Source organism: Enterobacter sp. MG-EB028, from assembly GCF_056673305.1.
The window spans coordinates 1-56,268 of record NZ_CP195079.1; the positions used below are offsets into that span (position 1 = coordinate 1).

Consider the following 56,268-nt stretch of genomic DNA (forward strand, 5'->3'; position numbering starts at 1 on the left):
GTGTCACTTTCGCTTTGGCAGCAGTGTCTTGCCCGATTGCAGGATGAGTTACCAGCCACAGAATTCAGTATGTGGATCCGCCCGTTGCAGGCGGAGCTGAGCGATAACACGCTGGCTTTGTATGCGCCAAACCGTTTTGTGCTCGATTGGGTAAGGGACAAATATCTTAATAACATCAATGGTCTGCTGAACGATTTCTGCGGGTCAGATGTCCCACAGCTGCGTTTTGAAGTGGGCACAAAGCCGGTCACCCAAACCGTTCGTGAAACCGTAAATGTAGCCGCGCCTGCTCAGGCTGTTCCGGCTCCGGCACCTCGCGTCGCACCCGCTCGTCAGGGCTGGGATAACGTCCCTGCCCCCGCAGAGCCAACCTATCGCTCTAACGTTAACGTGAAACACACGTTCGATAACTTCGTTGAAGGTAAGTCGAACCAGCTGGCGCGCGCGGCGGCCCGTCAGGTTGCGGATAACCCCGGCGGTGCCTACAACCCGCTGTTCCTCTATGGCGGCACGGGTCTCGGTAAAACCCACCTGCTGCATGCGGTAGGTAACGGCATTATGGCCCGCAAGCCTAACGCGAAAGTGGTGTATATGCACTCCGAGCGCTTCGTTCAGGACATGGTAAAAGCCCTGCAAAACAATGCGATCGAAGAGTTTAAACGCTACTACCGTTCCGTTGACGCGCTGCTGATCGATGACATCCAGTTCTTTGCCAATAAAGAACGATCGCAGGAAGAATTTTTCCACACCTTCAACGCCCTGCTGGAAGGTAATCAGCAGATCATTTTGACCTCGGATCGTTATCCAAAAGAGATCAACGGCGTTGAAGATCGTCTGAAATCCCGCTTCGGCTGGGGCCTGACCGTGGCGATCGAGCCACCGGAGCTGGAAACCCGCGTTGCGATCCTGATGAAGAAAGCCGATGAGAACGACATTCGCCTGCCGGGTGAAGTGGCGTTCTTCATTGCCAAGCGTCTGCGCTCCAACGTGCGTGAGCTGGAAGGGGCGCTGAACCGCGTTATCGCCAATGCCAACTTTACCGGTCGTGCGATCACCATCGATTTTGTGCGTGAAGCGCTGCGTGATTTGCTGGCATTGCAGGAAAAACTGGTCACTATCGACAATATTCAAAAGACGGTGGCCGAGTACTACAAGATTAAAGTGGCAGATTTACTGTCTAAACGTCGTTCCCGCTCGGTGGCGCGTCCGCGTCAGATGGCGATGGCGCTGGCAAAGGAGTTAACCAACCACAGTCTGCCGGAAATCGGCGATGCGTTTGGTGGCCGTGACCATACGACCGTGCTGCACGCTTGTCGCAAGATTGAGCAGTTACGCGAAGAAAGCCACGACATAAAAGAAGATTTTTCCAATCTAATCAGAACATTATCATCGTGACGCTATGAAATTTACCGTTGAACGTGAACATTTATTAAAACCGCTGCAACAGGTGAGTGGCCCATTAGGCGGCCGCCCAACGCTGCCTATTCTCGGAAACCTGCTGCTTCAGGTCGCGGACGGTACGCTGTCGCTGACCGGTACAGATCTGGAAATGGAAATGATCGCGCGCGTTACGCTGACGCAGCCGCACGACGCGGGCGCGACCACGGTTCCGGCACGTAAATTCTTTGATATCTGCCGCGGGCTGCCGGAAGGCGCTGAAATCGCCGTGCAGCTGGAAGGCGACCGCATGCTGGTGCGCTCTGGCCGCAGCCGTTTCTCACTCTCCACGCTGCCAGCTGCAGACTTCCCGAACCTGGACGACTGGCAGAGTGAAGTGGAATTCACCCTGCCGCAGGCGACGATGAAGCGTCTGATTGAAGCCACGCAGTTCTCCATGGCGCATCAGGACGTTCGTTACTACTTAAACGGCATGCTGTTCGAAACCGAAGGTGAAGAGCTGCGTACCGTGGCTACCGACGGCCACCGTCTGGCGGTCTGTTCTATGCCGATTGGCGACTCACTGCCAAACCATTCGGTGATCGTGCCGCGTAAAGGGGTGATTGAGCTGATGCGTATGCTCGACGGTGGCGACACGCCGCTGCGCGTGCAGATCGGCAGCAACAACATCCGCGCGCACGTGGGCGATTTTGTTTTCACATCGAAGCTGGTTGACGGCCGTTTCCCGGATTATCGCCGCGTGTTGCCGAAAAACCCGGACAAAACGCTGGAAGCGGGCTGCGATAGCCTCAAGCAGGCGTTTGCCCGTGCCGCGATCCTCTCTAACGAGAAATTCCGCGGCGTGCGCCTTTACGTGAGTGAAAACCAGATCAAAATCACCGCTAATAACCCGGAGCAGGAAGAGGCAGAAGAGATTCTGGACGTCACCTACGCCGGGGCTGAGATGGAAATCGGCTTTAACGTCAGCTACGTGCTGGATGTGCTCAATGCACTGAAATGCGAGAACGTGCGCATCCTGCTGACCGACTCCGTTTCGAGCGTACAGATTGAAGATGCCGCATCACAGTCGGCTGCTTATGTTGTCATGCCAATGAGACTGTAATGTCGCTCACCCGTCTGTTGATCCGCGACTTTCGCAATATCGAAAGCGCGGATCTCGCTTTATCCCCCGGCTTTAACTTCCTGGTTGGCGCGAACGGCAGCGGCAAAACCAGCGTGCTGGAAGCCATCTATACGCTCGGCCACGGTCGGGCGTTTCGCAGTTTGCAGATTGGTCGCGTCATTCGCCACGAGCAGGAATCCTTTGTTCTGCACGGACGTTTGCAGGGCGCAGAGCGGGAAACCTCCATCGGCCTGACCAAAGACAAGCAGGGCGACAGCAAGGTGCGCATCGACGGCACCGACGGCCATAAAGTGGCGGAGCTGGCGCTGCTGATGCCGATGCAGCTGATTACGCCGGAGGGGTTTACTTTACTCAACGGCGGCCCCAAATACAGAAGAGCGTTTCTCGACTGGGGATGCTTTCACAACGAAGCCGGTTTCTTTAACGCCTGGAGCAACCTGAAGCGTCTGCTCAAGCAGCGTAACGCCGCGTTGCGCCAGGTTACCCGTTACGCCCAGCTGCGTCCGTGGGACATGGAGTTAATCCCTCTCGCGGAACAAATCAGCAACTGGCGTGCCGAATACAGCGCGGGTATCGCCGAAGACATGGCCGACACCTGCAAACAGTTTTTACCCGAGTTCTCTCTCACCTTCTCCTTCCAGCGCGGCTGGGAGAAAGAGACGGATTATGCCGAGGTGTTAGAGAGAAGCTTTGAGCGCGACCGCATGTTGACCTACACCGCGCACGGCCCGCACAAGGCGGATTTTCGCATTCGTGCCGACGGTGCACCGGTGGAAGATACGCTGTCGCGCGGGCAGCTCAAGCTCCTGATGTGCGCGCTGCGCCTGGCGCAGGGGGAGTTCCTCACCCGCGAGAGCGGGCGGCGCTGCCTGTACCTGATAGATGATTTTGCCTCGGAACTTGACGACGCGCGGCGCGGGCTGCTTGCCAGCCGCTTAAAAGCCACGCAGTCGCAGGTTTTCGTCAGCGCCATAAGCGCTGAACACGTTATGGACATGTCGGACGAAAATTCGAAGATGTTTACCGTGGAAAAGGGTAAAATAACGGATTAACCCAAGTTGAAATGAGCGAGAAACGTTGATGTCGAATTCTTATGACTCCTCCAGTATCAAAGTCCTGAAAGGGCTGGATGCGGTGCGTAAGCGCCCGGGTATGTATATCGGCGACACGGATGACGGCACCGGTCTGCACCACATGGTATTCGAGGTGGTAGATAACGCTATCGACGAAGCGCTCGCGGGTCACTGTAAAGACATCGTGGTCACCATCCATGCGGACAACTCCGTCTCCGTCACCGATGATGGCCGTGGCATCCCAACCGGTATTCACCCGGAAGAGGGCGTATCCGCTGCGGAAGTGATCATGACCGTTCTGCACGCAGGCGGTAAGTTCGACGATAACTCCTATAAAGTTTCCGGCGGCCTGCACGGTGTAGGCGTTTCCGTAGTTAACGCCCTGTCGCAGAAGCTGGAGCTGGTCATCCAGCGCGAAGGCAAAATTCACCGTCAGATTTACCAGCACGGCGTGCCTGAAGCCCCGCTGGCCGTTACCGGCGATACCGACAAAACCGGTACCATGGTGCGTTTCTGGCCGAGCCTCGAAACCTTCACTAACGTCACTGAATTCGAGTACGACATTCTGGCGAAACGCCTGCGTGAACTGTCGTTCCTGAACTCCGGCGTATCGATTCGCCTGCGCGACAAGCGTGACAACAAAGAAGACCACTTCCACTACGAAGGCGGTATCAAGGCGTTCGTTGAGTATCTGAACAAGAACAAAACGCCAATTCACCCGAATATCTTCTACTTCTCCACCGAAAAAGACGGTATCGGCGTGGAAGTGGCGCTGCAGTGGAACGATGGTTTCCAGGAAAACATCTACTGCTTCACCAACAACATTCCACAGCGTGACGGCGGTACTCACCTTGCGGGCTTCCGCGCGGCGATGACCCGTACCCTGAACGCCTACATGGACAAAGAAGGCTACAGCAAAAAAGCTAAAGTCAGCGCCACCGGTGACGACGCCCGTGAAGGCCTGATTGCCGTTGTTTCCGTTAAGGTGCCGGATCCGAAGTTCTCCTCACAGACCAAAGACAAGCTGGTCTCTTCCGAGGTGAAATCAGCGGTTGAGCAGCAGATGAACGAACTGCTGAGCGAGTACCTGCTGGAAAACCCGAACGACGCGAAAATCGTTGTGGGCAAAATTATCGATGCGGCGCGTGCCCGTGAAGCGGCGCGTAAAGCCCGTGAGATGACCCGTCGTAAAGGCGCGCTGGACTTAGCGGGCCTGCCGGGCAAGCTGGCTGACTGTCAGGAACGCGACCCGGCGCTGTCCGAACTGTACCTTGTGGAAGGGGACTCCGCGGGCGGTTCTGCGAAGCAGGGCCGTAACCGTAAAAACCAGGCGATTCTGCCGCTGAAGGGTAAAATCCTCAACGTTGAGAAAGCGCGCTTCGACAAGATGCTCTCTTCCCAGGAAGTGGCGACGCTCATCACCGCGCTGGGCTGCGGCATTGGCCGCGATGAGTACAACCCGGACAAGTTGCGCTATCACAGCATCATCATCATGACCGATGCGGACGTCGACGGCTCGCACATCCGTACGCTGCTGTTGACCTTCTTCTATCGTCAGATGCCTGAAATCGTTGAGCGTGGCCACGTCTACATTGCACAGCCGCCGCTGTACAAGGTGAAGAAAGGCAAGCAGGAACAGTACATCAAAGATGACGATGCGATGGATCAGTACCAAATCGCGATCGCCCTTGACGGTGCAACCCTGCACGCGAACTCCAGCGCTCCGGCACTGGCAGGCGAGCCGCTGGAGCGTCTGGTTTCCGAGTTCAACGCCACGCAGAAAATGATTGGCCGTATGGAGCGCCGTTATCCAAAAGCGCTGCTGAAGGAGCTGGTCTATCAGCCGACCCTGACCGAAGCCGATCTGAGCAACGAGCAGACCGTTACCCGCTGGGTGAACGCTCTGGTGAGCGAGCTGAACGAGAAAGAACAGCACGGCAGCCAGTGGAAGTTCGACGTTCAGCAGAATGCGGCGCAGCAGTTTGAGCCTATCATTCGCGTCCGTACTCACGGCGTCGACACCGACTATCCGCTGGAGCACGAATTTGTGACCGGTCCGGAATACCGTCGTATCTGCACCCTCGGCGAGAAGCTGCGCGGCCTGATCGAAGACGATGCGTTCATCGAACGTGGCGAGCGTCGTCAGCCGGTAGCCAGCTTCGAGCAGGCGCTGGAATGGCTGGTGAAAGAGTCCCGTCGCGGTCTGTCTATCCAGCGTTATAAAGGTCTGGGCGAAATGAACCCGGATCAGCTGTGGGAAACCACCATGGATCCGGAAAGCCGTCGCATGCTGCGCGTCACCGTGAAAGACGCGATTGCTGCGGACCAGCTGTTCACCACTCTGATGGGTGACGCGGTTGAACCGCGTCGTGCCTTCATCGAAGAGAACGCGCTGAAAGCGGCGAATATCGATATCTAATGCCGTTACACTGCGATAAAAGCCGCGCTTCAGCGCGGCTTTTTTATGGGCGCAGGAAGGTCCAGCGACATCACAGCCGGTAAACGGCTCGCCAGCGTGTCTACAGCAATTCTAACCCTCAGCGGCAGATGAGGTGTCAGCTGCCAGACGGCATGAACGTTGAAGTGAACATCCGGCGCCTGCTTCAGGAGCGGGACGAGTTTTCCCTGATGAATTTCTTTGATGACCATCCAGCAGGGCAACCAGGCAATGCCGTGCCCGGCCAGCGCAGCGTCGCAAATAGCCTGCAAATCATCCATGTTTAGCGACGAACGGGGAGTAAAGGTGCGAGACGTTCCTTCGTCATCCATCAGCTGCCAGGGCAACACTCTGCCCGCGCGCAGATAGTTAATGGCAGTATGCTGGGGTAAATCATCAACGCGTTGTGGCTGGCCTTTCTTCTGCAGGTAATCCGGCGCGGCGCACAGCACCATGCGGTGTTCTCCAAGCTTTCTGGCCACCAGCACGCTGCTGTCCTGCAGCGTGCCGTTACGTACCGCCATATCAAACCCTTCCTCGACCAGATCCACCACGCGGTCGCTGAATGACATTTCCAGTTCAAGCCCGGGGTGTTCCTGCGCCAGCGCGATCAGCAGCGGGGCGACGCACTGACGGCCAAACAGTACCGGCATGGCAACGCGCAGGCGGCCACTGACCTGCTGTTTCCCTGTTTCAAGTAGCGATTCCGCGCCACGGATTTCCTCCAGCGCGCGCAGGCAGCGTTCATAAAAAAGGGCGCCGTTATCGGTCAGCCTCTGGCTGCGGGTGGTGCGGTGAAAAAGACGAACTCCCAACCGCTGTTCGAGGCGAGCGATGCTTTTTCCTACCGCCGAGCGTGACAAATGCAGACGAATGGCGGCCTGCGCAAAACTACCCGCCTCAACGGCGGCCACAAAAACAGGAATATCCTTCAGCGTATCGGACATAGATTGTCTCTATTCTGGCGTCAATAAAGGGAAAACTTATCGCCACTGGAGAATATGAGTCAACGGTAGACTGTCATTACTGAAGCTTATCTGATGGCAGGAGAAAAAAATGACAGAAACAATGCAGCGCTGGTCAATGAACGCCCTTGGGCGCGAGAGTCTTAAACTCGTTCATGAACCGGTTCCCCAGCCAGGCCCGGGTGAAGTGCGCGTGCGGGTAAATGCCGTTGCGCTCAACTACCGCGATAAAATGGTCATTGAAGGCACGATGCCGATCCCGCTTTCCTTCCCGTTCACCCCGGCGTCTGACATGGCGGGCGTGGTGGACAGCGTGGGTGAAGGCGTTACGCGTTTCAAACCTGGCGCTCGCGTCATTTCAACCTTCTTCCCGGAGTGGATCGACGGCAAGCCGCAGGCAGACGCGCGCAACTTGCCCTACAAAACGTCCGGCGGCTATTTCCAGGGAATGCTGGCCGAGTATGTGATTGTAAATGAAAACGCGCTGGTGGCTTCCCCGGAAACCCTGGATGACGCAGAGGCCAGCACGTTACCCTGCGCAGGGCTTACCGCCTGGTTCGCACTGGTGGAGCGGGGTCAGCTCCGCGCCGGGCAATCGGTACTGGTACAGGGGACGGGCGGTGTGGCGATTTTCGCCCTGCAAATTGCAAAAGCGCACGGCGCAGAGGTCATTGTCACGTCCGGGAGCGATGAAAAGCTGGCGCTCGCCAAAAAACTGGGCGCCAGACAGGGCGTCAACCGCCTGAAAAGTGACTGGGCTGAAGAGGCATTGGCGCTGACTCAGGATCGCGGCATCGACCATATTATCGAAACCGTAGGTGGGGAGAACCTGAAGCATTCCCTGCGCGCCGTTGCCGTTCACGGGCGTATCTCCGTTATTGGCGTGCTGGCCGGGACTGACATTTCGCTGCCTGCTGGCGAGCTGCTGCTGAAATCCCCCGTCATTCAGGGGATTGGCGTGGGGCACCGTCGGGCGCTGGAAGATTTTGTCCGCGCTGTTGACGTCACGGGACTGAAGCCGGTGATTGAGCATCGCTACCGTTTTAACGAGCTTGAACAGGCCCTTGAACATCTGGATCGCGGCGCATTCGGTAAAATCGTTCTCACCCGCGAGTAAGTCGTCGTTCCCCGGCATAAGCGTAAAAGGGGTGTTTCTGTTGCGCAATGTAGCTCTATTTTTGTGTGCTTAATCGCGTTAGCATGAGGCAGCACTCATTTATCCCGGGGAACTCATGGCTATCAAACTTATTGCAATCGACATGGACGGCACGCTGCTGCTGCCAGACCACACCATCTCTCCAGCCGTTAAAAACGCGATCGCCGCCGCCCGCGCGAAGGGCGTGAATGTGGTTCTGACCACGGGCCGTCCGTATGCGGGCGTACACAGCTACCTGAAAGAGCTGCACATGAATCAGCCGGGTGATTACTGCATCACTTATAACGGCGCGCTGGTGCAGAAAGCCGCAGATGGCAGTACGGTTGCGCAAACCGCGCTGAACTATGACGACTACCTGTTCCTGGAAAAACTGTCCCGCGAAGTGGGGTCCCACTTCCACGCGCTCGATCGCAATACGCTTTATACCGCCAACCGCGATATCAGCTACTACACGGTACATGAATCCTACGTTGCGACCATTCCGCTGGTGTTCTGTGAAGCCGAGAAAATGGACCCGGCGACGCAGTTCCTGAAGGTGATGATGATCGACGAGCCGGAGATCCTGGATAAAGCCATCGCGCGCATTCCGGCGGAGGTAAAAGAGAAGTACACCGTGCTGAAAAGTGCGCCGTATTTCCTCGAAATCCTCGATAAACGCGTCAATAAGGGTACCGGTGTGAAATCGCTTGCTGATACGCTGGGCATCAAACCTGAAGAGATCATGGCGCTCGGCGACCAGGAGAACGACATCGCGATGATTGAATTCGCGGGCGTGGGCGTGGCGATGGATAACGCCATTCCGTCGGTGAAAGAAGTGGCTGATTTCGTCACCAAATCCAACCTGGAAGACGGCGTTGCCTACGCGATCGAGAAGTTTGTGCTGCAATAACGCTTATTTTCAATCATCAGCCTCGGTTATCAACCGGGGCTTTTTTTTGCGCTGAATTTATCCAATTGTTCTTTTTGTGATCTGGATTGTAGTACAACATTAATTGATTGTACTACATTGTCACCACAGCAAAGACGAACTCTCTCACGTTTGTACTGCAAAAGTGAGGTGAAATTCAGCGGTCGCGGTAAAGTAGTGATGGACATACAGAGCACAAGGACTCTCCATGACACTCAATAAAACCGATCGCATTGTTATCACGCTGGGTACCCAGATTGTGGGCGGTAAATACGTTCCCGGTTCGCCGCTCCCCGCAGAGGCTGAACTGTGCGAGGAGTTTGAAACCTCGCGCAACATCATCCGGGAAGTGTTCCGCTCGCTGATGGCGAAGCGGCTGATTGAAATGAAGCGCTATCGCGGCGCGTTTGTTGCCCCGCGCAACCAGTGGAACTACCTCGATACCGACGTGCTGCAGTGGGTGCTGGAAAACGACTACGACCCGCGGCTTATCGGCGCGATGAGTGAAGTTCGAAACCTGGTGGAGCCGGCAATTGCGCGCTGGGCGGCGGAACGCGCGACCTCCGGTGATTTGGCCCAGATTGAATCGGCTTTAAACGACATGATCGCCAATAACCAGAACCGGGAGGCATTCAACGAGGCGGACATTCGCTATCACGAAGCGGTGCTGCAGTCGGTGCATAACCCGGTATTACAGCAGCTTAGCGTGGCGATCAGCTCGCTACAGCGAGCGGTATTTGAACGTACCTGGATGGGTGATGAGGCCAACATGCCAAAAACGCTCCAGGAACATAAAGCGCTGTTCGATGCGATACGGCATCAGGACGGCGATGCGGCAGAGCAGGCGGCGCTTACCATGATTGCCAGCTCGACACGAAGGCTGAAGGAAATCACATGACATCTCGCTACATCGCAATTGACTGGGGATCGACCAATCTGCGCGCCTGGCTATACCAGGGCGAGCAGTGCCTGGAGAGCAGGCAATCAGAAGCAGGCGTGACGCGCCTGAACGGTAAATCCCCCGAGGCGGTGTTAGCAGAGGTCACACAAAACTGGCGCGACAGCGCCACGCCGGTGGTAATGGCGGGAATGGTGGGCAGTAACGTAGGCTGGAAAATTGCACCTTATCTGCCGGTTCCCGCCCATTTCTCCGCTATTGGCGAGCAGTTAACGTCCATTGGCGACAATATCTGGATTATTCCCGGTTTGAGCGTCTCTCGCGACGATAACCGCAACGTGATGCGCGGTGAAGAGACGCAGCTGCTTGGCGCGCGCGCTCTCTCTCCTTCTTCTGTCTACGTCATGCCCGGCACGCACTGTAAGTGGGTCCAGGCTGACGCTGAGCAAATCCACGATTTTCGCACCGTAATGACCGGCGAGCTGCACCATTTGCTGCTCAACCATTCGCTGGTCGGGGCCGGTTTACCTGAGCAGGAATCCTCGTCAGAGGCGTTTGCCGCCGGGCTTGAACGTGGGATCGCCTCCCCTGATGTTTTGCCGCAGCTTTTTGAGGTTCGCGCTTCGCACGTGCTGGGACTTCTCCCGCGCGAGCAGGTCAGCGAGTTTCTCTCCGGCCTGCTGATTGGCGCAGAGGTCGCCAGCATGCGTGAGTTCATCGCGCACGAGCAGGCCATTACGATTGTCGCAGGCGCATCGCTAACGTCGCGCTACGAACAGGCATTTCGCGCCGTTGGGCGTGATGTTTCGACGGTATCCGGCGACACGGCATTTCAGGCAGGAATAAGGAGCATCGCTCATGCAGTGGCAAACTGATCTTCCCCTTATCGCGATTTTGCGCGGCATCACGCCCGATGAGGTGTTAGACCACGTCGGCGCGGTTATCGACGCCGGGTTCGACGCGGTAGAAATCCCGCTCAACTCGCCCGAGTGGGAAAAAAGCATTCCGGCCGTGGTGGAGGCCTTCGGCGATAAGGCGCTGATTGGCGCAGGTACCGTGTTACAGCCTGAGCAGGTCGATCGGCTGGCAAAGATGGGCTGCAGGCTTATCGTCACACCCAATATTCAGCCTGAGGTGATCCGCCGCGCAGTGGGTTACGGCATGACAGTCTGCCCGGGCTGCGCCACCGCCACAGAAGCCTTTACTGCCCTTGATGCGGGCGCGCAGTCGCTCAAAATTTTCCCGTCATCGGCTTTTGGACCGGACTACATCAAGGCGTTGAAAGCGGTATTGCCCGCCAGCGTGCCGGTCTTTGCCGTGGGCGGCGTAACGCCAGAAAACCTGGGCCAGTGGATGAGCGCTGGTTGTGTGGGCGCAGGGCTGGGCAGCGATCTTTATCGTGCCGGACAGGCCGTGGAACGTACCGCACAGCAGGCGGCAGCATTTGTGAAAGCGTATCGAGAGGCAGTGAAATGAAAATAACCAAACTCACCACGTACCGTTTACCCCCGCGCTGGATGTTCCTGAAAATCGAAACCGATGAAGGGGTTGTAGGCTGGGGCGAACCGGTGATTGAAGGGCGCGCGCGCACCGTTGAAGCGGCAGTACACGAGCTGGGCGAATACCTGATTGGTCAGGACCCGGCGCGCATTAACGACCTGTGGCAGGTGATGTACCGTGCGGGCTTCTACCGCGGTGGTCCGATCCTGATGAGCGCCATCGCCGGTATCGACCAGGCGCTGTGGGATATCAAAGGTAAAGTGCTTAACGCGCCGGTCTGGCAGCTTATGGGCGGCCTGGTGCGCGACAAAATCAAAGCCTACAGCTGGGTCGGTGGCGACCGTCCGGCGGAAGTGATCGACGGCATCACGCAGCTGCGCAACATCGGCTTTGACACCTTCAAGCTCAACGGCTGCGAAGAGATGGGCGTTATCGACAATTCGCGTGCGGTAGACCGGGCGGTCAATACCGTGGCGCAAATTCGTGAAGCCTTCGGCAACGAGATTGAGTTTGGCCTGGATTTCCACGGCCGCGTCAGCGCGCCGATGGCCAAAGTGCTGATTAAAGAGCTGGAGCCTTATCGCCCGCTGTTTATCGAAGAGCCGGTGCTGGCCGAGCAGGCGGAGTACTATCCGAAGCTGGCTGAACAGACCCACATTCCTATCGCGGCGGGTGAACGTATGTTCTCGCGCTTCGAGTTTAAACGCGTGCTTGAAGCGGGCGGGATTGCGATCCTGCAGCCTGATCTCTCTCATGCGGGCGGCATCACCGAATGCTACAAAATTGCCGGGATGGCAGAAGCTTACGACGTGGCGCTGGCACCGCACTGCCCGCTCGGCCCAATCGCGCTGGCGGCCTGCCTGCACGTCGACTTCGTCTCCCGCAATGCGGTGTTCCAGGAACAGAGCATGGGGATTCACTATAACAAGGGCGCGGAACTGCTCGATTTTGTGAAAAATAAAGAAGACTTCTGCATGGAAGGCGGTTTCTTTAAACCGCTAACGAAGCCGGGCCTTGGCGTGGAAATTGACGAAGCTAAAGTCATTGAGCTGAGTAAGAATGCGCCGGACTGGCGAAACCCGCTGTGGCGTCATGAGGACGGCAGCGTAGCCGAATGGTAAATGCGCGTCATACTTCGCGCTGGTGATGCGTTGGCTGCGTTTTCTTACCCCGGTCACATACTTTTGTATGCTCCCGGGGATGCGAAAACTTGCCGCCTTCCCCCAGCACGAATTATTTAGCGCATTCTGTTTACGTTTTTAATTAAAAAAACCAAATACACCCTCTGTAAATTACAGGGCATGGTGAGCGGCTTCGCTATGCCCAAAATCTGGAGACAGATTGCGATGGATATTCCAGTTACCGCTACAAAAACCGGGCGTCGCCGCTACCTGACGCTGATTATGATCTTTATTACCGTGGTCATTTGCTATGTCGACCGCGCCAACCTTGCCGTGGCATCGGCCCATATTCAGGAAGAGTTTGGCATCACCAAAGCGGAAATGGGCTACGTCTTCTCGGCGTTTGCCTGGCTGTATACCTTATGCCAGATCCCCGGCGGCTGGTTTCTTGACCGCGTGGGTTCACGTCTGACCTACTTTATCGCCATATTAGGCTGGTCCGTGGCGACCCTGTTCCAGGGCTTCGCCACCGGGCTGATGTCGCTGATTGGCCTGCGTGCCATCACCGGGGTTTTCGAAGCGCCCGCGTTTCCGACCAACAACCGTATGGTGACCAGCTGGTTCCCGGAACACGAGCGTGCGTCCGCCGTTGGTTTTTACACTTCCGGGCAGTTTGTCGGCCTGGCGTTCCTGACGCCGCTGCTGATCTGGATCCAGGAGCTGCTGAGTTGGCACTGGGTGTTCATCGTCACCGGCGGGATTGGCATTATCTGGTCGCTTATCTGGTTCAAGGTCTACCAGCCGCCGCGTCTGACCAAAAGTATCACCAGGGCCGAGCTGGATTACATCCGCGACGGTGGCGGTCTGGTGGATGGTGATGCGCCGGTGAAAAAAGAGGCGCGCCAGCCGCTGACCAAAGCGGACTGGAAGCTGGTCTTCCACCGTAAGCTGGTTGGCGTTTATCTGGGCCAGTTCGCGGTTACTTCTACGCTGTGGTTCTTCCTCACCTGGTTCCCGAACTACCTGACCCAGGAAAAGGGGATCGCGGCGCTGAAGGCGGGCTTTATGACCACCGTGCCGTTCCTCGCCGCATTTTTCGGCGTGCTGCTCTCCGGCTGGCTGGCCGATAAGCTGGTGAAAAAAGGGTACTCGCTGGGCGTGGCGCGTAAAACGCCGATTATCTGCGGCTTGCTGATCTCAACCTGCATCATGGGTGCCAACTACACCAACGATCCAGTGTGGATTATGGCCCTGATGGCGGTGGCGTTCTTTGGTAACGGTTTCGCCTCTATCACCTGGTCGCTGGTGTCGTCCCTTGCGCCGATGCGGCTGATTGGCCTGACCGGCGGCGTGTTCAACTTTGTCGGCGGACTGGGCGGGATCACCGTACCGCTGGTCATCGGCTACCTGGCGCAGGACTACGGCTTCGGTCCGGCGCTGGTCTACATCTCTGCCGTAGCGCTGATCGGGGCTCTCTCCTACATCCTGCTGGTGGGCGATGTGAAACGAGTAGGCTAATCCCTGCGGATGTTTTACCCTGATGCACTCACCGTGCATCAGGGTATCCTCATGAAACAAATCACCTTCGCCTCCCGCAACCACCAGCTCACCAACATCAATACCTGGACGCCGGACAGCCGGTGGCTGGTCTACGACGTACGTCCGTCAGGCGCGTCCTTCACCGGCGAAACCATTGAGCGGGTCAATGTCGCTACGGGTGAGGTGGAGGTGGTCTATCGCGCCACTGACGGCGCGCATGTTGGCGTGGTGACCGTTCATCCGGCAGAGGATAAATACGTCTTTATCCACGGCCCGAAAAATCCGGATGCAGGCTGGCGCTACGATTTTCATCATCGTCAGGGGGTGATCGCGCATAACGGTCAGGTCAGCAATCTGGACGCGCTGGATATCACTGCCCCTTACACCGCAGGCGCGCTGCGCGGCGGCAGCCACGTACACGTCTTCAGCCCGAACGGGCAGTTCGTCAGCTTCACCTATAACGACCATGTTTTACATGAGCGCGATCCAAAGCTCGATTTACGCAATGTCGGCGTGGCGGCGCCTTTCGGCCCGGTGAACCCGCAGGGGAACCATCCGCGTGAATATTCTGGCACGTTCTGGAGCGTGCTGGTCAGCCGCACCACGCCCAACCCGCAGCCGGGCAGCGATGACATCAACCGCGCCTACGAAGAGGGCTGGGTGGGCAACAACAGGCTGGCGTTTATCGGCGATACCCTGTCCGCGCAGGGCGAAAAAGTGCCTGAACTGTTTATTGTTAACCTGCCAGAAGACGAGCAGGGCTGGAAACGAGCGGGTGATGCGCCGCTGCAGGGAACGCCAGACACCCTGCCAGCGCCGCCTGCCGGGGTGATGCAGCGTCGTTTGACCTTTACGCATAAGAGGGCGTATCCGGGCCTGGTGAACGTGCCGCGTCACTGGGTTCGCAGTAATCCGCAGGGGACGCAGATCGCGTTTCTGATGCGGGATGATAACGGCATTGTGCAGCTGTGGCTGATCTCTCCTGAGGGCGGCGAGCCGCGCCAGTTAACCCATACGGAGAGCGGGATTCAGTCTGCGTTTAACTGGCACCCTTCCGGGAACATGCTGGGATTTGTGCTTGAAAACCGGATCGCCTGCTGCGACGCGCTGAGCGGAGAGGTAACGTTTTTGACGTCCGATCACGGCAACCCGCCGTCTGCTGATGCCGTCGTGTTTTCCCCGGACGGGCGCTTTATTGCATGGATGGAAGAGACGGGCGGTTTCCGCCAGCTGTGGCTAACGGAAACCGCTGAGGACTAGCGCGGGGGCATTGCAGCGGGCGGGATGACGGAATTGGTCGCCAGATTTTCCTGCTCGCTTTTCTCAACGCGTGAGCGCACGGAATTGTCCGTGCGGAACATGTCCCACGGCAGCAGCAGCGTATCGGCGACTGCCGTGAAAGGCATATCCAGGATAACCAGGGATTTGGTGCCCCAGTTGGTATCGTCATCGGAGATCATCGCCGCGCTGGCGCGCGTCCCCGGATATGTTCCTTCTTTACCGCCGGTGTGAGACATCACGCTCGAACACCCGCAAAGCAAAACTACCCCGCTGAACGCCGTCAGCTTTATCAGAACATTTTTCATCATCACTCAGTCATCGTTAATGGCACTGCATAGACCTGCAACTCAGGGTTATAGCGAGCCTTATCCGAAATGAATAGCCCGATAACCCCGCACTGTGGCAGCCATCGCAATTTAACCCTTTGTGCTGTTGTCCCAGAGTCTATGCGACAACCAGCAAAGTGCAAAAAAATCTCACAACAATACGCTTGAAAAGCCCGATTCCAGACCCATTTTAAGAATGTGGCCCGATAACGAGCACGCCTGATGGGTGTTCGGGGGCGCAAAGGCCTGTCCATGGTGGAAGGCTACAATTTCTCGCTGATTTCAGGAGTTTTATTTATGCGTAACTTCGATCTTTCTCCGCTATACCGTTCTGCAATTGGTTTTGATCGCCTGTTTAACCATTTAGAAAATAACCAAAGCCAGAGCAACGGCTACCCTCCATACAATGTTGAGCTGGTTGACGAAAACCACTACCGCATCGCCATTGCCGTCGCCGGTTTTGCAGAACACGAACTGGAGATCACCGCGCAGGACAACCTGCTGGTGGTGAAAGGTTCCCATACGGCCGAGCAGAAAGAACGTACCTACCTTTATCAGGGCATCGCCGAGCGCAACTTTGAACGCAAGTTCCAGTTAGCCGAGAACATTCACGTTAAAGGCGCGAACCTGGTCAACGGCCTGCTGTTTATCGAACTGGAACGTGTGATTCCGGAAGAGAAAAAACCGCGCCGTATCGAAATTAACTAATTACGCGGGTCGCATGAGCGGCCCACCCGGACTTGCTTGCCGTAACGGGAGCATATGCGAATCCATCAGGATTTGCAGGAACAACTGCGCACAAAATTAAACTGTGCCGAACTCGCTTCTCAGAAGGAGATTTAGTATGCGTAACTATGATTTATCCCCCCTGCTGCGTCAGTGGATTGGTTTTGACAAGCTGGCTAACGCCCTGCAAAGCACCACCGAGCAACAGACGTTTCCGCCGTACAACATCGAAAAAAGCGACGATAACCACTATCGCATTACCCTTGCGCTGGCCGGTTTCCGCCAGGACGATCTGGACATCCAGCTTGAAGGCACTCGCCTGACCTTGAAGGGGTCGCCGGAAAAACAAGAGGCTGAGACCCGGTGGCTGCATCAGGGGCTGGTTAATCAGCCGTTTAGCCTGAGCTTTACCCTGGCAGACCATATGGAAGTGTCCGGTGCGACGTTTACTAACGGGCTGTTGAATATCGACCTGATCCGTAACGTACCGGAGGCCATCGCGCCGCAGCGTATCGCCATTAGCGAGCGCCCGGCGTTGAATAGCTAATAGTGTGCGGGCTGATGCCCTCAACCCGGCCCTCTCCCACAGGGAGAGGGTGAAAAGATAAAGCCCTGCCCCGGCAGGGCTTTTTTGTGCGCCATCGCCCATACAACCGCCCCCGGCTCTGAGAGAATCCTTAGCATAACTAAGGTTATGCCAAGGAAGTGGATCATGAGTGATATCGCGTTAACCGTAAGCGTGTTGGCCCTGGTCGCTGTTGTTGGCCTGTGGATAGGGAATATCAAAATCCGCGGCGTCGGGTTTGGGATAGGCGGGGTGCTGTTTGGCGGCATTTTTGTCGGACACTTCGCCGACAAGCTCGGGCTGGTTCTCAGCGCCGAAATGCTCCACTTTACTCAGGAGTTCGGCCTGATCCTCTTCGTCTACACCATCGGGATTCAGGTAGGGCCGGGCTTTTTCGCTTCCCTGCGCGTCTCCGGGCTACGGCTAAACCTGTTTGCCCTCGGCATTGTGGTAATGGGTGGGCTGGTCACCGCGATCCTGCACAAAATCTTTGCTATCCCGCTGCCCGTGGTGCTGGGCATTTTCTCCGGGGCGGTCACCAACACGCCGGCGCTCGGTGCCGGGCAGCAAATCCTGCGCGATTTGGGCATTGAGTCCGGCATTGTCGACCAAATGGGGATGAGCTACGCCATGGCCTATCCGTTTGGTATTTGTGGCATTCTGCTCTCCATGTGGCTGGTACGCGTCCTGTTTCGCATTAACGTCGAAACAGAGGCAAAAGATCACGAAACCACGCTTACCAACGGCCATATGCCGATCAAAACCATCAACATTCGCGTCGATAACCCCAATCTGAACAATATGGCGATTCAGGACGTACCGATCCTGAACAGCGCCAATATCATCTGCTCCCGCCTTAAGCGTGACGATATGCTAATGGTGCCTGCGCCTGGCACCGTCATTCAGCAAGGCGATCTGCTGCACCTGGTCGGCCAGCCGGGGGATTTAAATAACGCGCGGCTGGTGATTGGTCAGGAAGTGGATACCTCGCTCTCAACCCGCGGCACCGATATGCGCGTGGAGCGCGTAGTGGTGACTAACGAGCACGTTCTTGGCAAAAAAATTCGCGATCTGCAGGTAAAAGAGCGCTATGACGTGGTGATCTCTCGACTTAACCGTGCAGGTGTCGAACTGGTCGCCAGCCCGGAGGCCAGCCTGCAGTTCGGTGATATCCTCAACCTGGTCGGGCGCCCGTCGTCCATCGACGCCGTGGCGGATATGGTGGGTAACGCCCAGCAGAAACTGCAGCAGGTGCAGATGCTGCCGGTGTTTATCGGTATCGGGCTCGGCGTGCTGCTCGGTTCTATTCCAGTGTACGTGCCGGGCTTCCCGGTGGCGCTCAAGCTGGGCCTGGCGGGCGGGCCGCTGATTATGGCGCTGATCCTCGGGCGTATCGGCTGTATCGGGAAGCTCTACTGGTTTATGCCGCCGAGCGCCAACCTGGCGCTGCGCGAGCTGGGCATCGTGCTGTTCCTGGCGGTAGTCGGGCTAAAATCCGGAGGGGATTTTGTCGATACCCTGGTCAAGGGCGAAGGGATGAGCTGGGTCGGCTACGGCATCTTCATCACGGCGATTCCGCTGCTGACGGTGGCAATCCTGGCGCGGATGTTCGCCAGAATGAACTACCTGACGCTTTGCGGCATGCTGGCGGGCTCCATGACCGATCCGCCCGCGCTGGCCTTTGCCAACAACCTGCACGCCACCAGCGGCGCGGCCGCGCTCTCCTATGCCACCGTCTACCCGCTGGTGATGTTTCTGCGCATCATCACCCCACAGCTACTGGCGGTGCTGTTCTGGGGGATGGGCTAGCAGATCGTCCGGGTGGATGCGCCGCAGATGGTAGTCCACCTGGTAATCACTGGTATTTCGGAACATCACGGAATAATTGAGGAACTCGCCGCTGTCGCTGTAGGAAAGAGAGGTAATGCGCAGCAGCGGCGTCTGTTCCGGCAGGTTCATATAACCGGCCAGCGTTTTATCTGCCAGCACTGGCGTCAGGCTTTCGTAGTTGCCGCTGATGGTGATCCCGCACTCCTTCTCGATGTAATCGAACTTGGACCCCTCAAGATGCGCCAGCGACAGGTTGCGGAACAGCTTCACCGGCATAAAGCTGTCCTCCAGCATCAGCGGCTTCCCGTCCACGTAGCGTACCCGCCGTGAAAAGTAGATCCGCTCATCCACCTGAATCCGAAGCTGGCTGGCGATGGCGGGCGGGGCGGGCATCACTTCGAACTGCAGCACCTTGCTCTGCACCTCTTTTCCCTGCTGACGCAGCACCTCCACCAGCCCGGTCAGGTTGGTGGTTTCGTGATGTACGTCTTTGCGTGAGACAAACGTTCCGCTGCCGTGCCGCCGCTCAACCAGCCCCCAGCTCACAAGCAGGTCTAACGCTTTTCGAATGGTCATTCGCGCCACGCCGAACTCCTGCGCCAGCGCTTTTTCTCCGGGCAGCGGGCTGCCGATATTGTAGTCCGACGAGTTCAGCCGCAGCCGCAACCTGTCGGCAATAGATTTGTAGATCACCACCAGACCTCTCTGCCCTTATCAGGGCGTGGATTGTGTCCCGACATGTCCATATTTACCGCAAAAAGTAGACCTGATTGGTCAAAATAAAACCATGAATGCGATCACGAATCGCAGCGGCACGCCATGTTCACGCATCAGTAAGTTCTTATGCTCACCTCAGGCCAGCAAAAAACCATAAAGGCCTCTACCCCTACAGGTTGTTTCATGAGGATTTAAAAATGCTCAGTCAAATACAACGTTTTGGCGGTGCCATGTTTACCCCGGTATTGCTGTTTCCGTTCGCCGGGATCGTGGTGGGAATCGCTATCATGCTTCGCAACCCGCTGTTTGTCGGCGAAGCGCTAACGGCCCCCGATCATCTTTTCGCGCAGATTGTTCACATCATTGAAGAGGGCGGCTGGGCGGTGTTTCGCAATATGCCGCTGATTTTTGCCGTCGGCCTGCCGATTGGCCTGGCGAAGCAGGCGCAGGGCCGCGCCTGTCTGGCGGTGCTGATTAGCTTCCTGACCTGGAACTACTTTATTAACGCGATGGGGATGACCTGGGGCCACTTTTTCGGCGTCGACTTCTCCGCCGAACCGACGGCGGGTAGCGGGCTGGCGATGATTGCCGGGATCAAAACGCTCGATACCAGCATCATCGGGGCCATTGTGATTTCAGGCATTGTCACCGCCATCCACAACCGCTACTTCGACAAGCCGCTGCCGGTGTTTCTGGGGATTTTCCAGGGCAGCTCGTTTGTCGTTATTCTCGCGTTCTTCGTCATGATCCCCTGCGCCTGGCTGACGCTGCTGGGCTGGCCAAAGGTGCAGATGGGCATCGAGTCCCTGCAGGCGTTTCTGCGCTCTGCCGGTGCGCTGGGCGTGTGGGTGTATACCTTCCTGGAACGCATTCTGATCCCAACCGGATTGCACCACTTCGTCTACGGTCCGTTCATCTTCGGCCCGGCGGCGGTGGAGGGCGGGATTCAGGTCTACTGGGCGCAGCACCTGCAGGAGTTCAGCCAGAGCACCCTGCCGCTGAAAACCCTCTTCCCGGAAGGCGGGTTCGCGCTGCACGGCAACTCAAAAGTGTTTGGCTCGGTCGGGATTGCATTTGCTATCTGGTACACCGCGTCGCCGGAAAACCGCGTCAAGGTGGCGGGCCTGCTGGTTCCTGCCACGCTCACCGCCGTGCTGGTGGGCATTACCGAACCGCTTGAGTTCACCTTCCTGTTTATCTCGCCGCTGCTGTTTGCCGTGCATGCGGTGCTGGCGGCCACCATGGCAACGGTGATGTACACCTTCGGCGTGGTAGGGAACATGGGCGGCGGCCTGCTGGATCAGTTCCTGCCGCAAAACTGGATCCCGATGTTCCATAACCACGCCACGACGGTCTTCACCCAGATTGTCATCGGCGTCTGCTTCACCGGCATCTACTTCGTGGTCTTCAAAACGCTGATCGAACGCCTGAACCTGAAAACGCCGGGCCGGGAAGAGAGCGAAATCAAACTCTACAGCAAGGCCGACTATAAGGCAGCGCGCGGGCAAACCACCGCCCCGGCCGCGGCCAGCCAGCAGGTCGGGCAGGCCGCCGGATTCCTGCAGGCGCTGGGCGGCGCGGCCAACATCGAAAGCATCAATAACTGTGCCACCCGCCTGCGTATCGCGCTGGTCGATATGGCGAAAACCCAAAGCGATGACGTCTTCAAAGCCCTCGGCGCCCACGGCGTGGTGCGACGCGGCAACGGCATTCAGGTGATTGTCGGCCTGCACGTTCCTCAGGTGCGCGACCAGCTGGAATCGCTAATGAAAACTCCTTTAACGAATGAACAAACCACCCTGACAGAGGCTATATCATGAAAAAATTCTCAGTTGTCATTGCAGGCGGCGGCAGCACCTTTACGCCTGGTATCGTCCTGATGCTGTTAGCCAACCGTGACCGCTTCCCGCTGCGCGCGTTGAAGTTCTATGACAACGACGGCGCACGTCAGGAGACCATCGCCGAAGCGTGCAAAATCATCCTCAGGGAGCAGGCCCCGGAGATTGAGTTCAGCTACACCACCGATCCTAAAGCGGCGTTTACCGATGTGGATTTCGTGATGGCGCACATCCGCGTGGGTAAATACCCGATGCGCGAAAAAGATGAAAAAATTCCGCTGCGCCACGGCGTGCTGGGTCAGGAAACCTGCGGACCGGGCGGTATCTCTTACGGCATGCGCTCTATCGGCGGCGTGCTGGAGCTGGTGGATTATATGGAGCAGTACTCCCCGAACGCGTGGATGCTGAACTATTCCAACCCGGCGGCGATTGTCGCGGAAGCCACGCGCCGCCTGCGCCCGAACGCCAAAATTCTCAACATCTGCGATATGCCGATAGGCATTGAAGGGCGCATGGCGCAGATTGTCGGCCTGAAGGACCGCAAAGAGATGCGCGTGCGCTACTACGGCCTGAACCACTTCGGCTGGTGGACGTCGATTGAGGATCTGAACGGCAACGATCTGATGCCAAAACTGCGCGAATACGTGGCGAAAAACGGCTATGTTCCGCCTTCCGAAGATGCACATACCGAAGCGAGCTGGAACGATACTTTCGCCAAAGCCAAAGACGTGCAGGCGCTGGATCCGGACACCATGCCGAACACCTACCTGAAGTATTACCTGTTCCCGGACTACGTGGTTGCGCATTCCAACCCGGAACGCACCCGCGCCAATGAGGTCATGGACCACCGTGAGAAGCACGTGTTCAGTTCCTGCCGGGCGATTATTGAGGCGGGCAAATCCTCCGCAGGTGAGCTGGAAATCGACGAACATGCGTCGTACATCGTCGATCTGGCGACGGCGATTGCCTTTAATACGCAGGAGCGGATGCTGCTGATTGTGCCAAACAACGGGGCCATCCATAACTTTGATGCCGATGCGATGGTGGAGATCCCGTGTCTGGTGGGTCATAACGGGCCGGAGCCGCTTACGGTGGGCGATATTCCACACTTCCAGAAAGGGTTGATGAGCCAGCAGGTGGCGGTGGAAAAACTGGTGGTGGATGCCTGGGAGCAGCGCTCGTACCAGAAGCTCTGGCAGGCCATTACCCTGTCGAAAACCGTGCCGAGCGCATCCGTCGCGAAAGCGATTCTGGATGACCTGATCGAGGCCAACAAAGAGTACTGGCCAGAGCTGCACTAATCGTCCTGACCGGCATCGCCCGATGCCGGTCTCCTTGTCCTTGTCGATTTACGCTATGCTGAAGCCTGCCTGTAGCACGACAAGGAACCTCCATGAAAATTTCCCGCCTCGGCGAAGCGCCGGACTACCGCTTCTCTCTGGCTAATGAACGCACTTTTTTAGCGTGGATCCGCACCGCACTGGGCTTTCTGGCCGCAGGTGTCGGCCTTGACCAGCTCGCACCCGATTTTGCCACGCCATTGATTCGTGAAGTGCTGGCGCTGCTGCTGTGCCTGTTCGCGGGCGTGCTGGCGATTTACGGTTACCTGCGCTGGCTTCGCAATGAGAAGGCGATGCGTCTGAAGCAGGATCTGCCCTATACGCGCGGGTTACTCATCATCAGCGTGATTCTGCTGACGGTGGCGGGCGTGGTAATGGTGCTGGTGTTCTATGCCGGATAGCCGCAAAGCGCGGCGCGAAGCGGACCCCGGCCTGCAGCCGGAGCGGACGTCACTCGCCTGGCTGCGCACGCTGCTGGGGTATGGCGCGCTAATTGCCCTGGCGATTAAGCACAACTGGCACCGTACAGGGGTGCCATTCTGGATTTCCATTATTGTGCTGGCGCTGGTGGCCATCATTTTATGGCGCTATACCCGCAGCCGTAACCTGATGGACGTGGCGCAGAACGATTTTGTACAGCCGAAAGCGGTGCGGGATAAGTTCCTGATCGCACTCGCTGTTCTCTCGCTGTCGCTGCTGTTTGCGGTAACCCATATTCAGCAAATTTTGAGCCTGTAAGCCGGGTGGCGGCTTAATTACTTCCCTTTAGCCAGATACTTCGCCATCTCGTCTTCCGGCACCATGCCGCCGCCGGTTGCCCACACCAGGTGGGTAACGCTGGCATCCGAATGAACGCGCACCGGCCCGGCCATCCCCGCCAGCGCCGACGGTTCCAGACGGATCCCTTCCTCCTGCGCCAGCCAGCCGAGCATGTCGTACATGCTCCGATCGGAAAGCGTATAGAACCCGTCGAGCAGTCGCTCCATCGCGCGGCCGACGAAGCCGGAGGCGCGCCCAACCGCCAGACCGTCCGCCGCCGTCACGTTATCAATGCCCAGATCCTGCACCGCGATTTCATCGTGCAGGCCGGTGTAAACGCCCAGTAGCATGCACGGGGAGTGCGTTGGCTCTGCGAAGAAGCAGTGGACGTTATCGCCAAAGGCCAGCTTCAGGCCAAACGCCACCCCGCCGGGGCCGCCGCCGACGCCGCACGGCAGGTAGACGTACAGCGGGTGATCCGCATCCACCACGCGGCCCTGTTCGGCAAACTGCGCCTTCAGGCGCTCGCCTGCAACGGCGTAGCCCAGGAATAAGGTGCGGGAGTTTTCATCGTCAATGAAGAAGCAGTCCGGATCGCTTTCCGCCGCTTTTCGTCCTTGCTCTACCGCCACGCCGTAATCCTGCTCATATTCCACGACGATGACGCCGTGGCTGCGCAGTTTGGCTTTTTTCCACTCGCGGGCGTCGGCAGACATATGTACCGTCACTTTAAAGCCGATGCGTGCGCTCATTATGCCGATAGACAACCCCAGGTTGCCGGTTGAGCCCACCGCAATGCTGTACTGGCTGAAAAAGGCCTTAAAGCGCGGCTCCAGCAGAATGCTGTAATCGTCTTCGATGGTCAGCAACCCGGCTTCCAGCGCCAGCTTCTCCGCGTGGGCCAGCACTTCATAGATGCCGCCGCGCGCTTTAATCGAGCCGGAAATCGGCAGGTGGCTGTCTTTTTTCAGCAGCAGCGTGCCGGGAATGGCCTTGCCAGATTCTTTCTCCAGCCGTTTTTTCATTGCCGGAATAGCAACCAGCTCGGACTCGATAATCCCGCCCGTTGCCGCCGTTTCCGGGAAGGCTTTCGCCAGATACGGCGCGAAGCGTTTCAGGCGCGCGTGGGCGTCGTCCACGTCGGCTTTGGTCAGCCCGACGTACGGCAATCCTTCCGCAAGCGTCGTGGTGCGCGGGTTAAGCCAGGTGGTTTCTTTCAGGGCAATCAGATCCTCAACCAGAGGAAACTGTGCGATGAGTGTATTGATGGCTGTTGCGTTCATAATTTTTCTCAACAATTAGTTCGTTCTGACTCTACACCAAATGTGAAAAAGCGTGCTAAATACAGGTAATGCTTTCGATTTATCCAGGGTAAACCGTGCTAAAGCCTCTTATTGCTACCGCGTTACTGATCTCTTCCGGCTGGGCCATTGCCGCCGAGCCGCCGCTGACGGCTGCCCGTTATGCGCAGCAGCTGGGCGTCGGGATGGATGTGGACTGGGCGCGCACCGAGCGCGGCATACGCGAATTCGACCCGCTGGTGGTACGGGATTTTCGTGCAAAAGGCATTACCCACGTGCGCATTCGCGTCGCCGATGAGCCGACGGAAGCGCGGTTGATCCACCTGCGCAAGCTGGTGGAAGCCTGCGAGCAGTATGGCGTGATCCCGATTATCGCTTATCAGGCTGATGAATATAAAAACGACCCCAAAGCCGATAACGAGAAAGAGACGATCAACTGGTGGATTGCCGTGGCGCACTATTTCGGTCAGAGCTACCCGCTGCTGGGTTTTGATCTCATTTATGAGCCAGCCGACAAGCTTAACCATAACCTCGCGTCGTTAAACCGTGTGTATGAAAAAACCATTAAAGCGATCCACGATATAGACCCGCAGCGCATGATTTTCATTGCGCCGCGCCTGCGTGCCGCGCCGGAAGATTTATCCAGCCTGAAGCTGCCTGCGCACAGTCAAAACTACCTGCTGGCGGAATGGCATATTTTCCCGTGGGGGCCGCTGAAAAATAGCGGTAAATACCCGTGGACGTCCGGCACGGCGGCGGAGAAGGCGGCTATCCGTAACCGCATCAGCACCGCGCTGCGCTGGCAGCAAAAAACCGGGCACGTCAGCTGGGTCGGAGGCTGGGGCGTGGGGGAGTCAAGCCGTCTTACGCCCACCGCCTCGCAAATGGCCTTCGCCACTTTTATGGCCTGCGAGCTGCAAAAGGCGAAAGTCCCGTATGCGCTTAACGCGGATTTCCAGTTTTACGACGGGGAAGAGGGAGCCTGGCGGCCAGCACCAGAGCCGTTATTGCAGGCGATGATTGCGCCCGTCTGTGAAAAGCCCGGCGAGAAGCCGGGCCATCATGCGGTTAAACCGGCTGCTCGTGATGCGGAACACGCGACGCCAGCGGCAGCCAGCACAGTAAAATCAGCAGCCCCATCAGCGTCATCAGCAGGCCCAAACTAGCCTGCCCGGTCTGCGGCATCATAGCCGAGAGCCAGGCCAGCGCACCGGAACCGATGTTCTGCAAACCGCCCACCAGCGCGCCCGCCGTGCCTGCGAGGAACGGGAACGGCTCCATTGCGCCGCTGGTGGCGAGAGGGAACAGCATTCCCGCGCCGAAGAAGAACAGCGCTGCCGGAATCAGCAGTGTCCAGACCGTCATCACGCCAAACAGCCCTGGGATCCACATCATCAGACCCGCCAGCAGACAGCTAATTACGGCCTGCCACATTAGTGTGGAGAAGCGCTTGTTCTGACGCCCGGCAAACCACGCGCCGAAGAACGCCGCCGGGATCGGCAGAATAAACAGAATGCTCACCACCATGCTACTCAGGCCAAGACCCGCACCCAGCAGCACGCCGGAGCAGGCTTCAAACACCGCAATGCCCGCCAGGCCGCCGATCAGCATCAGCAGGTAGCAGGTAAACGCACCGTTGCCGAACAGCGTTTTGTAGCTGGCGATAAGCTTGGTGCGCGGCGCGTCTTTTGGGCGGGTTTCCGGCATCCAGCGCGCCATGCTGAAGGTGACAATGATGCACAGTACCAGCAGGAAGGCGTAGCAGGCGCGCCAGGACCACATCGTGTCCAGCAGGCCGCCAATCAGCGGGGCCAGCAGCGGGCTGACCAGAATGCCCATATTTAACAGACTGTTGGCGTGGCGGAGCTGGGTGCCCTGATACATATCGCGCGGTAAGGTTCGCGCCATCACCCCGCCGACACCCGTCCCAACGCCCTGCAGGGCGCTGGCGGCAATCAGCACGGTCAGGCTGTGCGTGGTAATGGCAATCACCGTCGCCACCATGAAAATGCTCATGCCTACCAGGATCACCGGACGACGCCCGACGCGGTCGGAGAGCGGGCCGTAGAAGAGCTGTGAAACGCCATAGGTCAGCAGGTACGCAGCCATCACGCTCTGCACCGCACCCTCGCGGACGTTCAGTTCCTTTGCCATGTCGGCGATCGCCGGAATGTAGATCGTTTGCGCCATCTGACCGACGGCCACCAGTAACACCAGCATCAACAATAAGTTAACGTTCCGTTGCTTTTTCATGTCGCTGAATACTTTTGCCAAAAGAGGAAAATGAAGAATAAGTGACTACGCATTCCCATAAATGCGCGAGGAATCTACCACAGTAAGATGACAATTTAAGCATTGTCGTGGTGAATCAAAAAACCGGTAAAGGCAGGATTTGTAAACAAGAACGGCAACTAATGTTGCCAGTGCTTTACGCCAGGCGCAGCATAATGGCACCGGCTGCAATGCCCAGCGCCGCCGCGATGCGCAGGCCCGCAACCTTCTCTTTTAAAAGGACAAACGCGATCAGCGCCCCGAAAAGAATGGAGGTTTCACGCAGCGCCGCGACCACCGCCAGCGGTGCCTGCGTCATTGCCCAGAGGGCCAGACCGTAAGAGCCCATAGTGCCAACGCCGCCGAGCAACCCCTTTTTCCAGTGCAGGCGCAGGTAGCCGGACGCCTCGCGCCGACGTGCCACCATCGCCCAGCCGAGCAGGCAGAAGCCGTTCATAAAGAAGGTCCAGAGCGTGTAGCCCAGCGCGGTATCCGACAGCCGCACGCCGGTGCCATCCACCAGCGTATACCCGGCGATAAAACAGGCGTTCAGCAGCGCCAGCCAGATCCCCCTGCGTGACTGCATGCGGCCATTCATCGCCATCGCCAGAATCGACAGGCAGATTACGCCAATGCCGGACCAGGCAAGCCAGGAGAGACGATCGCCGAGCACCAGCACGCTAATCAGCGCCACCAGCAGCGGGGCGGTGCCACGCATCAGCGGGTAGGTCTGGCTCATGTCAGAGACCTGATAGGTCTTCGCTACCAGCACGGTGTAGACCACCTGTAAGGCGCAGGAGACGATCAAAAACGGCCAGCTCTCTGCAGATGGCTGTGTTGAGAAGGGCAATAAAATCAGGGCAATAATCGCGGCTGAGCCGCTAACGCCGATCGCAGAGTAGAGCTTGTCCGTTCCGGCTTTAACGATGGCGTTCCAGCTGGCATGCAGCAGTGCGGCGAAAAGCAAAATGCAGAAAACGGTGATGGTCATGGCGTATCGGGTGGTGAGTTGTCACTCAACTGTAACATTCACATCCTGATGCCGCCAGCCGGTTACACCGCACAAAAAAGGCGATGCGTCACCCGCGGTTCGTCCGAGACCAGCGTAAAACCGGCTCGATTGTAAAATCCGTACGCGCTGTCCGGCGCGTGGGTATTCAGGAAATCAAACCAGATGCTGGCATCGGCCATCACCACTGTTAAAAGCTGTTTGCCAATGCCCAGCCCGCGGCACTTCTCGCTAACGTAGAGATGGCGAATGCGCCCGGCACGCGGCTGCTGGCTGAACGGATCGCGGTTGAGGCCACACACGCCCACCAGCCTGCCGTTGAGAAACGCGCCCAGCAGCTTTTCACCCGGCGCGTTAAAGCGGTTCTCACCCCGCAGCCAGTTCTCTTCCAGCCTGCGCAGCATGTTGAAATTCAGCGCGATACTTTCAGCCTTCAGGGCGATATACCCCGGCTCATCGGGCGTGACAGGCTCAATTAACAGACGCGACATAGCATTCCCTCGTTATTAAAGAGGGGCGGTTGCCCGCCCCTCTCAGGTGCGACTTGAACCTGAATTACCGAACGAATTTCAGGACAGCATCAAGCAGTTGCAGTACTGCAACAATGAGTTTGAGGATAAGTATCACCATATCCACTACGCTCATACGCGTCTCCTTTTGGTTAAAAGGAGCACGATGCTGGCGTACCTTTCCGCCGCCTGTTGCCAGCACCTGGATTGACGTAACACAGTGTGCTCACTTCAGGGGGTTAAGGCACTGACGGCACCACCCGTTTCAGCCAGGACTTCGTTGCGCCGGTAGAACTGCGGCCCCCTCGCTCACTGCGAACACCCTCAGTATAGATAAATACTGTATGCATGAACAGTATTTTTTGGACAAAATCAGGAAGGTGATCCATACTCAAAAACGTCAAAATCCGTGCCGGAATTGCGCGTTCGTCTTCGATCGCGTATACTTTTTGCGTTGACGTAACACAGTGTGTTCTGCGGCAACCAACCGCAAAACCCTGATAAAAACCTCGCTTAGGCGGGGTTTTTTGTTTTCTGTCAGTCTGAATAATTCATATTTTCAATGTAAGACTGTATTGTGGCTCTCTTTTGTTCAAAGGCCATTTCCTCCGCTTTTTGACACTCTGCCAGGGCTGAGGCAGGGTAGTGAACGCAGGGTATTTGCCGGGTTTTATCCTGAAGTACCCCCAGCGGATATCCCGTGCTGGCATCAAGGATAGAAATGCGTTGTTCGACGGGGGCAGATGGCCTCTGCCCGGTATTTCGCAATTCAATAAGAAACTGGACCTCGTGCGTTGAGATGGGATAACCCAGTCCTGCAACATAGCCCAGCATGGAGAGTGGCTTTACCTGTTTACTCGTCGCTTCGCCGAAATAGATCATACGGTAGATAAAATAACTGCCCCAGGGTTCGCGCGAGCCCAACGCGCTGTGCATAAACCAGGCGCGGGAATCGTGAATTTGGTCATCAAAAAGCGCTCTTGTCAGCCCTGAGGGGTCATTGGCATTGCTCTGTTCGCCTTGTGGTGGAAACAGTGTTTCCAGGTGTTGTTTCCCCGCCTCTTTGATCTTTTTAAACTCAACGGGAATATCATCCTGGTTAAAGGCAAAAACAAAGCCTTTGAAGTAATCCAGTACGGCATAGGTGGTGCTTTTTGCCTGAGTACGGGAAACGCCATGATAGTCTTCTTTAAACTCTAATGCTGCCTGTAAAAGCTGTGTTTGCCCGAGTAAAGCGTCAAAGTCTTTTGGGCCTGTCTTAAGCATGACAAACTGACCCCGCGGGTAGTTACCGAGCTGTTTAATTCGCTCTCTTTCTGCATCTTTTTGTAGTTTTTCGCGTTCTCTTTCCCGTTCCGCCCTTTTGCCAGGATCGTTATCCTGATTTTGATTATTGGCTGCGGCGTCGTGATAAAAGCGCTGGCTCCGGAATGTTTCCTGGGCGTAGCGATTGATGCGCCAGGCGGTTATCCAGCCGATCTGGTTTTCAAGCGCTTCGATGATATTGACCCGAGCGCGAACGGGGGAGTAGTGGGTTGCCTGTTCATCGGGAATGCCAGTTTCGGAAAGAGGTAAATCAAGAGTGAGCTGGCGCCAGGCGTTGAAGCGTTGGACTATTGAGGTTTCAACATAAAATTCATCTCTTAAACTGGTAGGCATGATGCGCCATACATCTTTTTTCATTTCATCTGGGAGGGATTGTTCAAGTATTTTTAATGGTGCGCCTGCATTAAAAGCCGCTGAAAACATCTCATTTAATGATATTTGCGACAGTAAAAAACGATCATCATTACCGGTCGCTTTACCCTGTTCCCCTGGCGGATACCCACCTCCAATATCAGAGTGCATGCCAGGATAAACCACCTCTACGGCATACTCAGGATATCGCCCGTCAGCACGACAGATTGAATCGAGTGGGAAGCACAACCGCTGATCGTGAGCCGAAACCAGATGCACGCAGCGCTTAATCAGCGCATTGTCCGGCAATTCCATCGTTCCGTCGGCCCAGCCCATATGACCTTCCGCTACCGGGGCAATATGGGCAATTCCTACGGAAGCAACCGTATCCAGCAAACCCAGAAATTCAATGCTAATCGGAATTTCACCCTGCTTTGTCGCCAGGCAAAAAGGTTGTAAGGCCCCTTCCCGAGAGGGAGAAAGCAGGGTGTTAAGCCAGTTAACAAAGGCCCGGGCGGAGGCTGCTCCGCGAGAGAAACCGTAAACATAGAGTTTGATTCCCAGCAGCTTAGAGGTGCCCGGCGTTGGCTGCGTTAACGCGGTCTCCAGCGTTTTACCTAACCCGTTTAACAGCCGGAAAAGCTCTGTGCAACGGAGGTATTCTCCATGAGCGTTGGATTGAGAATAGCTGGAGTTCATCGCCTGAATGGAGTGCCAGTTTTCATCATCGCTTAGTTTCCCAAGCCCAAGCGTACGTCGCAGGGCGTCTACCAGTCGAAGCAGACCCCAGTTGATGCGCTCCTCGCCGTAAGCCGCGTATTTAAGGCCTGCATCGCTGAAGTCGAGATCTAACACCTCCGGAAAAGGCGTCCCCACGCCGGGAATATAGTATTTGTAATACTGGTTGTGCGCGACGCCGTCCTGATCGACCAGCTCTGCGTTATGCGCGCCGGTTCCCCCGGCATAGCCTTGTCCTATGGTGGCACGGAACAGGCGAGCGATATTGGTCGGATGAGGCGGGGTCGACTCATAGAGGTCATGATTCAGGTTGTTGCCCGTACCGTCAAAGAAAAGGCTGATATGGAGCGTTTTACAGCAGGGAGGCAAGACGCGTCGGTTTGCAGCGGTGCAAAGCTGGTTATGATATTTCGTTTCCAGACTGCTTTGTTCCCTGCAGTTTTGCAAAAAGTGAGATCTGGTATTAGGTAATCTACCTCTTTCCGGAAACTCAGGAGGGTACCAGACATTATCAGGGGGCAATTTGGACATACTGTTGGCTTCTCCATATGCACGGGGTCTTTGACGGGATAATCCGGGCTGCCATAGTCGGCGCAGCTGGTGGTGACCTTCACCTGGTCACAGGGCAGGAAGTGAACGATAATGCCGCAGGTTTTCTGGCCGGTGTAATCGGGGACCGAAACGGTTTGAGTATGTTTTTTATTTAGTGCCTTAATTTTTTGGTACCACTCCTCTTTTTTATCCGAATAAGCCTGAGCTACCTTGTATCCTTCCTCTTCGTTCAATCCCTCAAGATTAGGTCGTACAGGTTGTGGGATCTCCGGTACATCGCTGGCAAATGCGACCCCCGTTTCCCAGTCAACCTGCACTGTCATTCCTGGCGTCCACGGCCCGCTCACGCCAAAGCAGCAGCCTCCACCGCCACCCGAATAAGGGCCGATAATATCGAGACCGGACTGCCCGTTCACGCTGAAGCGGTTGATGGCCCAACTGGTGTGGTTAATGGCTTCAATCGTTCCACCCCTGCCGGGCGGGGCTGGTTCCGTTTTTACGGGCTGGTCGCACCCGGCCAGCAGCAGGGCTGCGGCCAGCAAAATGCGGGTACGCCATGCTGCAATCACTGGGGACATACTGTCGGCTTCTCCATATGCACGGGGTCTTTGACGGGATAATCAGGGCTGCCGTAGTCGGCGCAGCTGGTAGTGACCTTCACCTGGTCACAGGGCAGGAAATGAACGGTAATGCCGCAGGTTTTCTGGCCGGTGTAATCGGGGACCGGAACCGTTCGGGAATGTGTTTTACTGATGGCTTTAATTTTGCCATACCATTCGTGATATTTATCTGAGTAAGCCTGCCATGCCCTATAACGCTCATCCCGGTTCATCCCGGTGGTATCTGGTTCATCAGGCTGTGGGATTTCCGGCACATCGCTGGCAAACGCGACGCCCGTTTCCCAGTCAACCCGCACCGTCATTCCTGGCTTCCACGGCCCGCTCACGCCAAAGCAGCAGCCTCCACCGCCACCCGAATAAGGGCCGATAATGTCGAGGCCGGACTGCCCGTTCACGCTGAAGCGATTGATGGCCCAGCTGGTATGGTTAATGGCTTCAATCGTTCCACCCCTGCCGGGCGGGGCTGGTTCCGTTTTTACGGGCTGGTCGCACCCGGCCAGCAGCAGGGCTGCGGCCAGCAAAATGCGGGTACGCCATGCTGCAATCACTGGGGACATACTGTCGGCTTCTCCATATGCACGGGGTCTTTGACGGGATAATCCGGGCTGCCATAGTCGGCGCAGCTGGTGGTGACCTTCACCTGGTCACAGGGCAGGAAGTGAACGGTAATGCCGCAGGTTTTCTGTCCGGTGTAATCGGGGACCGGAACGGTTTGAGTATGTTTTTTATTTAGTGCCTTGATTTTTTGGTACCACTCCTCTTTTTTATCCGAATAAGCCTGCCATGCCTTGTAACGGTCATCCCGGTTCATCCCGGTGGTATCTGGTTCATCAGGCTGCGGGATCTCCGGCACATCGCTGGCAAACGCGACGCCTGTTTCCCAGTCAACCTGCACCGTCATTCCTGGCGTCCACGGCCCGCTCACGCCAAAGCAGCAGCCCCCACCGCCACCCGAATACGGGCCAATAATATCGAGGCCGGACTGCCCGTTAACGCTGAAGCGGTTGATGGCCCAGCTTGTGTGGTTAATGGCTTCAATGGTTCCGCCCCCGCCGGGCAGGGCAGGTTCTGTTTTCACAGGCTTGTCGCATCCGGCCAGTAAAAGCAAAGCAGCGAAAAGCATTGTGTAAAACTTGTTCATGCTGTCTTCCTTAACACTCGCATGCATCCCTCGGCACGCTTTAGTATCTTTGTAGTTGTAGTTAGGTTAAAAAAATAATAACCACATAAAGTATGTCACTACACGATCGAGCCGTTATTTTCAGATTTTTATAAGGGATTAGTATGTAACTGAACGTAATAGCGTTTATGGAAAATCTGAGAGGTGAAAACGAAGAGTAAACCCAACAAACGAAACGTGATCCCTGACGCATTTTTGCGCAGATGAAAATATTTCCATTGTCACGCCCTAAAACCTGTGTTTGTATAAATTCCATCAATGATTCCAAACACAGGTCCCCAATGACTTCATCCATCTTCACTTCGACCCTACTAAAAACTGCGCAACCAGCCGCAGTGGTCGTCGTGCGTGTGGTGGTGGTCGTCGGCAATGCGCCGTAGGGACTGGATCAACACACGAATCCAAAACCCCGCCGGCGCAAACCGGGCGGGGTTTTTCGTTTAGGACCCTCCCCGGAAGGCTGGCTCAGAAGAAAAGGACTGGAGCATGGCAAGTTCGGGCACAACATCCACCAAGACGCGTTTTACCGGCGCGCAGCTTATCGTTCATCTGCTGGAACGGCAGGGCATCACCACGGTTGCGGGCATCCCTGGCGGCACGGTGCTGCCGCTGTACGATGCGTTAAGCCAAAGCACGCAGATCCGCCACGTGCTGGCGCGTCACGAGCAGGGGGCAGGCTTTATCGCTCAGGGCATGGCGCGTACGCAGGGCAAACCGGCGGTCTGTATGGCCTGCAGCGGCCCGGGCGCAACCAACCTGGTCACCGCCATCGCCGACGCGCGTCTCGACTCCATTCCGCTGATCTGCATTACCGGGCAGGTACCGTCCTCCATGATCGGCACCGATGCGTTCCAGGAAGTGGACACCTACGGCATCTCTATCCCCATCACCAAACATAACTATTTAGTTCGCGATATCACCGAGCTTCCTCAGGTTATCAGCGATGCGTTCCGCATTGCGCAGTCAGGCCGCCCGGGCCCGGTGTGGATAGACATTCCTAAGGATGTCCAGACCGCAGAGATCGAGATCGACGTGCTGCCGGAGCCGGGCGAGCGTGCCTCCGCACCGGAATTCAGCGCTGAGAGCGTGCGCGATGCCGCCGCCATGATTAACGCGGCCAAACGCCCGGTGCTCTATCTGGGTGGCGGGGCGATTAACGCCGCGGATGAAATCCGCCAGTTTGCGGAAAAAGCCAACCTGCCGACCACCATGACCCTGATGGCGCTGGGCATGCTGCCTAAAGCACATCCATTGTCATTAGGCATGCTGGGCATGCACGGCGCGCGCAGCACCAACTACATCCTGCAAGAAGCTGATTTGCTGATTGTTATGGGCGCGCGTTTTGATGACCGGGCGATTGGAAAAACCGAGCAGTTCTGCCCGAACGCGAAAATCATTCATGTGGATATCGACCGCGCCGAGCTGGGTAAAATCAAGCAGCCGCACGTGGCGATTCAGGGCGACGTGGCCGAAGTGCTGGCGCAGCTGATCCCGCAAACCGATGCAGCCGAACGCGCCGACTGGCGTCAGCTGGTGGCCGATCTGCAGCGCGAGTACCCGGGCGCCATCCCAACCGAGGGCGACCCGCTGAGCCACTACGGGCTGATCAACGCCGTGGCCGCCTGCGTGGACGACAGCGCGATTATCACCACCGACGTGGGCCAGCATCAGATGTGGACTGCCCAGGCGTATCCGCTGAACCGTCCGCGTCAGTGGCTGACCTCCGGCGGCCTGGGCACTATGGGCTTTGGCCTGCCCGCAGCCGTGGGTGCGGCGCTGGCGAATCCGGACCGCAAGGTCATCTGCTTCTCCGGCGACGGCAGCCTGATGATGAACATTCAGGAAATGGCGACCGCGGCCGAAAACCAGTTAGACGTTAAAATCATCCTGATGAACAACGAGGCGCTGGGCTTAGTGCACCAGCAGCAGAGTCTGTTCTACAAGCAGGGGGTGTTTGCGGCGACCTATCCGGGGATGATTAACTTTATGCAGATCGCCGCCGGCTTTGGCCTGCACACCTGCGATCTGAACGCGGAAGAAGACGCACACGCGGCGCTGCAGGCGATGATTTCTCGCCCCGGCCCGGCGCTGATCCACGTGCGTATCGACCCTGAACAAAAAGTGTATCCGATGGTGCCGCCGGGTGCGGCAAATACTGAGATGGTGGGAGAATAAGCCATGCAGAAACAACATGATAACGTCATTCTGGAACTCACCGTCCGCAACCACCCTGGCGTCATGACCCACGTCTGCGGGCTCTTTGCCCGTCGGGCGTTTAACGTGGAAGGCATTCTCTGTCTGCCGATTCAGGGCAGCGAGCACAGCCGCATCTGGCTACTGGTCAACGACGATCAGCGTCTGGAGCAGATGATGGCGCAGATCGACAAGCTGGAAGACGTCACCAAAGTGGCGCGCAACCAGTCCGATCCCACCATGTTTAACAAAATTGCGGTGTTTTTCGAGTAAATCGCTTAAGGTAAGCGTCTTTCGCTCTTGTAGGCCGGATAAGCGTAGCGCCATCCGGCGTTTTCAGACCGCAGGAAGATACATGACCACCATCGCTCTCATCGACGATCACCTTATCGTTCGCTCCGGCTTTGCCCAGCTTCTGAACCTCGAACCAGATTTTCAGGTCGTGGCCGAGTTTGGCTCTGGTCGCGAGGCGCTGGCGGGCCTGCCGGGGCGCGGGGTGCAGGTCTGTATCTGCGACATCTCGATGCCGGATCTCTCCGGGCTGGAGCTGTTAAGCCAGCTGCCGAAAGGAATGGCGACGATCATGCTCTCGGTTCACGACAGCCCGGCGCTGGTCGAGCAGGCGCTCAACGCGGGCGCGCGGGGCTTCCTCTCTAAACGCTGTAGCCCGGACGAGCTTATTGCCGCGGTGCGCACCGTCTCCACCGGCGGCTGCTATTTAACGCCGGATATCGCCGTCAAGCTGGCGGCCGGAAGGCAGGATCCGCTCACCAGACGCGAACGTCAGGTGGCGGAGAAGCTCGCGCAGGGCATGTCGGTGAAAGAGATTGCCGCCGAGCTGGATCTGTCGCCGAAAACCGTGCACGTCCATCGCGCCAACCTGATGGAAAAACTCAACGTCAGCAACGACGTCGAGCTGGCGCGCCGCATGTTCGACAGCTGGCAATGAGTTCCGCTTTTTCACGGCTGATTGCCGTCGTCGCCAGCTTTTTTATCTTCTCCGCCGCGTGGTTCTGCCTGTGGAGCATCAGCCTGCATCTTGTCGAGCGCCCCGAGCTGGCGGTGCTGCTGTTTCCCTTCGGCCTGCGTCTGGGGCTAATGCTCCAGTGCCCGCGCGGCTACTGGCCGGTTTTGCTGGGCGCTGAGTGGCTGATGCTGGTCTGGCTGGCGCAGGAAGTTGCCCTCGCGCCCCTGCCCTTATTGATGACCGGAAGCGTGCTCACGCTTCTCCCGGTTGCGCTCATTTCCCGCTACCGCCACCAGCGCGACTGGCGCACGCTGCTGCGGCAGGGGGCGGCGCTGATTGCCGCCGCGTTGCTACAATCCCTGCCGTGGATTGGCGAGAAGGAGATGCTCAACGCCCTGCTGCTGACCCTCACCGGCGGCCTGACGCTGGCGCCAACCTGTCTCGTTATTTGGCACTACCTCACCAGCACCGTCTGGCAGCCGCTCGGCCCGGCGCTGGTTTCTCAACCGGTGAACTGGCGCGCCCGGCACCTTATCTGGTATCTGCTGCTGTTTGTGGTGAGCCTGTGGCTCCAGCTTGGCCTGCCCGCCGAGCTTTCACGCTTCACGCCATTTTGTCTGGCGCTGCCGATTATCGCCCTGGCCTGGCACTACGGCTGGCAGGGGGCGCTGATCGCCACGCTGATGAACGCTATCGCGCTGATTGCCAGCCAGACCTGGCACGATCATCCCGTAGATTTACTGCTTTCCCTGCTGGCCCAGAGCCTGACCGGGCTGCTGCTCGGGGCGGGCATTCAGCGCCTGCGCGAGCTGAACCAGTCCCTGCAAACCGAGCTGGCGCGCAACCGCCGTCTGGCGGAGCGTCTGCTGGAGACGGAAGAGAGCGCGCGGCAGGAGGTGGCCCGCGAGCTGCACGACGATATCGGCCAGACTATCACCGCCATCCGCACGCAGGCGGGCATTGTTCAGCGCCTGGCGGCCGAAAACGCGGGCGTGAAGCAGGGCGGGGCGCATATCGAACAGCTTTCGCTGGGCGTCTATGATTCCGTTCGTCGCCTGTTAGGACGGCTGCGCCCGCGCCAGCTTGACGACCTTACGCTTGAGCAGGCGGTACGTTCCCTGATGCGCGAGATGGAGCTGGAAAGCCGCGGTATTGTCAGCCATCTCGACTGGCGCATTAACGAATCTTCGCTCAGCGAAGGCCAGCGCGTGACGCTGTTCCGCGTCTGTCAGGAGGGGCTGAACAACATCGTCAAGCACGCCAGCGCCAGCGCGGTCACCATCCAGGGCTTGCAGCAGGACGAGCGCCTGATGCTGGTGATTGAAGACGACGGCTGCGGCCTGCCGCCGGGATCGGGCCAGCAGGGCTTTGGCCTGGCGGGCATGCGCGAGCGCGTAAAGGCGCTGGGCGGCACGCTGAACCTCTCCTGCACCCACGGGACGCGCGTCAGCGTCAGTTTGCCGTTAAGGACGTCTCATGTTTAAAACCCCAGCCAGCGCAGCCCCATTAATCAACAAAGCGGAAATCGACGCCCGCTACCGCTACTGGCGTCGCCATATCCTGATTACCATCTGGCTCGGCTACGCGCTGTTCTACTTCACCCGCAAAAGCTTCAACGCCGCCGCGCCAGAAATCCTCGCCAGCGGCGTGATGACGCGCACCGATATCGGCCTGCTGGCGACGCTGTTTTACATCACCTACGGCCTGTCGAAGTTCTTCTCGGGCATCGTCAGCGATCGCTCCAACGCGCGCTACTTTATGGGCGTTGGGCTGATTGCCACCGGCGTGGTGAACATCCTGTTCGGCTTCTCCACCTCGCTGTGGGCCTTCGCCCTGCTGTGGGCGCTGAACGCCTTTTTCCAGGGCTGGGGCGCGCCGGTCTGCGCCCGCCTGCTCACCGCCTGGTACTCGCGCAACGAGCGCGGCGGCTGGTGGGCAATCTGGAACACCGCGCATAACGTCGGCGGGGCGCTGATCCCGATGGTGGTGGGTGCCGCGGCGCTGCACTACGGCTGGCGCGCGGGGATGATGATTGCCGGTGGCCTGGCGATTGTCGCCGGGCTGTTCCTCTGCTGGCGCCTGCGCGACAGGCCGCAAACCGTCGGCCTTCCGCCGGTGGGCGACTGGCGGCACGACGAGATGGAGATCGCCCAGCAGCAGGAGGGCGCGGGGCTGACCCGCAGGGAGATCCTCACCCGATACGTGCTGAAAAACCCGTACATCTGGCTGCTGTCGCTCTGCTACGTACTGGTCTACGTGGTGCGCGCGGCCATCAACGACTGGGGCAATCTGTACATGTCCGAGACGCTCGGCGTGGACCTGGTGACCGCCAACTCCGCGGTGACGATGTTCGAGCTGGGCGGGTTTATCGGCGCGCTGGTGGCGGGCTGGGGCTCGGACAAGCTGTTCAATGGCAACCGTGGTCCGATGAACCTGATTTTCGCCGCCGGGATTTTGCTCTCCGTCGGCTCGCTGTGGCTGATGCCGTTTGCCAGCTACGTGATGCAGGCGGCATGCTTCTTCACCATCGGCTTCTTCGTGTTTGGCCCGCAGATGCTGATCGGCATGGCGGCGGCTGAGTGTTCCCACAAAGAGGCGGCAGGCGCGGCGACGGGCTTTGTCGGGCTGTTTGCCTACCTGGGCGCATCGCTCTCCGGCTGGCCGCTGGCGCGGGTGATCGACGTCTGGCACTGGAGCGGTTTCTTCGCGGTGATCGCCATCGCGGCGGGGATTTCCGCCCTGCTGCTGTTGCCTTTCCTGCACGCGCAGGCCCCGCGCGAAGCCAGCGTGATGTGATGCGCTTCACCTTTTCACCCCGTATGGCGCAAAACTAGGAAATTTTCCCGGTTTTACCTGGACGCTGTCTCAGGCATCTCTCCCGGCTGATTTTTACAATGCTGCAAAAATCAGCTCAGGAGTAAACTAACCATGCTGGCCTTCTTAAATCAGGTGCGCAAGCCGACCCTGGATCTGCCGCTCGACGTGCGGCGCAAGATGTGGTTCAAACCGTTCATGCAGTCCTATCTGGTGGTCTTCATCGGCTACCTGACCATGTACCTGATCCGCAAAAACTTTAACATCGCGCAGAACGACATGATCTCAACCTACGGGCTGAGCATGACGCAGCTGGGGATGATTGGCCTGGGCTTTTCCATCACCTACGGCGTGGGGAAAACCGTTGTGTCCTACTACGCGGACGGCAAAAACACCAAGCAGTTCCTGCCGTTTATGCTGATCCTCTCCGCCATCTGTATGCTCGGCTTCAGCGCCAGCATGGGCGCGGGCTCCGTCAGCCTGTTCCTGATGATCGCCTTCTACGCCCTGAGCGGTTTCTTCCAGAGTACCGGCGGGTCGTGCAGTTACTCCACCATCACCAAATGGACCCCGCGCCGCAAGCGTGGTTCCTACCTCGGCATGTGGAACATCTCCCACAACCTCGGCGGGGCGGGTGCGGCAGGCGTGGCGCTGTTTGGCGCGAACTACCTGTTCGACGGCCACGTGATCGGCATGTTTATCTTCCCGTCGATTATCGCCCTGATTGTCGGCTTTATCGGCCTGCGCTTCGGCAGCGACTCCCCGGAATCCTACGGCCTCGGCAAAGCTGAAGAGCTGTTCGGCGAGGAGATCAGCGAAGAGGACAAAGAGACCGAAGAAAACGAGATGTCCAAATGGCAGATTTTTGTTGAGTACGTGCTGAAAAACAAAGTGATCTGGCTGCTGTGCTTCTCGAACATTTTCCTGTACGTGGTGCGCATCGGCATCGACCAGTGGTCAACGGTGTATGCCTTCCAGGAGTTGAAGCTCTCGAAAGAGGTGGCGATTCAGGGCTTCACCCTGTTCGAAGTGGGCGCGCTGGTCGGCACGCTGCTGTGGGGCTGGCTCTCCGACCTCGCCAACGGCCGTCGTGCGCTGGTGGCCTGCGTCGCGCTGGCGCTGATTATCGCCACGCTCGGCATCTACCAGCACGCCAGCAACCAGTACGTTTATCTGGCGTCCCTGTTCGCGCTCGGCTTCCTGGTGTTTGGCCCGCAGCTGCTGATCGGCGTGGCGGCAGTCGGCTTCGTCCCGAAAAAAGCGATCGGCGCCGCCGATGGAATTAAAGGCACCTTCGCCTACCTGATCGGCGACAGCTTCGCCAAGCTGGGTCTGGGGATGATCGCCGACGGCACGCCGATTTTCGGCCTGACCGGCTGGGCGGGCACCTTCGCGGCGCTGGATGCCGCAGCGATCGGCTGTATCGTCCTGATGGCGATGGTAGCGGTGCTGGAAGAACGTAAAATTCGCCGTGAGAATCGTGCGCAGAAGCAGAAATTGAAAGCGGCCTGAGTGTGCAGGTAACTTCTTTGCCCGGCTGACCGCCGGGCTTTTTTATTTACAGGCTCTACCTTTACCCCGCTTTACACACCCGCTCCTCTCCATGCTCTACAGTGTTTTTGCTGCCGCCATTCGTGCAGCCTTAGAACGGAGAACCTGCATGTTGACCCGACGATTGTCCTGCCTGGCGCTGCTGATGGCGCTGGCGTCCCCCGCGATGGCCGCGGATAACCCTACCTACGGCGAAAAACTGGAAGGTTTTGACTATGGCTGGCCGGTAAAACACTTTGCCTTTACCTCGCAAAACCAGCCTCTGGAAATGGCCTACCTGGACGTTAAGCCGGAAAACCCTAACGGCCGCACCGTGGTGCTGATGCACGGAAAAAACTTCTGCGCCGGTACCTGGGACGGCACGATCCGCACGCTTTCAGCCAGCGGGTATCGGGTGATTGCCCCTGACCAGATCGGCTTCTGTAAATCCACCAAGCCGGAGCGGTATCAGTACACCTTCCAGCAGCTGGCGGATAACACCCACGCCTTGCTCAAATCGCTCGGCGTCGATCGCGTGACGGTCATCGGCCACTCGACCGGCGGCATGCTGGCGACCCGCTACGCCCTCATGTGGCCGCAGCAGGTGGAGCAGCTGGTGATGGTCAATCCGATAGGCCTGGAAGACTGGAAAGCACGCGGCGTGCCGCATATTACGGTCGACCAGTGGTATCAGCGCGAGCTGAAGGTCAGCGCCGACGGCATTCGACAGTACGAGAAAAATACCTACTACGCCGGGGAGTGGAAGCCGGAATACGAGCGTTGGGTAACCATGCTTGCCGGGCTGAACAACGGGCCGGGCAAAACGCGCGTGGCCTGGAACTCGGCGCTGCTTTACGACATGATCTACACCCAGCCGGTTATCTACGAATTTAGCGACCTGAAGATGCCGGTATTATTGATGATCGGCACGAAGGACAACACTGCCATCGGGAAAGATCTCGCCCCACCGGAAATCCGCAAGACGCTTGGCAACTATGCGGTGCTGGGGAAAGAGACGGCGAAGCGCATTCCGCACGCGACGCTGGTGGAATTTAACGACATGGGCCACGCGCCGCAGATGCAGGACCCCGCACGCTTCCACGAGGCGCTGCTGAAGGAACTTCAGGCTCGCTGACTGGTTTCCAGCAACAGCCCGCGCAGCCACGCCTGCGCGGGATTGCGGTGCGTTCTGCCGTGCCAGGCCATACTTTTGGTAAAGCCGGGTACGGCCACTGGCGTTTCGCACACGAACATTCCCGTCTGGTTTTCCGCTATGCGTGACGGCACGACGGCAATCATATCGCTGAGAGCCAGCACGTCCGGCAGGACCAAAAAGTTGCTCACTGAAAGCCCCACGTGCCGCATGCGGCCAATTTTCTCCAGCGCACCATCGGTAACGCCACGAAAACCGTCGCCTTCGTAAGAGACCAGCACATGCTCCAGAGTGCAGAATCGGTCTAACGCCATAGTCTTTCCCGCATCCGGATGGTCGGCGCGCATCATGCAAACGTACCGTTCATCATAAAGCGCCCGGCTGTGAAGCTCATCGGGCGTGGTATGTGGGGTGATCAGCGCCACGTCAACGCTGCCCTGTTCAAGCTGGCTGACCAGGCGACCAGATTCCACGGGCACCACACGCACGCGAATGCCAGGCGCCTGCACTTTAAGGGCGGCGATAAAGGGTACGACCACCGCGCGCAGGGCGTAGTCGGTCGCGGCGAGGGTGAAGGTGAGCGTTGCGGTGATCGGGTCAAAAGCCACGGGCTGTAACAGCACGTCGATATCAGCAAGTATACGCTTCACCGGAGCGGCTAACGCTTCAGAGCGTGTAGTTGGCACCATCCCATGCGGGGCGCGGATGAAGAGCGGATCGTTGAAGTAATCCCGCAGGCGGTTGAGCATGCCGCTTACGGCGGGCTGGGTCAGGGCAAGACGCGCCGCCGCGCGGGTGACACTGCGTTCATCCAGCAGGGCGTCGAGCGTTTTCAGCAGGTTAAGATCCAGCGTGCGAAGATCCGCTTTCATGACGTTTTTCCACCTCTTTTCCGTACACTATTCTGGTGCCGCCCGCTGTCGACGCGCTGCGTTTCCCGCTATGATGAGCGGCTAGTCAAAGGAGAACACATGGTCTGGATAATGCTGGCAACGCTTGCCGTGGTCTTTGTGGTGGGATTTCGCGTCCTGACCTCAGATTCCCGCCGCGCCATCAAACGTTTAAGCGAGCGTCTGGGCATTACCCCAATGCCTGTTGAGTCGATGATCGATCAGTTCGGTAAAACGCCGGGCAATGAGTTTATCCGCTACCTTGAGCGCCCGGACGAGGCGCATCTGCAAAACGCCGCGCAGGTGCTGCTTATCTGGCAGGTCTGCATTGTCGACGGTAGCGAAGAGAACCTGCATACCTGGCACCGCCTGCTGCGTAAAGCTCGCCTGGCCGCGCCGATTACCGATGCACAAATCCGTCTCGCCCTCGGCTTTATGCGCGAGATGGAACCTGACCCGCAGGAGCTTAACGCCTTTCAACTGCGTTATAACCAGCTCTTCCTGCCGGAAGAGGGCGTGTTTTACCTGCACTGATATCACGAACCGTGATGAAGAGTATAAAGCATCGTCATTAGATTTATACCACTCACGGGTGCACCATCACCTCATCCACTAAAACGATGAGGTGAACCATGAAACAATCCGCCATTATCTGGCCGAACGACTACCTGCCAGGCACTACCGATAACTTTGCATCTAACGAAATCATCGTCGCCGGGCTGAGCGCGAAAGAGATCTGGGCGCAGCTCAACGACACCACCCTGTGGCCGTCTTATTACAGCAACGCCGAGGATATCCGTTTCCATGACGGCAGCGGCCCGGCGTTGAGTGCTAACGCTCGCTTTCGCTTTACCACCTTTGGCTTTCCGGTTGAGGCGCAGGTAACGGAGTATGTTCCACCTGTGGACGGTGAAGCCGCGCGTATCGCGTGGCACGGCTGGGTGGAAGGGGATGCAAATTCTCGTCTGGATGTGATCCACGCCTGGCTGTTTGAAGACCTGCCCGGAAACCGAGTGCGCATTCTGACTCAGGAATCGCAGAAAGGCGCACCAGCGCAGGAACTTGCTCGCGCCGTGCCGAATCCGATGATTAACGGGCATCAGGAGTGGATCGTCGGGCTGGCGAATGCGGCGATGCAAGAAAAGTTGTCAAATCGTTAAATTCGTCACACTTTTGATGATAAACTGCGCGACTTTTCCGCACGTTTTTATCTTCAGGTGACGCCATGACAGAACATATCCAGCCCACGACCAGACCGCAGACCAACGAGGTTTCTCGGCCCAACTGGTCGGCGGTTTTCTCCGTGGCGTTCTGCGTCGCCTGCCTGATTACCGTTGAGTTTCTGCCGGTAAGCCTGCTGACGCCGATGGCGCAGGATCTGGGCATTTCCGAAGGCGTGGCGGGGCAGTCCGTTACCGTCACCGCCTTCGTGGCGATGTTCGCCAGCCTGTTTATCACCCAGGTGATTGGCACCATCGACCGCCGTAAAGTGGTCATTCTGTTCAGCGTGCTGCTGACGCTCTCCTGCCTGCTGGTCTCCTTCGCGGAAAGCTTCACCCTGCTGTTGCTCGGTCGCGCCTGCCTGGGGTTGGGGCTCGGCGGCTTCTGGGCGATGTCGGCCTCGCTGACTATGCGCCTGGTGCCCGCGCGCACGGTGCCAAAAGCGCTTTCCGTTATCTTCGGTGCGGTCTCCATCGCGCTGGTGATCGCCGCGCCGCTGGGCAGCTTCCTCGGTGGGATTATCGGCTGGCGTAACGTATTTAACGCCGCGGCGGTGATGGGCCTGCTCTGTATCATTTGGGTGTGGAAAGCGCTGCCGTCGCTGCCGGGCGAAGCGGCGCACCACAAACAGAACATGTTCAGCCTGCTCAAGCGGCCGGGCGTGTTGGCGGGGATGACCGCGATCTTCATGGCCTTTGCCGGGCAGTTTGCCTTCTTCACCTATATCCGCCCGGTGTACATGACCATGGCGGGTTTTGACGTTGACGGCCTGACGCTGGTGCTGCTGAGCTTCGGTATCGCCAGCTTTGTCGGCACCTCGCTGTCGTCGCAGTTCCTGAAACGCTCCCTGAAGGTGGCGCTGGCGGGCGCGCCGCTGGTGCTGGCGGCGAGCGCCACGGTGCTGGTGCTGTGGGGCAGCGATAAGTGGGTGGCGTCTGCCATCGCGATTATCTGGGGCTTTGCCTTTGCGCTGGTGCCGGTGGGCTGGTCGACGTGGATCACCCGCTCTCTGGCCGATCAGGCGGAAAAAGCCGGGTCGATTCAGGTGGCGGTGATCCAGCTGGCGAACACCTGCGGCGCGGCCATTGGCGGCGTGGCGCTTGACCATCTGGGGCTGACGTCACCGCTGGTGATTTCCGGTACGCTGATGCTGCTGACGGCGCTGCTGGTGGCGGGGAAGGTTAAGGCGAAGTAGTAAATTCCCCCCCTCACCCTAACCCTCTCCCCAAAGGGGAGAGGGGACTGCTCGGTACTGTCTTTTCACCCTCGCCCCTTTGGGGAGAGGGCCGGGTGAGGGGACATCATGCTACGCTGATGTCTGAACCCGTCTTCTCGAATCCATCGAAATCAGCACCACCGACGACACGATCAGCAGCGTGCCCAGCCAGTCCGGCAGGGTGAACGCCACGCCCAGCAAAATCACCGACAGCAGCGCGCTGCTCAGCGGCTCGGCGCAGCTCAGAATGCTCGCCTTCGGCCCGCCAATCATCTGCGCGCCTTTCAGGTACAGGCTGAACGTCAGCGCCGTGCCAATCACCACCAGATAGAAAAACGCCAGCAGCAGGCTGCCGTCAATCACGAAAGTGGTGTCGCGCCCGGCGTAGAACGGCGTCAGCATCAATCCGGCAATCAGCATGCTCCAGCCGACAATCGGCAGCGTGCCGTAGCGGGCGATCAGCGTCGACGGATAGGTCGTATAAAACGCGGCGGCAAACGCCGAGGCGATACCGAAGAACAACGCGGCAGGGGAGATGGAGAGCGAGGTCGGGTCGCCATGGGTCACCAGCAGGAAAGTGCCGATCAACGACGTAAAAATCGCTGACAGGACAAATACGCCGGGACGCTTTTTCCGCGCCAGGGCGAACCACGCCACAATGATGGTCGGTGACAGAAACTGCAGCACGGTAGCGGTCGCCGCGTTGGATTTTTCAATCGTCAGCAGGAAGGTAAGCTGCACGGTGAGCGCGCCGACCAGCGAGAAAAACAGCAGGCTGAGGGCGTCCTTGCGGTTTTTGATGACCGAGAAAATCTTGTCGCCGTGAACGAAGGAGAGCGTCAGGAGGATCACGCCGGTAAACAGCAGGCGAACCATGGTCAGGTAAGGCGAAGAAATGTGGCTTTTCTCCATGATGTACTGCGCGCAAACCCCTGAGCTGCCCCATAAAACGGCGGCAATCAGGACGTTCAGCATCCCTTTGCGTGTGGAACCCATGTTCTCCCCTGTTATGTTGTCGTTAATTCGGTCAACAGCATAGCATGGTTGTGTACGGCCTGATGTCCTCACCCCGGCCCTCTCCCAGGGGGCTGAGGAATCCCCAGTAATTTTTAAGCAGAAGCAATAATGTTGTTTCAGAACGAGTTAAAGCTTTCAGCGATGCCCTGGTCCGGCTGTAAATCGCCGAAGCGTTTCCGTAAGGCCGGGGCGAGGCGCACGGATGCGCCGAGAGGGCGTGGCCTGCAGGGATGCAGGCTCATGCCCGACCCGATAGCCTGAAGGAATAAGCTGAGGGCACCGCGAAGCGGCGATTTACCGCCGGGAGCCTGGGTCGCCAGGGCGGTGGCGATTGAGCCGCCCTGGCACGTTCACCGGTACAGAAATCACAGAGTAGCAAGGAACATAAAGTGAACGGAATGACCACCAGAGCCGTATGTTCCCCCTCACCCCAGCCCTCTCCCTCAAGGGAGAGGGGGTCGTCCATGCAAACATTATTTTGTGGGGATCCCTCAGCCCACGGGAAGAGGGAGCAAACACTAAAAACGGCAACGTTGCGTTGCCGTTTTGCTTTTACCTTAGAACCACGCCTCCCACATCGCGCCGACGTTGAAGTCGTCGAGCGTTTCGTCTTTGGTATTGTTCACGCGCGCGGTGCGTTCGTTGTCCACTTTGCCGCCGGTCACGTAGAAGCGCAGCATCGGGCGGAACTCCGGCCCCATGGCGATAGACATGTTCTGCGACAGGGTCAGCTTCCAGCCCTTGTTGTCGCCGCCGTTGTCGTAGTCAACGTGCTGCCAGCCCGCTTCCAGCCAGGTGGAGTGAACGTCGTTCCACCAGTGCATCGGGCGCACGATGGCGTTGTAGTTCTTGCGGTTGTCGGTCTTATCGCGGCTGTTGTCGTAGTCGTGGAAGGCGAGGATGTATTCCACCTGCGTCGCCTGGGTGAATTTGTACAGCCCTTCGAAGCTGGCGTAGACCGTGGTCAGATCCTCGGTTTTGTTGAACACGCTGTTGTCCGCGTTATCGGAGTAGCGGGCAATCACCTTGTTCACGCCGCTGTCGTTAGTGTGGCTCAGCACCACGCCGCCCTGCCAGGCGTTCAGACGCTCGTCGCTCTCCACCGCTTTGGAGTCAAAGCCGTAGTTGGCGTACAGCTCCATGTCGATCGGGCCGAGCTTCATGCCGTGGATTTTCGAGGTTGCGGCGTAGTTGCCTTTATCGCCCGTTCCGGAACCGCCGGTACAGGTGATGCGCGACGGGTTGGCTTCATCTTCCATCACTTCCGGGCTACAGGATTCCACCGCCGCCACGGCGGCCACGTCAAACTGCACGCCACCGATGTCGAAGTTTTTCACCCCGGCGCCTTGGCCGTCGTGGTTCATCCAGAAGTAATCGTTGATGCCCTGCTGCGGACGCTGGTGGAAGTCACGACCGGCCCAGAAATAGGCGTTCGGGTTGGAGGCCATAATGTTGGTCACCCCCGCGTAGGCTTTTTTCAGGTTAACTTCGTCGCCCCAGTGGTCGATCATCACGTTGATGTCCCAGATGGCGCCGTTGTCACCCTTGAAGGCCTTGGAGAGCTGGAATTCCCCGCCGTTACCTTCGTTGCCCAGACGACCAATCGCTGACGCGCCGTTGTAGGAGCCGTCCACCGCCACGTATTTCTGATCGGCGGCCTGGAAGTGCGCGCCGTAGCGGGCGTAGCCGGTAAATTTCACGCCGAACGGGATCGCCATATCCGGGGATTGCGCCGCGCTTTGCGGCTCGGTCACGATGTCCGCTTTTTTCGCGACCGCCGCATCCATTTTGGCCTGACGCTCCGCCAGGGCTTTATCCACCGCTTTCGCCACAATGGCGTCGATTTGCTCCTGGGTAAATTCTTGTGCGAGCACGGAAATTGGGCAAAGCGCGGCGATAACCGCCATGGTTAATGGAAGTTTTTTAATCGTATTCATGGTTATCTCAATATAGTTTAATTTTATTCAGACAATAACCATCCCGCTCCGATCTGACAGAGTATGTCGCTATCATCAGAACAAGTGGATCTCTATTTAGGGTACAGAGGTATTACATTAATTATTTCGCCATAGACTATCTCTGATATAAATGAATAATTTCTTCGGACAGTTCACGCGCTAATAAAGAATTCATTAAATGATCCTGCGCGTGCACCATGATTAACGTCATCGGCTGGCGGCCTTCGCCTGCATCCTGCTCGATCAGTTTGGTCTGCATCTTGTGCGCCTGGCGCGAGTAGCCGTCGGCTTCGCGCAGCAGGCTTTTGGCCTCGTCAAAGTTGCCCTGACGCGCCGCGTGCAGAGCTTCAAAGCACAGACTGCGTGACTGTCCGGCATTGACGATAATTTCCATTACGGCTTCTTCTAGTGCGATCATCTTATTACTCTTTTTCAAAACTATTATTTAAGGCGGTGGCGGCAAACCACTCTCCGCTTTTCTTAATGGTGCGCTGCTGCGTCTCTAAATCGAGCTGGATAAATCCGTAGCGATTTTTATAAGCATTACACCACGACCAGTTATCAATAAACGTCCACATATGGTAACCGAGACAATTGCACCCTTCGCTAATACCCTTATGCAGCCAGGCTAAATGTTCGGAAATAAACTCGATGCGGTACCGATCGTTAATCTGGCCGTTTTCAATAAAGCGCTGCTCATTTTCGACGCCCATGCCGTTTTCAGAAATAAAGCAGCGAGGGTTGCCGTAATTGTCGCGCAGGTTAACCAGAATATCGTAAATACCCGGCTCGTAGATTTCCCAGCCGCGGTACGGGTTCATCTTGCGGCCCGGCATCTCGTAGCTATCAAAGAACCACTCCGGCATAAACGGCGCCTGCGGGTTCACCGCGCTTTCGCGACACTTTACGCGACGCGGCTGATAGTAGTTCACGCCGAGCAGGTCGATTTTCCCTTCCGCAATCAGAGCGCTGTCTTCCGGCCTGCAGGCAGGCAGCTGATCGTAAGCCTTCAGCAGCGCCACCAGGTCCGCCGGGTATTCGCCGCGCAGCACCGGGTCGAGGAAGCTGCGGTTAAACATCAGGTCCGCGATGTGCGCCGCCTTCACGTCCGCCGGGTTCTGCGAGCGCGGATAGGACGGCGTCAGGTTCAGCACGATGCCAATTTCCCCGGCGTAATGCCCGGCGCGGTAGGCCTGAACCGCCTTCGCATGGGCCAGCACGGTGTGATACGCCACGGTGGCTGCCCGGCGAAAATCCACCACGTTCGGGTAGTGGAAGTCGTACAGATAACCGCCTTCCACCGGGACAATCGGCTCGTTGAAGGTAAACCAGTGCAACACGCGATCGCCGAACAGCTCGAAGCAGATCTGCGCATAGCGGGCGTAAGCCTCCACCACGTCGCGGTTTTCCCAGCCGCCAATCTCCTGCATCGCCATCGGCATGTCGAAATGGAACAGGGTCATAAACGGCGTGATGCCCTGTTCATTCAGCTCATCAATGACCTGATTGTAAAAATCGACCGCTTCCGGATTCACTTCACCGATACCGTCGGGGATCAGGCGCGCCCAGCTAATCGAGGTGCGAAAGCTGTTGTGGTTCAGCTGCTTTAACAGCTGAATGTCCGTTTTCCAGTGCTGATAAAACGTGGAGGTGTGCTGCGGCCCCACGCCGTTGTGAAAACGGTTTGGCTCGCGGGCAAACCAGTAATCCCACGTGGTTTCTCCCTCTCTTGCCCCTTCGGTCTGGAGAGCGGAGCTTGCGCTGCCCCACCAGAAGTTATCGGGAAATGCGTATTTCATGTCCTTTCCTCTTTGACTTAATTACTTGCGGCTTCAGCGGTACCGACGGTTGCCTGGGCTTTCTGCTCTTCGTTTTTCATCAGCGTACGCTCATAGGCGCGAAGGAACGGCAGGTACATCAGCGCGGACATCACCATACAGACCAGGCACATGATCACCGGACTGAGCGCCCAGTTTGCCGCCCACGAGGCACCAATCGGCGCGGGGGTGGTCCACGGGGTCAACGACACAACCTGTGCCAGCCAGCCGAGTTTGGTTGCGCCGTACGCCAGGCAGGCGTTGACCAGCGGAACAAACACGAACGGGATAAACAGCATCGGGTTCATGATGATCGGCGCGCCGAACAGAATCGGCTCATTGATGTTAAAGAAGCTCGGCACAATGCCCATTTTGCCGATGGTGCGCAGGTGCGTAGCGCGGCTGCGCAGCAGCAGGAACGCCAGCGGCAGCGTGGAGCCTACGCCGCCAATCAGCAGGTAGTGATCCCAGAAGCCCTGCAGGTAAACGTGCGGCAGCGCTGCGCCAGCGGCCAGTGCCGCCTGGTTTGCGGAGAGGTTTGCCATCCAGAACGGGTTCATGATGCCGGTGACGATCAGCGAGCCGTGGATACCGGCAAACCAGAAGATCTGGCACAGCAGCACGGAGAGCAGAATCGCGGGCAGGGAGTCAGACGCGGACACCAGCGGCTCCAGCAGGTGCATAATTGCCTGCGGGATAATCATTCCGGTCTGCGCTTCGATGAACAGGTTCAGCGGGTGCAGGGTACCAATCACCACCATCACCGGGATCAGGATCTCGAACGAGCGCGCCACGCCGGTTGGCACTTCCTTCGGCAGGCGGATGGTCACGTTGTTCTGCTTCAGCCACGCATAGACGCGGGTGGAGTAGATTGCGGTGATAAGCGCGGTGAAGATGCCCTGGCCGGAGAGATACTGGGTCGAGATTTTGCCGTCGGCATACGGCGCGGCGACCAGCAGGAAGGCCATAAAGGCCAGCAGGCCGGACATCACCGGGTCGAGGTTAAACTGACGCCCCAGGCTCGCCCCAATCCCCACCGAGATGAAGAAGGTCATCACGCCCATGCTGAGGTTAAACGGCAGCATCAGCTGTTCGCGGTAGGTCTGGGAGAAATCCAGCCAGCCGCGGGCGAAGCTGTTGGTGGTATCCGCCGAGAACGGCGGGAAGATGAACACCAGCATAAACGAGCCGATGATCATAAACGGCAGCGCGGCGGTAAAGCCGTCGCGGATGGCAATCACATACTTTTGCTGACCCAGCTTCGCGGCCAGCGGGGTAATTGACTGCTCAATCACCGCGACCATGGATTGATATAACGAACTCATGTGAACACCTTTTAGTGTGCCGCTTTGATGAGCGACAGAGCATAGTCCAGTACTTTATCGCCACGCTGCATGCCGTAGTCCATCATGTCGATGGGCTGCACCGGAATGCCTTTCGTAGCCGCCTTGTCTGAGAGTGTCTGTAACATGTATTTCACTTGCGGTCCGAGAAGTACCACCTGATATTGCGGAAACTGCGTATCAAATTCGGAAACACCGTACGCATCAATCTTTACCGGAACGCCACGTTCTTTCGCGACATCGACCATTTTGCTGACCAACAGGCTGGTGGACATCCCGGCAGAGCAGCACAGCATAATCTTGAACATCGACAACCATCCTCTAAATGTAAAAAGTTATTGCGAGAGTGATTGGACATGATACGGAAACCGGTTTCCATTCATAAAAGACAGAAGTGTGACAATCATCAAGATCCCTTACTTATGAGGCTAATTAACCGGATGTGGGTCACATAATTTGGCTGTATTTGCGTCATTTTGAGTGGAAACGGAAAATCGGTTTCCATGAAAAACGGAAACGGATATACTCCGTTCTGGCTATAATGTGAGCCGTAGCGGTGATGGAATTTGCAGGCGCGAGGTTAGCCTGCCAGGGGAAAGAGATGTCGACAATCAATGATGTATCACGTCTGGCCGGGGTGTCTAAAGCCACGGTATCGCGAGTGTTGAGTGGGTCACGTGGCGTTAAGGAAGCCAGCCGTCAGGCCGTGCTGAAGGCGGTGGATGAGCTGAACTATCGTCCCAACGTGATTGCCCAGTCGCTGCTGAGCCAGTCGACGGGCTGCATTGGGGTGATCTGCGCGCAGGAAAACATTAACCAGACCACCGGGTATCTGTACGCGCTGGAAAAACAGCTCAGCCAGCATCAAAAACACCTGCTGCTGCGCTTCGCGCATAGCAAAGCGGAAGTGATGAACGCTCTTGAAGAACTCTCCTGCGGCCTGTGTGACGACATCCTGGTGATTGGTGCCCGTTTCCCGCTGGACGTGGATATGGAAAACGTCATCCTGGTGGACTGCATGGAGGCTGATAATTCCAACAGCATCCAGTTCGACCACGCTTTTGCCGCCGAAACCGCCTGTAACTACCTGACCAGCCAGGGACGTCGCCAGATTGCCCTGATCCACCCCCACGGCAGCGGGTTTGCCGACCAGGTGCTGCTTGGCTACAAGCATGCGCTGGAGAAAAACTTCCTGCCCTTTAATCGCAACCTCGTCTTTATGGACGCGACCTCCTCGTCCGTTGCGCTGCAGGAGCTGCTTAACAACGCCAGCACCCTGAATTTCAACGCGCTGCTGGTAGCGGACGAGCAGGAAGCTCAGCGGGTGATCCCGCAGCTGCAGGCGTTTAATAAATCGGTGCCGGAAGACATCATGGTCTTCAGTCTTGCCGGATCGCTGCACCTGCCGGGTATTCCGGTGATCCCGGCCATTGAATATTCCATGGACGCGATGGCGGCACGCATCGTGAGCTGGCTGACGGAGAAAACGCAGATGCTCGGGTCCTATGTTCTGCGCGGGGATCTCATCATTCCGGATGTGCGGAAGCGTTAAGCATGTTTTGTCGGCCGGGTAAGCGCAGCGACACCCGGCGAGAACTCAATAATCCTCCATGCAATCCACCTGACTTACTGCATCCCAGTAGGCGTCCAGGTTGTCGCGCTTCACGGCGGTAACGGCATTTTTGATCAGCAGCTGGTTGGCCTCTGAAGACAAAATCATTGCCTGCCAGGCCTTATCGCTCTGCTTTTTCTGCGGCGTACAGGCTTTCTTCACATCTTTCAGAACCTGCTGTTTTATTTGTGCATCCTTTGCCGGATCGTCTTTTTCCTGAGCATGGACAAACGTGGCGAAGAGCAGACAAACCAGCAGGCAGACCAGGTGCGCAGCTTTCATCAAAACCCCCTTGAGAAGTCACAGGCTTCCCATGAAATATATCGTTACATTCAGTGTCGCGACGCCAGTCGAAAGTATGAATTTTCTCCAGAGTGTGGGTATGCGATAGTGAAACGGCAGAAAAAATAAGGAGAAAAATATGCACCTGAGCATTACTGATAATGTCACGACGCAGGAGAAAGAGGAGTTACTGACGGGTCTGAGGGCTTTTAACGGGCAGTTTCTCGATCTGACAAATTTTAGCGGCGACGTTGGGGTTTACGTGCGTGACGATAATGGCGCAATGCTGGGCGGGTTAATCGGCGTGCGTAAAGGCGACTGGCTGAATATCGACTATCTCTGGGTGAGCGACACCGTGCGGGGTACCGGCGTGGGCAGCCAGCTTATCAAAACGGCCGAAGAGGAAGCCAGACGCAAAGGCTGTAAGCACGCGCTGGTGGATACCGTCAGCTTCCAGGCGCGCCCGTTTTATGAAAAACAGGGGTACCAGTTGCAAATGTCTTTGCAGGATTATCCTTATCCGGGCATGCAGCGACATTACCTGGCGAAAGCGCTTTAAGTCCGCTGCGGTGATTATGGATTCTGCTATTTATTGCGAGTCGCTTTCCTAATTTGAAGCGTGCTGCTTGTCTTCTTTTCAGGCCCTGGCGCATGCTTTGGCCTGGTTAAATAAAGCATGGAGATGTCAATGGAACGGACAGCAAAACTCTTCAAAAAGGGGCGGAATCAGGCGGTGATGCTGCCTGCTGAATTCGCGTTTGATACGGAGAGCGTCTACATCCGGCGGGATGAGGAGGGGAATGTCGTTTTGGCGGCAAAACCTGTTCAGACAAAGAGCTGGGATAATTTTTTCCGCCTGCTGGCAGTTACAGACGTACCGGATTCGTTTCTGAGCAAAGAGGAGCGCAATCAGAGTGTTACGACAAGAGACCCTCTGGATGGAGCCTGTTCATGAGGCATATGCTGGATACGAATATCGTGAGCCACTTGTTTAAACGACACCCGGAGGTTGTAAGCAGAATGACATGCCTGACTCCGGGGGACAACGATTGTGACAAACGATCGTGCATTCAGAATGGTGCAGGAGCTTGCCGTCGAGGACTGGACGACAACGTCGTGATCCCTGATGCCGGGTAAGCGCAGCGCCACCCGGCGATACCCGCATATAACTTATCCTTCTTATTGATTCTTTTTCGTTTTTTATTTCACCGCCTCGTTGTCGATATAGTCACTACACCATTCAGCAAAAGGAACTGTCTAGTGAAACGTCGATTAGGTGCTCTGGTACTCGCTGGCCTGCTGTTGGCAGGGTGCGATCAAAGTGGCAGCGATGCCAAACACATTAAAGTGGGCGTCATCAACGGCGCGGAACAGGACGTGGCGGAAGTCGCCAAAAAGGTGGCGAAAGAGAAATATGGCCTGGACGTGGAGCTGGTAGGGTTCAGCGGCTCGCTGTTGCCTAACGATGCCACAAATCAGGGAGAGCTGGATGCCAACGTCTTCCAGCACCGCCCGTTCCTTGCAGAAGATAACAAGGCGCATGGCTACAAGCTGGTGGCCGTGGCGAACACCTTCGTTTTCCCGATGGCCGGCTATTCCCGCAAAATCAAATCCGTGTCTGACCTGAAGGACGGGGCGACTATCGCCATTCCAAACGATCCGACCAACCTTGGCCGCGCGCTGCTGCTGCTGCAGAAAGAGAAGCTCATCACCCTGAAGCCGGACACCGGGCTGCTGCCGACGGCGCTGGATATTACCGCCAACCCTAAACAGCTGAAAATTATGGAGCTGGAAGGGGCACAGCTGCCGCGCGTGCTGGACGATCCGAAAGTGGATGTCGCCATCATCAGCACTACCTATATTCAGCAAACCGGGCTGTCGCCGGTGCATGACAGCGTCTTTATTGAAGATAAAAACTCGCCGTACGTGAATATCGTGGTGACGCGCGAAGACAACAAAGACGCGGAGAACGTGAAGGCGTTTATCCAGTCCTATCAGTCACCGGAAGTGGCGAAAGCGGCGGAGACGATCTTTAACGGCGGGGCGGTGCCGGGCTGGTAAAGGAACCGGCACAAAACGCGGTGATTAAATTGGCCCGATTCCATCGGTAATCGCCCTTTAACCCACAGCGTTACCGGCGACGGCTGGCTATCCTCCTTATCACACCAACCGGAGGATAGCCCATGAACATTACCCACATTCGCAACGCCACCCAGCTGATTACCTACGCCGGAAAACGTCTTTTAATCGACCCGATGCTGGCCCCGAAGGGCGCTTATCCGGGCTTTCCCGGCACGGCGCATGCCGATATCCGTAACCCGACGGTCGAACTCCCCGTTGACGTCAACACGCTGCTGGACGTCGACGCGGTGATCGTCACTCATACACATGATGATCACTGGGATCGCGCCGCAGCAGAGCTGATCGCCAAAGATAAACCGATCTACGTGCAAAACGAGCGTGACGCCGCGCTGCTGCGCAGCCAGGGGTTTAGCAACCTGACGGTCATGACCGACGCGACCACCTTTGGCGATATTCAGATTACGAAAACCCGCGGCGGCCAGCACGGTACCGACCGCGCTTACGCCGTACCGGAGCTGGCGGAGCGGCTGGGCGAGGCCTGTGGCGTGGTGCTGCGTCATCCCGACGAGAAGACGCTCTATCTTGCCGGGGATACCATCTGGCGCGAAGAGGTGGCGGCCGATCTGCAAAAGCACCAGCCGGATGTAGTGGTACTGAACGCCGGCTATGCCCACGTCATCGGCTTTGGGCCCATTATTATGGGGCAGGAGGACGTGCTCAACGTTCATTTCCTGCTGCCGCAGGCCAACATTGTGGCGAGCCATATGGAGGCGATTAACCACTGCCTGTTGACCCGCAGCGCGCTGCGTGAGTACGT

The 56,268-nt window shown here is 57.5% G+C and carries 55 protein-coding genes, 1 pseudogene and 1 other annotated feature (1 of these 57 only partly in view); of the genes and pseudogenes, 36 read left to right on the top strand and 20 right to left on the bottom strand.

The features are described 5' to 3' along the window. From dnaA to gyrB, 4 genes are read left to right on the top strand one after another with little or no spacing between them, the layout of a single operon-like run. Entirely contained in the window at nt 1-1,395 is a 1,395-nt protein-coding gene (gene dnaA / locus ACR42C_RS00005; RefSeq protein WP_032644944.1) for a chromosomal replication initiator protein DnaA, read from the top strand. A gap of 4 nt (nt 1,396-1,399) precedes the next feature. Continuing rightward, nucleotides 1,400-2,500, top strand: coding sequence for a DNA polymerase III subunit beta (dnaN, locus tag ACR42C_RS00010; RefSeq protein WP_008500170.1), 1,101 nt, complete (start codon nt 1,400-1,402; stop codon nt 2,498-2,500). Beyond that, nucleotides 2,500-3,573: a DNA replication/repair protein RecF gene (recF, locus tag ACR42C_RS00015; RefSeq protein WP_302219488.1), complete on the top strand. Its 1,074-nt coding sequence runs from the start codon at nt 2,500-2,502 to the stop codon at nt 3,571-3,573. The genes dnaN and recF overlap by 1 nt, the downstream gene beginning before the upstream one ends. Nucleotides 3,574-3,601: 28 nt before the next feature. Further along, entirely contained in the window at nt 3,602-6,013 is a 2,412-nt protein-coding gene (gene gyrB / locus ACR42C_RS00020) for a DNA topoisomerase (ATP-hydrolyzing) subunit B (protein WP_479984601.1), read from the top strand. A gap of 29 nt (nt 6,014-6,042) precedes the next feature. Here gyrB and ACR42C_RS00025 read toward each other — a convergent pair whose 3' ends face one another. Next, entirely contained in the window at nt 6,043-6,978 is a 936-nt protein-coding gene (locus tag ACR42C_RS00025) for a LysR family transcriptional regulator (protein WP_116343653.1), read from the bottom strand. Between the two features lie 109 nt (nt 6,979-7,087). On the opposite strand from ACR42C_RS00025, the gene ACR42C_RS00030 reads away from it, so the two are divergent. From ACR42C_RS00030 to ACR42C_RS00065, 8 genes are all read left to right on the top strand, one after another. After that, entirely contained in the window at nt 7,088-8,113 is a 1,026-nt protein-coding gene (locus tag ACR42C_RS00030; RefSeq protein ID WP_479984602.1) for a zinc-dependent alcohol dehydrogenase family protein, read from the top strand. Nucleotides 8,114-8,228: 115 nt separating this feature from the next. After that, nucleotides 8,229-9,041 (top strand): sugar-phosphatase, encoded by an 813-nt coding sequence (gene yidA, locus ACR42C_RS00035; RefSeq protein ID WP_479984603.1) that lies wholly within the window; start codon nt 8,229-8,231, stop codon nt 9,039-9,041. Nucleotides 9,042-9,267: 226 nt separating this feature from the next. Beyond that, nucleotides 9,268-9,957 carry a D-galactonate utilization transcriptional regulator DgoR gene (gene dgoR / locus ACR42C_RS00040; protein ID WP_003861109.1) on the top strand — a complete coding sequence of 230 codons (690 nt, stop codon included), beginning with the start codon at nt 9,268-9,270 and terminating at the stop codon, nt 9,955-9,957. Then, nucleotides 9,954-10,832 (top strand): 2-dehydro-3-deoxygalactonokinase, encoded by an 879-nt coding sequence (locus ACR42C_RS00045; protein WP_479984604.1) that lies wholly within the window; start codon nt 9,954-9,956, stop codon nt 10,830-10,832. The genes dgoR and ACR42C_RS00045 overlap by 4 nt, the downstream gene beginning before the upstream one ends. Next, entirely contained in the window at nt 10,816-11,433 is a 618-nt protein-coding gene (locus tag ACR42C_RS00050) for a 2-dehydro-3-deoxy-6-phosphogalactonate aldolase (RefSeq protein WP_166709588.1), read from the top strand. Before ACR42C_RS00045 ends, ACR42C_RS00050 begins: the two co-directional genes overlap by 17 nt. Continuing rightward, the gene (dgoD, locus tag ACR42C_RS00055) at nt 11,430-12,578 is read left to right on the top strand and encodes a galactonate dehydratase (RefSeq protein ID WP_028014940.1); all 1,149 of its coding nucleotides are present in this window, start codon (nt 11,430-11,432) and stop codon (nt 12,576-12,578) included. Before ACR42C_RS00050 ends, dgoD begins: the two co-directional genes overlap by 4 nt. A 180-nt stretch (nt 12,579-12,758) precedes the next feature. Further along, on the top strand, nt 12,759-14,096 hold the full coding sequence (locus tag ACR42C_RS00060) for an MFS transporter (protein WP_116343647.1): 1,338 nt from the start codon (nt 12,759-12,761) through the stop codon (nt 14,094-14,096). 51 nt (nt 14,097-14,147) lie between these two features. Next, nucleotides 14,148-15,377: a YidR family protein gene (locus ACR42C_RS00065; RefSeq protein ID WP_479984605.1), complete on the top strand. Its 1,230-nt coding sequence runs from the start codon at nt 14,148-14,150 to the stop codon at nt 15,375-15,377. Here ACR42C_RS00065 and ACR42C_RS00070 read toward each other — a convergent pair. After that, nucleotides 15,374-15,706, bottom strand: a complete 333-nt coding sequence (locus tag ACR42C_RS00070) for a YceK/YidQ family lipoprotein (RefSeq protein ID WP_116343645.1) — start codon at nt 15,704-15,706, stop codon at nt 15,374-15,376. The genes ACR42C_RS00065 and ACR42C_RS00070 overlap by 4 nt on opposite strands. A gap of 250 nt (nt 15,707-15,956) precedes the next feature. Next, nucleotides 15,957-16,028, top strand: a sequence feature (ROSE (Repression Of Heat Shock gene Expression) occurs in the 5'-region of heat shock genes and acts as an RNA thermometer to modulate expression.). Here ACR42C_RS00070 and ibpA point away from each other — a divergent pair. The 3 genes from ibpA (at nt 16,022) to ACR42C_RS00085 (ending at nt 18,824) form a co-directional block, all read left to right on the top strand. After that, nucleotides 16,022-16,432 carry a small heat shock chaperone IbpA gene (ibpA, locus tag ACR42C_RS00075; protein ID WP_116343680.1) on the top strand — a complete coding sequence of 137 codons (411 nt, stop codon included), beginning with the start codon at nt 16,022-16,024 and terminating at the stop codon, nt 16,430-16,432. Its footprint overlaps the feature before it by 7 nt. A 136-nt stretch (nt 16,433-16,568) precedes the next feature. Then, on the top strand, nt 16,569-16,997 hold the full coding sequence (gene ibpB / locus ACR42C_RS00080; RefSeq protein WP_479984606.1) for a small heat shock chaperone IbpB: 429 nt from the start codon (nt 16,569-16,571) through the stop codon (nt 16,995-16,997). A 165-nt stretch (nt 16,998-17,162) separates the two neighbouring features. After that, nucleotides 17,163-18,824 (top strand): putative transporter, encoded by a 1,662-nt coding sequence (locus ACR42C_RS00085; protein ID WP_192984745.1) that lies wholly within the window; start codon nt 17,163-17,165, stop codon nt 18,822-18,824. Here the strand turns inward: ACR42C_RS00085 and ACR42C_RS00090 are convergent. Next, the gene (locus ACR42C_RS00090) at nt 18,792-19,538 is read right to left on the bottom strand and encodes a GntR family transcriptional regulator (protein WP_024907387.1); all 747 of its coding nucleotides are present in this window, start codon (nt 19,536-19,538) and stop codon (nt 18,792-18,794) included. The genes ACR42C_RS00085 and ACR42C_RS00090 overlap by 33 nt on opposite strands. 221 nt (nt 19,539-19,759) lie before the next feature. On the opposite strand from ACR42C_RS00090, the gene ACR42C_RS00095 reads away from it, so the two are divergent. From ACR42C_RS00095 to ACR42C_RS00110, 4 genes are all read left to right on the top strand, one after another. Continuing rightward, the gene (locus tag ACR42C_RS00095; protein WP_479984607.1) at nt 19,760-21,382 is read left to right on the top strand and encodes an alpha-glucoside-specific PTS transporter subunit IIBC; all 1,623 of its coding nucleotides are present in this window, start codon (nt 19,760-19,762) and stop codon (nt 21,380-21,382) included. Next, on the top strand, nt 21,379-22,701 hold the full coding sequence (locus tag ACR42C_RS00100; RefSeq protein WP_116343641.1) for a 6-phospho-alpha-glucosidase: 1,323 nt from the start codon (nt 21,379-21,381) through the stop codon (nt 22,699-22,701). The genes ACR42C_RS00095 and ACR42C_RS00100 overlap by 4 nt, the downstream gene beginning before the upstream one ends. A 92-nt stretch (nt 22,702-22,793) precedes the next feature. Beyond that, nucleotides 22,794-23,141, top strand: coding sequence for a YidH family protein (locus ACR42C_RS00105; RefSeq protein ID WP_116343640.1), 348 nt, complete (start codon nt 22,794-22,796; stop codon nt 23,139-23,141). Next, a complete protein-coding gene (locus ACR42C_RS00110; protein WP_116343639.1) occupies nt 23,131-23,478 on the top strand; it encodes a DUF202 domain-containing protein in 348 nt (115 codons plus the stop codon). Before ACR42C_RS00105 ends, ACR42C_RS00110 begins: the two co-directional genes overlap by 11 nt. Before the next feature lie 17 nt (nt 23,479-23,495). On the opposite strand, the gene dsdA is transcribed toward ACR42C_RS00110, so the two are convergent. Further along, nucleotides 23,496-24,782 carry a D-serine ammonia-lyase gene (gene dsdA / locus ACR42C_RS00115; protein ID WP_116343638.1) on the bottom strand — a complete coding sequence of 429 codons (1,287 nt, stop codon included), beginning with the start codon at nt 24,780-24,782 and terminating at the stop codon, nt 23,496-23,498. Between the two features lie 95 nt (nt 24,783-24,877). Between dsdA and ACR42C_RS00120 the strand changes: the two genes are divergently transcribed. Next, nucleotides 24,878-25,966 carry a cellulase family glycosylhydrolase gene (locus tag ACR42C_RS00120; RefSeq protein WP_479984608.1) on the top strand — a complete coding sequence of 363 codons (1,089 nt, stop codon included), beginning with the start codon at nt 24,878-24,880 and terminating at the stop codon, nt 25,964-25,966. On the opposite strand, the gene emrD is transcribed toward ACR42C_RS00120, so the two are convergent. From emrD to tli1a (ACR42C_RS00160), 8 genes and pseudogenes are all read right to left on the bottom strand, one after another. Further along, nucleotides 25,869-27,053: a multidrug efflux MFS transporter EmrD gene (gene emrD, locus ACR42C_RS00125; protein ID WP_163329977.1), complete on the bottom strand. Its 1,185-nt coding sequence runs from the start codon at nt 27,051-27,053 to the stop codon at nt 25,869-25,871. The genes ACR42C_RS00120 and emrD overlap by 98 nt on opposite strands. A 175-nt stretch (nt 27,054-27,228) precedes the next feature. After that, nucleotides 27,229-28,062: an EamA family transporter gene (locus tag ACR42C_RS00130; RefSeq protein ID WP_116343635.1), complete on the bottom strand. Its 834-nt coding sequence runs from the start codon at nt 28,060-28,062 to the stop codon at nt 27,229-27,231. Between the two features lie 62 nt (nt 28,063-28,124). Continuing rightward, nucleotides 28,125-28,571 (bottom strand): GNAT family N-acetyltransferase, encoded by a 447-nt coding sequence (locus ACR42C_RS00135; protein ID WP_061096693.1) that lies wholly within the window; start codon nt 28,569-28,571, stop codon nt 28,125-28,127. Between the two features lie 64 nt (nt 28,572-28,635). Then, complete coding sequence (gene tisB, locus ACR42C_RS00140; RefSeq protein WP_008500146.1) at nt 28,636-28,725, bottom strand: type I toxin-antitoxin system toxin TisB; 90 nt, start codon at nt 28,723-28,725, stop codon at nt 28,636-28,638. Nucleotides 28,726-29,126: 401 nt separating this feature from the next. Beyond that, entirely contained in the window at nt 29,127-31,535 is a 2,409-nt protein-coding gene (locus tag ACR42C_RS00145; RefSeq protein ID WP_479984609.1) for a T6SS phospholipase effector Tle1-like catalytic domain-containing protein, read from the bottom strand. After that, a pseudogene (gene tli1a / locus ACR42C_RS00150) lies at nt 31,529-32,134 on the bottom strand (Tli1a family immunity protein); the annotation flags it as partial. The gene ACR42C_RS00145 and the pseudogene tli1a (ACR42C_RS00150), both read right to left, overlap by 7 nt. After that, entirely contained in the window at nt 32,122-32,733 is a 612-nt protein-coding gene (tli1a, locus tag ACR42C_RS00155) for a Tli1a family immunity protein (protein WP_316380364.1), read from the bottom strand. The gene tli1a (ACR42C_RS00155) and the pseudogene tli1a (ACR42C_RS00150), both read right to left, overlap by 13 nt. After that, nucleotides 32,721-33,317: a Tli1a family immunity protein gene (gene tli1a, locus ACR42C_RS00160; protein ID WP_316380365.1), complete on the bottom strand. Its 597-nt coding sequence runs from the start codon at nt 33,315-33,317 to the stop codon at nt 32,721-32,723. The genes tli1a (ACR42C_RS00155) and tli1a (ACR42C_RS00160) overlap by 13 nt, the downstream gene beginning before the upstream one ends. A 320-nt stretch (nt 33,318-33,637) precedes the next feature. Here tli1a (ACR42C_RS00160) and ivbL point away from each other — a divergent pair, with 320 nt between their 5' ends. The 8 genes from ivbL (at nt 33,638) to ACR42C_RS00200 (ending at nt 41,995) form a co-directional block, all read left to right on the top strand. Continuing rightward, entirely contained in the window at nt 33,638-33,736 is a 99-nt protein-coding gene (gene ivbL, locus ACR42C_RS00165) for an ilvB operon leader peptide IvbL (protein WP_057979964.1), read from the top strand. 106 nt (nt 33,737-33,842) lie between these two features. After that, a complete protein-coding gene (gene ilvB / locus ACR42C_RS00170) occupies nt 33,843-35,531 on the top strand; it encodes an acetolactate synthase large subunit (protein WP_479984610.1) in 1,689 nt (562 codons plus the stop codon). Nucleotides 35,532-35,534: 3 nt separating this feature from the next. Next, nucleotides 35,535-35,822 carry an acetolactate synthase small subunit gene (gene ilvN / locus ACR42C_RS00175; protein WP_010426528.1) on the top strand — a complete coding sequence of 96 codons (288 nt, stop codon included), beginning with the start codon at nt 35,535-35,537 and terminating at the stop codon, nt 35,820-35,822. A gap of 82 nt (nt 35,823-35,904) precedes the next feature. Next, on the top strand, nt 35,905-36,498 hold the full coding sequence (gene uhpA, locus ACR42C_RS00180; RefSeq protein ID WP_116343630.1) for a response regulator transcription factor UhpA: 594 nt from the start codon (nt 35,905-35,907) through the stop codon (nt 36,496-36,498). Further along, complete coding sequence (gene uhpB / locus ACR42C_RS00185) at nt 36,495-38,000, top strand: signal transduction histidine-protein kinase/phosphatase UhpB (protein ID WP_479984611.1); 1,506 nt, start codon at nt 36,495-36,497, stop codon at nt 37,998-38,000. Before uhpA ends, uhpB begins: the two co-directional genes overlap by 4 nt. Beyond that, nucleotides 37,993-39,312 carry an MFS transporter gene (gene uhpC, locus ACR42C_RS00190; protein WP_116343628.1) on the top strand — a complete coding sequence of 440 codons (1,320 nt, stop codon included), beginning with the start codon at nt 37,993-37,995 and terminating at the stop codon, nt 39,310-39,312. Before uhpB ends, uhpC begins: the two co-directional genes overlap by 8 nt. 132 nt (nt 39,313-39,444) lie before the next feature. Further along, nucleotides 39,445-40,842 (top strand): hexose-6-phosphate:phosphate antiporter, encoded by a 1,398-nt coding sequence (gene uhpT, locus ACR42C_RS00195; protein WP_061096685.1) that lies wholly within the window; start codon nt 39,445-39,447, stop codon nt 40,840-40,842. 148 nt (nt 40,843-40,990) lie between these two features. Next, the gene (locus ACR42C_RS00200; protein WP_116343626.1) at nt 40,991-41,995 is read left to right on the top strand and encodes an alpha/beta fold hydrolase; all 1,005 of its coding nucleotides are present in this window, start codon (nt 40,991-40,993) and stop codon (nt 41,993-41,995) included. Here ACR42C_RS00200 and ACR42C_RS00205 read toward each other — a convergent pair. Further along, nucleotides 41,983-42,885 carry a LysR family transcriptional regulator gene (locus ACR42C_RS00205; RefSeq protein WP_302219462.1) on the bottom strand — a complete coding sequence of 301 codons (903 nt, stop codon included), beginning with the start codon at nt 42,883-42,885 and terminating at the stop codon, nt 41,983-41,985. The genes ACR42C_RS00200 and ACR42C_RS00205 overlap by 13 nt on opposite strands. A gap of 99 nt (nt 42,886-42,984) precedes the next feature. On the opposite strand from ACR42C_RS00205, the gene ACR42C_RS00210 reads away from it, so the two are divergent. The 3 genes from ACR42C_RS00210 (at nt 42,985) to nepI (ending at nt 45,319) form a co-directional block, all read left to right on the top strand. Next, on the top strand, nt 42,985-43,437 hold the full coding sequence (locus ACR42C_RS00210; RefSeq protein ID WP_008500140.1) for a DUF1198 domain-containing protein: 453 nt from the start codon (nt 42,985-42,987) through the stop codon (nt 43,435-43,437). Between the two features lie 98 nt (nt 43,438-43,535). Then, on the top strand, nt 43,536-44,063 hold the full coding sequence (locus ACR42C_RS00215) for an SRPBCC domain-containing protein (protein ID WP_116343624.1): 528 nt from the start codon (nt 43,536-43,538) through the stop codon (nt 44,061-44,063). A gap of 65 nt (nt 44,064-44,128) precedes the next feature. Continuing rightward, complete coding sequence (gene nepI / locus ACR42C_RS00220; RefSeq protein ID WP_163329987.1) at nt 44,129-45,319, top strand: purine ribonucleoside efflux pump NepI; 1,191 nt, start codon at nt 44,129-44,131, stop codon at nt 45,317-45,319. Nucleotides 45,320-45,430: 111 nt separating this feature from the next. Here nepI and ACR42C_RS00225 read toward each other — a convergent pair whose 3' ends face one another. From ACR42C_RS00225 to ACR42C_RS00250, 6 genes are all read right to left on the bottom strand, one after another. After that, nucleotides 45,431-46,336 (bottom strand): DMT family transporter, encoded by a 906-nt coding sequence (locus ACR42C_RS00225; protein ID WP_479984612.1) that lies wholly within the window; start codon nt 46,334-46,336, stop codon nt 45,431-45,433. Nucleotides 46,337-46,914: 578 nt separating this feature from the next. Further along, nucleotides 46,915-48,294 carry a carbohydrate porin gene (locus ACR42C_RS00230; RefSeq protein WP_116342890.1) on the bottom strand — a complete coding sequence of 460 codons (1,380 nt, stop codon included), beginning with the start codon at nt 48,292-48,294 and terminating at the stop codon, nt 46,915-46,917. 136 nt (nt 48,295-48,430) lie between these two features. Further along, nucleotides 48,431-48,733 carry a PTS lactose/cellobiose transporter subunit IIA gene (locus ACR42C_RS00235; RefSeq protein WP_192845932.1) on the bottom strand — a complete coding sequence of 101 codons (303 nt, stop codon included), beginning with the start codon at nt 48,731-48,733 and terminating at the stop codon, nt 48,431-48,433. 4 nt (nt 48,734-48,737) lie between these two features. Beyond that, nucleotides 48,738-50,114 (bottom strand): glycoside hydrolase family 1 protein, encoded by a 1,377-nt coding sequence (locus ACR42C_RS00240; RefSeq protein ID WP_479984613.1) that lies wholly within the window; start codon nt 50,112-50,114, stop codon nt 48,738-48,740. A gap of 17 nt (nt 50,115-50,131) precedes the next feature. Continuing rightward, the gene (locus tag ACR42C_RS00245; RefSeq protein ID WP_116342896.1) at nt 50,132-51,457 is read right to left on the bottom strand and encodes a PTS sugar transporter subunit IIC; all 1,326 of its coding nucleotides are present in this window, start codon (nt 51,455-51,457) and stop codon (nt 50,132-50,134) included. 11 nt (nt 51,458-51,468) lie between these two features. Continuing rightward, nucleotides 51,469-51,783, bottom strand: a complete 315-nt coding sequence (locus tag ACR42C_RS00250; RefSeq protein WP_116342898.1) for a PTS sugar transporter subunit IIB — start codon at nt 51,781-51,783, stop codon at nt 51,469-51,471. A gap of 293 nt (nt 51,784-52,076) precedes the next feature. Here ACR42C_RS00250 and ACR42C_RS00255 point away from each other — a divergent pair, with 293 nt between their 5' ends. Next, complete coding sequence (locus ACR42C_RS00255) at nt 52,077-53,027, top strand: LacI family DNA-binding transcriptional regulator (RefSeq protein WP_061096675.1); 951 nt, start codon at nt 52,077-52,079, stop codon at nt 53,025-53,027. 45 nt (nt 53,028-53,072) lie between these two features. Here the strand turns inward: ACR42C_RS00255 and ACR42C_RS00260 are convergent, their stop codons facing one another. After that, nucleotides 53,073-53,369, bottom strand: a complete 297-nt coding sequence (locus ACR42C_RS00260) for a YicS family protein (protein WP_316380376.1) — start codon at nt 53,367-53,369, stop codon at nt 53,073-53,075. A gap of 139 nt (nt 53,370-53,508) precedes the next feature. Here ACR42C_RS00260 and ACR42C_RS00265 point away from each other — a divergent pair, with 139 nt between their 5' ends. From ACR42C_RS00265 to ACR42C_RS00280, 4 genes are all read left to right on the top strand, one after another. Then, a complete protein-coding gene (locus ACR42C_RS00265; protein WP_316380377.1) occupies nt 53,509-53,928 on the top strand; it encodes a GNAT family N-acetyltransferase in 420 nt (139 codons plus the stop codon). A gap of 129 nt (nt 53,929-54,057) precedes the next feature. Then, nucleotides 54,058-54,324: an antitoxin gene (locus ACR42C_RS00270; RefSeq protein ID WP_080329791.1), complete on the top strand. Its 267-nt coding sequence runs from the start codon at nt 54,058-54,060 to the stop codon at nt 54,322-54,324. A 305-nt stretch (nt 54,325-54,629) separates the two neighbouring features. Beyond that, nucleotides 54,630-55,430, top strand: a complete 801-nt coding sequence (gene nlpA, locus ACR42C_RS00275) for a lipoprotein NlpA (protein ID WP_028014989.1) — start codon at nt 54,630-54,632, stop codon at nt 55,428-55,430. 122 nt (nt 55,431-55,552) lie between these two features. Beyond that, nucleotides 55,553-56,268 carry the 5' portion of an MBL fold metallo-hydrolase gene (locus ACR42C_RS00280; protein WP_316380378.1) on the top strand. Its footprint extends 64 nt past the window's final position, so only the first 716 of its 780 coding nucleotides appear in the window; the start codon lies at nt 55,553-55,555; its stop codon lies beyond the right edge, outside the window.

Coding starts and splice junctions, on each gene's coding strand:
- ACR42C_RS00085 (WP_192984745.1), top strand. CDS start 17,163: ATGAGTGATATCGCGTTAACCGTAAGCGTGTTGGCCCTGGTCGCTGTT.
- ACR42C_RS00235 (WP_192845932.1), bottom strand. CDS start 48,733: ATGATCGCACTAGAAGAAGCCGTAATGGAAATTATCGTCAATGCCGGA.
- ACR42C_RS00105 (WP_116343640.1), top strand. CDS start 22,794: ATGAAAATTTCCCGCCTCGGCGAAGCGCCGGACTACCGCTTCTCTCTG.
- dsdA (WP_116343638.1), bottom strand. CDS start 24,782: ATGAACGCAACAGCCATCAATACACTCATCGCACAGTTTCCTCTGGTT.
- uhpB (WP_479984611.1), top strand. CDS start 36,495: ATGAGTTCCGCTTTTTCACGGCTGATTGCCGTCGTCGCCAGCTTTTTT.
- ACR42C_RS00270 (WP_080329791.1), top strand. CDS start 54,058: ATGGAACGGACAGCAAAACTCTTCAAAAAGGGGCGGAATCAGGCGGTG.
- ACR42C_RS00200 (WP_116343626.1), top strand. CDS start 40,991: ATGTTGACCCGACGATTGTCCTGCCTGGCGCTGCTGATGGCGCTGGCG.
- uhpA (WP_116343630.1), top strand. CDS start 35,905: ATGACCACCATCGCTCTCATCGACGATCACCTTATCGTTCGCTCCGGC.
- ACR42C_RS00070 (WP_116343645.1), bottom strand. CDS start 15,706: ATGATGAAAAATGTTCTGATAAAGCTGACGGCGTTCAGCGGGGTAGTT.
- ivbL (WP_057979964.1), top strand. CDS start 33,638: ATGACTTCATCCATCTTCACTTCGACCCTACTAAAAACTGCGCAACCA.
- ACR42C_RS00260 (WP_316380376.1), bottom strand. CDS start 53,369: ATGAAAGCTGCGCACCTGGTCTGCCTGCTGGTTTGTCTGCTCTTCGCC.
- ilvN (WP_010426528.1), top strand. CDS start 35,535: ATGCAGAAACAACATGATAACGTCATTCTGGAACTCACCGTCCGCAAC.
- ACR42C_RS00240 (WP_479984613.1), bottom strand. CDS start 50,114: ATGAAATACGCATTTCCCGATAACTTCTGGTGGGGCAGCGCAAGCTCC.
- ACR42C_RS00135 (WP_061096693.1), bottom strand. CDS start 28,571: ATGTCGCGTCTGTTAATTGAGCCTGTCACGCCCGATGAGCCGGGGTAT.
- ACR42C_RS00255 (WP_061096675.1), top strand. CDS start 52,077: ATGTCGACAATCAATGATGTATCACGTCTGGCCGGGGTGTCTAAAGCC.
- ACR42C_RS00030 (WP_479984602.1), top strand. CDS start 7,088: ATGACAGAAACAATGCAGCGCTGGTCAATGAACGCCCTTGGGCGCGAG.
- ACR42C_RS00265 (WP_316380377.1), top strand. CDS start 53,509: ATGCACCTGAGCATTACTGATAATGTCACGACGCAGGAGAAAGAGGAG.
- emrD (WP_163329977.1), bottom strand. CDS start 27,053: ATGAAAAAGCAACGGAACGTTAACTTATTGTTGATGCTGGTGTTACTG.
- ibpB (WP_479984606.1), top strand. CDS start 16,569: ATGCGTAACTATGATTTATCCCCCCTGCTGCGTCAGTGGATTGGTTTT.
- ACR42C_RS00130 (WP_116343635.1), bottom strand. CDS start 28,062: ATGACCATCACCGTTTTCTGCATTTTGCTTTTCGCCGCACTGCTGCAT.
- gyrB (WP_479984601.1), top strand. CDS start 3,602: ATGTCGAATTCTTATGACTCCTCCAGTATCAAAGTCCTGAAAGGGCTG.
- ACR42C_RS00215 (WP_116343624.1), top strand. CDS start 43,536: ATGAAACAATCCGCCATTATCTGGCCGAACGACTACCTGCCAGGCACT.
- ACR42C_RS00100 (WP_116343641.1), top strand. CDS start 21,379: ATGAAAAAATTCTCAGTTGTCATTGCAGGCGGCGGCAGCACCTTTACG.
- tisB (WP_008500146.1), bottom strand. CDS start 28,725: ATGAGCGTAGTGGATATGGTGATACTTATCCTCAAACTCATTGTTGCA.
- nepI (WP_163329987.1), top strand. CDS start 44,129: ATGACAGAACATATCCAGCCCACGACCAGACCGCAGACCAACGAGGTT.
- tli1a (WP_316380365.1), bottom strand. CDS start 33,317: ATGAACAAGTTTTACACAATGCTTTTCGCTGCTTTGCTTTTACTGGCC.
- ACR42C_RS00045 (WP_479984604.1), top strand. CDS start 9,954: ATGACATCTCGCTACATCGCAATTGACTGGGGATCGACCAATCTGCGC.
- ibpA (WP_116343680.1), top strand. CDS start 16,022: ATGCGTAACTTCGATCTTTCTCCGCTATACCGTTCTGCAATTGGTTTT.
- uhpT (WP_061096685.1), top strand. CDS start 39,445: ATGCTGGCCTTCTTAAATCAGGTGCGCAAGCCGACCCTGGATCTGCCG.
- ACR42C_RS00250 (WP_116342898.1), bottom strand. CDS start 51,783: ATGTTCAAGATTATGCTGTGCTGCTCTGCCGGGATGTCCACCAGCCTG.
- ACR42C_RS00060 (WP_116343647.1), top strand. CDS start 12,759: ATGGTGAGCGGCTTCGCTATGCCCAAAATCTGGAGACAGATTGCGATG.
- ACR42C_RS00210 (WP_008500140.1), top strand. CDS start 42,985: ATGGTCTGGATAATGCTGGCAACGCTTGCCGTGGTCTTTGTGGTGGGA.
- yidA (WP_479984603.1), top strand. CDS start 8,229: ATGGCTATCAAACTTATTGCAATCGACATGGACGGCACGCTGCTGCTG.
- ACR42C_RS00065 (WP_479984605.1), top strand. CDS start 14,148: ATGAAACAAATCACCTTCGCCTCCCGCAACCACCAGCTCACCAACATC.
- uhpC (WP_116343628.1), top strand. CDS start 37,993: ATGTTTAAAACCCCAGCCAGCGCAGCCCCATTAATCAACAAAGCGGAA.
- ACR42C_RS00230 (WP_116342890.1), bottom strand. CDS start 48,294: ATGAATACGATTAAAAAACTTCCATTAACCATGGCGGTTATCGCCGCG.
- dnaN (WP_008500170.1), top strand. CDS start 1,400: ATGAAATTTACCGTTGAACGTGAACATTTATTAAAACCGCTGCAACAG.
- ACR42C_RS00225 (WP_479984612.1), bottom strand. CDS start 46,336: ATGGGTTCCACACGCAAAGGGATGCTGAACGTCCTGATTGCCGCCGTT.
- ACR42C_RS00245 (WP_116342896.1), bottom strand. CDS start 51,457: ATGAGTTCGTTATATCAATCCATGGTCGCGGTGATTGAGCAGTCAATT.
- recF (WP_302219488.1), top strand. CDS start 2,500: ATGTCGCTCACCCGTCTGTTGATCCGCGACTTTCGCAATATCGAAAGC.
- ACR42C_RS00145 (WP_479984609.1), bottom strand. CDS start 31,535: ATGTCCAAATTGCCCCCTGATAATGTCTGGTACCCTCCTGAGTTTCCG.
- tli1a (WP_316380364.1), bottom strand. CDS start 32,733: ATGTCCCCAGTGATTGCAGCATGGCGTACCCGCATTTTGCTGGCCGCA.
- ACR42C_RS00025 (WP_116343653.1), bottom strand. CDS start 6,978: ATGTCCGATACGCTGAAGGATATTCCTGTTTTTGTGGCCGCCGTTGAG.
- dgoR (WP_003861109.1), top strand. CDS start 9,268: ATGACACTCAATAAAACCGATCGCATTGTTATCACGCTGGGTACCCAG.
- ACR42C_RS00095 (WP_479984607.1), top strand. CDS start 19,760: ATGCTCAGTCAAATACAACGTTTTGGCGGTGCCATGTTTACCCCGGTA.
- ilvB (WP_479984610.1), top strand. CDS start 33,843: ATGGCAAGTTCGGGCACAACATCCACCAAGACGCGTTTTACCGGCGCG.
- ACR42C_RS00050 (WP_166709588.1), top strand. CDS start 10,816: ATGCAGTGGCAAACTGATCTTCCCCTTATCGCGATTTTGCGCGGCATC.
- dgoD (WP_028014940.1), top strand. CDS start 11,430: ATGAAAATAACCAAACTCACCACGTACCGTTTACCCCCGCGCTGGATG.
- ACR42C_RS00205 (WP_302219462.1), bottom strand. CDS start 42,885: ATGAAAGCGGATCTTCGCACGCTGGATCTTAACCTGCTGAAAACGCTC.
- ACR42C_RS00110 (WP_116343639.1), top strand. CDS start 23,131: ATGCCGGATAGCCGCAAAGCGCGGCGCGAAGCGGACCCCGGCCTGCAG.